Origin of the sequence: Pseudomonas sp. P9_31 (genome assembly GCF_034008235.1) — a bacterium.
Lineage (GTDB): Bacteria > Pseudomonadota > Gammaproteobacteria > Pseudomonadales > Pseudomonadaceae > Aquipseudomonas.
The window spans coordinates 2,239,432-2,297,102 of the sequence record NZ_CP125375.1; the positions used below are offsets into that span (position 1 = coordinate 2,239,432).

The window sequence follows — 57,671 nt, forward strand, 5'->3', positions numbered from 1 at the left end:
TAATTTTGAAGTTCAACCGTTTCTGGGGGACGCATGCTGCAGAATATCAGGGACAATTCACAAGGCTGGATTGCCAAGACCATTATCGGGGTCATCGTTGCACTGATGGCTTTGACCGGTTTCGACGCCATTTTTCGGGCCACGACGCACAGCAATGAGGCGGCCAAGGTCAATGGCGAAGAAATCAGCCAGAACGAGCTGAGCCAGGCGGTCGATATGCAACGCCGTCAGCTCATGCAACAGCTGGGCAAGGATTTCGATGCTTCCTTGCTCGACGAAAAAATGCTGCGCGAATCGGCCCTCAAGGGCCTGATCGATCGCAAACTGCTGCTGCAAGGCGCAGAAAAATCGAAATTCGCTTTCTCCGAAGCCGCTTTGGATCAGGTGATCTTGCAAACGCCTGAATTCCAGGTGAGTGGCAAGTTCAGCGCCGAGCGTTTCGACCAGGTGATCCGTCAACTGGGCTACAGCCGTCTGCAATTCCGTCAGATGCTGGCTCAGGAAATGCTGATCGGTCAGTTGCGTGCCGGCCTGGCCGGTAGCGGTTTCGTCACCGATGCACAGGTTCTGGCCTTCGCCCGTCTGGAAAAGCAGACCCGCGATTTCGCCACCCTGAACGTCAAGGCAGATCCTGCGGCTGTGAAGCTGACCGACGATGAGGTCAAGGCCTACTACGACGAACACGCCAAGGAATTCATGACGCCGGATCAGGTGGTCATCGATTACCTCGAATTGAAAAAGGCTTCCTTCTTCGATCAGGTCAGCGTCAAGGACGAAGACTTGCAGGCGGCGTATCAGAAAGAAACCGCAAACCTGTCCGAGCAACGCCGGGCTGCGCACATTCTGATCGAAGTGAACGACAAGGTGACCGAAGCACAAGCCAAGGCCAAGATCGAAGAGGTGCAGGCGCGTCTGGCTAAAGGCGAGAAGTTTGAAGCCCTGGCCAAGGAGTTCTCCCAGGATCCAGGCTCGGCGAACAATGGTGGTGACCTCGGTTTCGCGGGGCCAGGCGTCTACGATCCAGTGTTTGAAAAAGCCCTGTATTCGTTGGCCAAGGATCAGGTGTCGGAGCCGGTTCGCACTGACTTCGGTTTCCACCTGATCAAGCTGTTGGGTGTTGAAGCGCCTGAGGTGCCAACGTTCGCCAGCCTGAAAGACAAGCTGACCCGCGAGCTGAAAACCCAGCAGGTCGAGCAGCGTTTCGTCGAGGCGACCAAGCAATTGGAAGACTCCTCGTTCGAAGCGTCCGATCTGGCCCAGCCGGCACAAGACCTGAAGCTGACCGTCCACACTTCCGCGCCATTCGGCCGGGAAGGTGGCGAAGGTGTTGCGGCCAACCGTGCCGTGGTGACCGCTGCATTCAGTCCTGAAGTGCTGGATGAGGGTGCCAACAGCACCGCCATCGAGTTGGACCCGGAAACCGTGATCGTGCTGCGCGCCAAGGAGCACCGCAAGCCTGAGCAACTGCCGCTGGAAAGCGTGGCTGCCAGCATTCGCGTGCAATTGACCAAGGAGCACGCCAGTGCTGCCGCCAAGACCAAGGCCGATCAACTGGTTGCCAGCCTGCGCGATGGCAAGACTGCGCTGGACAAGGCGATTGACGGTCAGAGCTGGAAAGTCACCGCAGCAGCCACTCGCGCTCAGGAAGGGACCGACCCAACCGTGCTGCAAGCGCTGTTTCGCATGCCCAAGCCAGCCTCCAAAGACAAGTCGACCTTCAGCAGCGTGACCCTGGCCGATGGTAGCCTGGTGATTGTGCGTCTGAACGGCGTGAACGAAGCTGCGGCGCCGACCGAGGAAGAGAAGGTTCAATACCGTCGCTTCCTCGCCTCGCGCATTGGCCAGCAAGACTTTGCGGCCTACCGCAAACTGCTGGAACGCGAGGCTGAGATCAAGCGTTTCTGATGCCTGACTGAGTTTTGCGCGACACAAAAAACCCCAGCCGAAAGGCTGGGGTTTTTCATGGGGGAAACAAAAAGATCGCAGCCTGCGGCAGCTCCTACAGATGAACGCGATCCCCCGTAGAGGCTGCCGCAGGCTTCGATCTTTTGATTTTTGCTCCGGCGGGACTTTCTCCTGATATGACGGTCAATGAATCTGTAGCCGTTTTAAGACACAATCGATACTCCGCTAAGCATTAATCTGTTGCACAATACGCCCCGAACCGTTTTCCTCAGGATGTTCAATGTTTAAATCAATTCCCATGCGTGTTGTCGGGCTGGCCTTGGTGCTGGCCGCCGCTGCCGGTTGTTCGTCGAAGAAAGCCGCCGTCTATGAGCATGAGAACTTCGACGACTCCGGGACGTTCTCGCGCAGCTACCCGGTGACCGATGCACAAACCTGCGAAGCCGCCCGTCGGGCTTTGCTCAGCCAGGGTTACATCATCACCAGCAGTGATCCGAAACTGATCAGTGGGCACAAGAGCTTCCAGCAGACCGGCGAGACCCATATGGAGATCAGTTTCAATGTGGTCTGCGCCGATGACGGCAGCGAGGGGCATCATGCGACCATGTTCGCCAACGCCCTGCAGGACCGCTATGCGCTGAAAAAGACCAACAACTCCGCCAGCCTCGGCGTCGGCGTGTTGGGCTCGGTATCGATGCCGATCGGCTCGTCCGACGACTCGATGGTCAAGGTCGCCAGCGAAACCGTGTCTTCGGCCAAGTTCTACGAGCGCTTCTTTGCCCTGGTCGAATTGTTCCTGCCGCCGGAAGCGAAGAAGGCCGCGCACATCATCGAGAAGCCGAAAACCGAACTGGGGGTGCCTGAAGCCAAGGCTGCACCGGCTCAGTTGGCGCCGACCCCGACCCCGGCGGCAGAACCTGCTCCGGCAGTCGCACCAGCTCCTGCACCTGCCGAAGCCGCTCCAGCCACTTCGGAGCCTGTTGTGCCGCCTGCTGAAACGGCGCCAATTACTCCGGCCGCGAGCAGTGAGCCGACTTCATCCGCGGAAGCGGTCACGCCAGCGGCGGATTCAAGCACGCTGCCGGCGCCGACCGAGCCGATTTCGGCGCTGCCTGTCTCCAGCCAGTAATTGGTTCCCGTTGTTACGGGGGCGGGTCAGACGACACCGCCTCCGTAATGCCTTTCAAGATTGATCCACATCACGCCGGGCCGTATTCCTACGGCTTATATCGAAAAAAACCTGTGATAAATTTCTGACCACCTGCTACGTTTTATTCAGTAGCGGCATCGTATCGTGCTCGAGTCATTTTTCTTTCATGTGGGCACTTTATGCTCGGGGCGCTGGACATTTATTCAGACGATTTTTTCAATAAGCGATGGGGGTTTAATTATGGATGATTATCAAGAAGAACTGCTCGAGTATCAGGCGTTTGAACTGGACCCGCCGGAACCGGCCGAAGACGCTACGGAGCTGTAATTACGCGGATTGGCGATGACTGCGGCGAAACTCGCCGGGGGTCTGGCCGTTCCAGCGTTTGAAGGCCCGTTGAAAGGCTTCGGCTGAGGCAAACCCCAGCAGGTAGGCGATTTCGCCGAACGCCAGTTCAGTGTCGCGAATGTAGGTCATGGCCAGGTCGCGGCGTGTGTCGTTGAGGATTGCGCGAAATTGCGTGCCTTCCTCGGCAAGTTTGCGGCGCAAGGTCCAGGTTGGCAGCTTCAGGCGTGCCGCGACTTCTTCCAGGTCGGGTTCCCGGCCGCCATTGAGCAACGGCCCCAGTAACTGAGTGATACGTTCACGCAGGCTGCGGGTGCGTGTCAGTTGCTCCAGTTCCCGTTCACACAGTTGCAGCAGGTGCCGCCAGGTGCTCGGGCAGTGCTCCGGGTTGCGCTGAGCGAGGCTGTCCAGGCTCAGGCGCAGCTGATTCTGTTCGGCGCCAAACTGAACCGGACAATCCCCCAGCACGGCATAGGCCTCACGGTAATCCGGCGCCTGGAACTCGATCTCGATCCGTTCGGCGCGTAGCGGGGCAGGGCTTACGCTGGACAATTGCTGCAACCAGCCTGCGATGATCGAGTCCACCACGAAGCGGTTGTAGGCGTTGTAGGGGCTGATGGAATAGAAACGCAGCCAGGCGCCTTGAGCGTCTTCATGAAAGCTCGACTGGCCGCGATAGTTGGAGCCGTACAGCGCTTCGAAGCGAATCAGGCAGCGCGCCGCTTCGCGCACGGTGGGTGCCTGGGCGGCGGTGACGCCGGCCAGTCCGGCCTGGCTCAGGCGACTGAGCTGGCCCATGCGCAAACCCAGTGCCGGGTCGTCGGTCAGTTGAATGGCGCCGTGGCCCAGGCGCATGTAGCGCGGGATCGAGAGGCGTGCACCGGCTTCGGCCAGTCGCGCGGCGTCGAGGCCGTACTGTTCGAGCAGCGGTTGTGGGTCCAGGCCATGGCTGCGTACGGCGTCGGCCAGGCTATGGACGAAGCCCACCGACAGATCCCCGAGGCGCATCGGCTGCGGTTTCATCGGCTTACAACCAGAGGTTCAGCAAACGCGCGCCCCGGGCATCGCCGTCGGCGAATTGTTGCCCGTTGCTGCTGAGGAAGCTTTGACCGGCGCTGCCCTTGTCCCAGAACTGGCCGCGCAGGAACACGCTCATGCCGGCGATGGCCTGGCTGCCGGACGGTTGGGCAATCAGTGTCAGCCGATGCCAGGCCTGACCTTCACTGACTTCGCCGGCCTTGAGGCTGACAGAACTCGGCGAGGGTTGGCCCTTAAAGCCGCGCCACGGTTGATCCCAGACCCCGCGCCCGACGACGAACGCCGGGACCGCCACCAATTGCGCGCCCTGATCGTCGAGTTTGCGGTAGTTGTCGGGGTACCAGCTGTCGCTGCCGATCAACACGCCCAGGCGCCCGGCCGGGGTGTCGATGACGTTGATCGTAGGATCGGAATTGGCTTCGAGCGTGTCGCGCTTGGCGAAAGTGGGGTGTACTTGCCGCTGGGGTTGGCCGATCGGCAGGCCATCGCGACCGAACACCATGCTGCTGTTGTACAGCGCGCCGTGGCCGATGTGCAGGACGCCGTCGCTGACACTCGGCTCGGGTAACACGATGGAGCCGGCCACCAGGGTCACGTGGAATTCTTTCGCCAGACCCCCGAACAGCGCCTGGTAATCCTTGGCCATGCCCTTGGCTTTCATTCGCAAGTGCGCGTCGTCGAGGCGGCTGGCGCCCTCGGCGCCGATCAGGGCGCGGATGAACTGCAACGGGTTGCTCACCGCCAGCCAGTTCATGGCTTCCTTGAGCGTGGTGGCCTGGTACAGCTCGTCTTTCTCGCCGCTGACCATCAACCAGGTACCGATATGTTCTGGCAGCACGACGATGGTTTTTTCATTGAGCAGGCCCTGGTCCTGGGCTTTCTGCAAATAGGCCGCGAGCTTGCGATGCAGGCGCTCGGGGCTTTGATAGTCGGTGGGGAACAGCTCAGGCTGGATGCCCAGCAAGTTGCCACGATCGGCGGGGGTACCCTGATCGACCGCAAGATTGATGCGCAAGTCTGACAGGTAATGACCCACCGGACGGTCCGCGGCCCACATGGCGTAGGTCGTGAGGGCGGCGATCAACGCCATGGAGAGGGTCAGGTACAGAAGTTTGCGCATGGAAAACAGTCAGCGGCCGTGTGCAGGGTTCGCGACTAGGGTAGGGCCCATGCCTGCGCTTGCCAAGGGGCGCTGCGCATTTGGATCAATAAGTTGTCAGTTACGGTCATTGAGTGACAGCAGTACGACTCTTAGTCTGTTGAACATGACTGACGGGAGCCGAAGAGTTCCTGCATTTTTTCCGTGATCGCTCGTTGTGGAGTTACCGATGGCCGCCGCTCATTACCCGCACCTGTTGGCCCCGCTGGACCTGGGTTTTACCACGTTGCGCAACCGCACCCTGATGGGCTCGATGCACACAGGGCTTGAGGAAAAGCCCGGCGGTTTCGAGCGCATGGCCGCCTACTTTGCCGAACGTGCCCGTGGCGGTGTGGGCCTGATGGTCACCGGCGGTATCGGTCCGAACGATGAGGGCGGGGTTTACTCCGGCGCAGCCAAACTGACCACCGAGGAAGAGGCGCTCAAACACAGGATCGTCACCCGAGCGGTGCACGAGGCGGGCGGCAAGATCTGCATGCAGATCCTTCATGCCGGGCGTTATGCCTACAGCCCGAAGCAGGTGGCCCCGAGCGCGATTCAGGCACCGATCAACCCGTTCAAGCCTAAAGAGCTGGACGAGGAAGGCATCGAGAAGCAGATCAGCGATTTCGTCACGTGCTCGACGCTTGCGCAAAAAGCCGAGTACGACGGTGTCGAGATCATGGGTTCCGAAGGTTACTTCATTAACCAGTTCCTCGCGGCCCATACCAACCACCGCACTGACCGCTGGGGCGGCGCTTACGAAAACCGTATGCGCCTGCCGGTGGAAATCGTCCGCCGGGTGCGCGACGCGGTCGGCCCGAATTTCATCATTATCTTCCGCCTGTCGATGCTCGACCTGGTGGAAGGTGGCAGCACTTGGGAAGAAATCGTGCAATTGGCCAAGGCCATCGAGCAGGCCGGTGCGACGATCATCAACACCGGTATAGGCTGGCACGAAGCGCGGATTCCGACCATCGCCACCAAGGTGCCGCGTGCGGCGTTCAGCAAGGTCACGGCGAAACTGCGTGGTTCGGTGAGCATTCCGCTGATCACCACCAACCGCATCAACACCCCCGAAGTCGCCGAGCAGATCCTGGCCGAGGGCGATGCCGACATGGTGTCCATGGCCCGGCCATTCCTGGCCGACCCGGATTTCGTCAACAAGGCTGCGGCCGGCCGTGGCGATGAAATCAACACCTGCATCGGTTGCAATCAGGCGTGTCTGGATCACACCTTTGGCGGCAAGTTGACCAGTTGCCTGGTGAACCCGCGGGCCTGCCATGAAACCGAGCTCAATTACCTGCCGGTGCAGCAGATCAAGAAAATCGCCGTGGTCGGTGCCGGCCCTGCCGGTCTGTCCGCCGCCACTGTGGCCGCCGAGCGTGGCCATCAGGTGACTTTGTTCGATTCGGCCAGCGAAATCGGCGGCCAGTTCAACATCGCCAAGCGCGTGCCGGGCAAGGAAGAGTTCTTCGAAACCCTGCGTTACTTCAACCGCAAATTGCAGACCACCAATGTCGAGCTGTGCCTGAGCACTCGTGTGGATGTGGCGCAGCTGGTCGAGGGCGGTTACGACGAAATCATCCTGGCGACCGGCATTGCGCCACGGGTGCCGGCGATTCCGGGCGTCGAGCACGCCAAGGTGCTGAGCTACCTGGACGTGATCCTCGAGCGCAAACCAGTGGGCAAGCGCGTCGCGGTGATCGGCGCCGGTGGTATCGGTTTCGACGTGTCGGAATTCCTCGTTCACCAGGGTGTGGCCACCAGCCAGGACCGCGAAGCGTTCTGGAAGGAGTGGGGCATCGATACGCAGCTTGAAGCGCGCGGCGGTGTCGCGGGCATCAAGGCTGAGCCGCATGCGCCGGCCCGTGAAGTGTTCCTGTTGCAACGCAAGACCTCCAAGGTCGGCGATGGCTTGGGCAAGACTACTGGCTGGATTCACCGCACCGGTCTGAAAAACAAGCAGGTGCAGATGCTCAACAGCGTCGAGTACCTGAAGATCGACGACGAAGGCCTGCACATCCGCATCGGCGAAAGCGGCGAACCGCAGGTATTACCGGTGGACAACATTGTGATCTGCGCCGGGCAGGATCCGTTGCGTGAGTTGCAGGATGGCCTGATCGCGGCCGGGCAGAACGTGCACTTGATCGGTGGCGCGGATGTGGCGGCGGAGCTGGATGCCAAGCGCGCGATCAACCAGGGTTCGCGGTTGGCGGCTGAGTTGTAATACGCAGGTTTAGCGTGCCAATGGCCATCGCGAGCAGGCTCGCTCCCACAGGTTCGTGGTGTTCACGTATTTTGTGACCGACGCAAATCCAAGGTGGGAGCGAGCCTGCTCGCGATAGGGCCCTTTGAGCGACTAGAATGCTGGCTCTTTCTGAGCACAATCAGGCGCCAATGCTTTTTCCTCCTGCCAACTGGCTACCCCAAGCCCCCCTGGAACCCCTTCACCTCGACTGGCTTACCCCCTTCGGCATCGAGGTCGCGATTCTGCGTCTGGACCAGATCGACCCGCTGATCAGCGGCAACAAGTGGTTCAAACTCATCGAACATCTGAAAGCCGCCGACCGGAACGGCGCCCAAGGCATCATCAGCCTGGGTGGCGCTCACTCCAACCATCTCCACGCATTGGCCGCTGCGGGCAAACGCTTCGGTTTCACCACGGCCGGCCTGCTGCGCGGGCATCCGCAAGACACTCCGACGGTGAAGGATTTGCAGGCGTTCGGCATGCAGTTGCACTGGTTGGGTTATGGCGGTTATCGAGCGCGGCACGAACCTGGCTTCTGGCAGCCATGGCTGGAGCAGTATCCCGAGCTACAACCAGTGCCGGAAGGCGGCGGTGGTTTACGTGGGGCGAAGGGCTGCGTGCCACTGGTGGCTCAGGTTCGCGAACAACTGAGCGGTCTGGGTTGGAGCCATTACGACGGCTGGTGGCTGGCCTGCGGAACGGGCACGACCCTGGCCGGCCTGGCACTGGCCGAGGCGGGTGAACACCCGGTGTATGGCGCGCTGGCGGTGCCCGAGGATCATGGCGTGGCGCAGCAGGTCGAATCGATTGTCCGCGAGACAGGTTTGCAGGCTCCGGCTTATGAACTGTTCGACGCCAGCCGTGGCGGTTTTGCCAAAGTCGATCCGCAGTTACTCAAGTTCATCGAGCAGACCGAACAGGCCAGCGGTATTCCTTTCGAACCGCTGTACACCGGCAAGGCGCTGATGGTACTCAAGCAACAAATCGAAGCCGGGAAGTTTCCCCTGGGCACGCGCCTGATCTTCATCCACACCGGCGGCTTGCAGGGCCGCCGGGGTTTTGAGCAAAGCGGTCGCGACTAACCGCGTTTGGGCATCATCCGCAGCAAGGTGTTATCGCGCACCACATAGTGATGATAAAGCCCGGCCACGGCGTGCAGTCCGATCAGCCAATAGCCGATGGTCCCGCCGAGCACATGCCAGCCCTCGAATTGCTTGGCCAGCGTTTTGTTCTCTTCGATCAGCAACGGCAAGTCAATGCCATAGAACATCACCCGATGGCCCTCGGCGCTGGTAATCAGCCAGCCCAGAATCGGCATGGTGATCATGAAAATATACAGCGCCCAGTGCATCAGTTTGGCGAGCACGCTTTGCCAGCGAGGCGAGGCGGGGAAGATCTGTGGCGCCGGCCCCAGGCTGCGGGCGAATAGCCGTAGCCAGACCAGAATGAACACGGTCAGGCCGAGCATGAAGTGCGCTTCCTTGATCAGCGTCCGGCCGCCACTGCCTTTGGGAAAGATCCCGCGAAATTCGATACAGGCGTAGACCAGTATTAACAGAACCAGCATCAACCAGTGCAGCGCGATCGATACGGTGCTGTAGCGTGATTCGGAATTCTTCCAGGGCATACGGTGTTCCTCACAGGACTGGTCTGAAGTCGCCGTTCTTGTTCGACGGCGTGGGCTAACTGTAATCCTGTTTCACTGGATTTGCCCGAGGTGAATTGGCTGTTGAATGCTCTGGATCAAGTGATCGGCCACAAAAAAGCGCCGCAGGGAGCTGCTTTTGTGGGGGCGGGCTTGCTCGCGAAGAAGCCGGAGCTGCCTACACAAAACGCTCGCGAACCCTCTCCACAAACGTCGCCACCACCCGCCGTGTGCAATGGGTAATCGACAACGGCGTCACGGCATGAGATCCGAGCGGTTGATCAACCAATCGAGCAGCATATTGGCATCGCGGCGTGGCTCGGGAGCGGGCCGGGAAGGCTGGAGATGGTCCATGCCGGCACACAGCACCGGCCGGTCCGGGTCGCTATCGAGGAAACTGATCAACACGTTGGTGCCGGCCATGGGCAGCCTGGACGGATCGATCTGGCCGTCCGGTGTTGCAAGGGCTACCGGTAGCCAGAATCCGGCGGATTCATCCGCCTCGAACTCCGACGTTGGCCACAAGCAGATCTGTATTCGGCCCTGGTCATCGAGCGCCGCCGGTTGCCCGACGGGACCCAGCACCCGGGCGGCCTGATAGCCCGGAACGCTCGGCCTGGCCTGTTTGAGCGCCGGCCTGAATACCGTTGACCAGGGAATGGCAGTGAACTGATTGCGATAGTGCCGGGCAATGTTGGGCGGGTCCTGGGCGAGAATCGACGGCTGCTGTCCCTGGTGCTGGATGTCGGTGAGCAGCCACTGATCGTTGAAACTCGAGAGCGGATGTTCCGCCACTTGCAGGATTCGTCCGCTGCGCAGCTCACGTTGGGTGCTTTGGCCGTGGATCTGCCGGTGCCGGCAGCGCAGACGCTCCAGCAGGCGGCGGCTGAGCTGATCGCGATGACACTGTTCGGGCGCGGGGTGTGCCGTCATCGGGCCCATTCTGGCGAGCGGGTGGTTGGCCGCGCCGTCGCCGAGCACCTGCGCGCCGCGATTTCTCGCGTTCCATTGTGCAGGTGCAGGTGCAGGTGCAGGTGCAGGTGCCGGGGCATGGTGCTGGAACAGTTCGCTGATCATTGGCGAGGTGGGGGCGTTGGGTGCGTCGTCATGGAACGGCATCAGCAGCGGCTCCTGGGGGAAACTCAGGCTGTCATCGGCCAGCACCAGCACGTGCCTGTCGGGCTGATGCTCGAAGTGATAGTGGATACCTTCTTCTTCACACAGCCGCTGCATGAAGGCCAGGTCGCTTTCTTCGTATTGAATGCAAAAAGGCCGCAGAGGGTAGCGCCCGCTTGTCAGGTCGAAGCGATAACTGTGTTCGGGCAACTGATGCTCCTCCAGCAACTGGAGCACGATCGCTGGCACGCTGAGGTGATGAAACACCCGCCGCGCGCGGTGCCGGTCCAGTCGTTGAAGATGGGGCGTCAGCACCAGAGAGTAGCCGACCCGGTGCGGGCCGCGATGTTCGCGACTGACGCTGTGGAGCACACCGTGAATGCCCTGATCACCCGCCAGCCTCAGGAACGCCGGTTGTTGCAGCCATCGCTCGAGGTTCATCGACGGTGCGAGGCCGATCACGTCGATGTCGAATCGATAGGGCTGGTTGAGGCCTTCATGGCCACTGAACTGCAACACCTGCAAACTCAAACCACCGTCGAGAAGCGTCAGGGTGAAGGGGCTTTCCTTGTCGTTGTGCATCGAACGCGCTTCTGCCAGGGAGGACGGATGCAGAGGATACGAAACCACAGCCCGGAAGCGTTACCGCAAATCGACTTTTCAGAATCGCCCTACAGACGCTGCTGAAGATGTCGATCCGTCATGGGGTGAAGATCTTGGAATTTTTGGTCGATTGGCATCTTTAGGCCGTATAAACTTGCGCAACGCGTCGGCCAATAGATGTCTCGGCGCCACAGATCAAGAGAGTGAGTAATGGGCGCACAGTGGAAGGTTAAACACAAAGAAGCGGCAGCCAACGCCAAGGGCAAGATCTTCGGCAAACTGGTGAAAGAAATCACCATTGCTGCGCGCAACGGTGCCGATACCGCCACCAACGCACACCTGCGTCTGGTGGTCGAGCAGGCGAAAAAAGCCTCGATGCCCCGCGAAACCCTGGAACGCGCGATCAAGAAAGGCTCCGGCCAGCTCGGCGAAACCGTGCAATACCATCGCGTGACCTATGAAGGGTTCGCACCGCATCAGGTGCCGCTGATCGTTGAATGCGTCACCGACAACATCAACCGCACCGTCGCTGAAATCCGCGTCGCGTTCCGCAAGGGCCAGTTGGGTGCTTCCGGTTCGGTTGCCTGGGACTTCAACCACGTCGGCATGATCGAGGCGTCCCCGGACAGCCCTGACGCCGATCCGGAAATGGCCGCGATCGAAGCCGGTGCCCAGGATTTCGAGCCGGGTGAAGAGGGCGCGACGCTGTTCCTGACCGAGCCTGCGGACCTGGATTCGGTACAGAAAGCGCTGCCGGAGCAGGGTTTCACGGTGTTGTCGGCCAAGTTGGGTTACCAGCCGAAAAACCCGGTCACTGGTTTGAGCGACGAGCAGATGGCGGAAGTCGAAGCCTTCCTCGAAGGCCTCGATAACCACGATGACGTGCAGGACATGTTTGTCGGTTTGGCGGGTTAAGTCTGGCTGTCATTGATGGTTCTGTTCCCTGACAGGCCGTCATCGCGAGCAGGCTCGCTCCCACAGGAGATTTGTGAACGCCACAGATCAATTGTGGGAGCGAGCCTGCTCGCGATTGACCGCATAGCGGTCACCGTCCCTTCAATTCCCGCACAACCTCGCTGAAACCTGGCCGCGCCAGCACCTGCGGCTGACAGCAGCGCTGCTGTAATGCCTCTAGCGACTCACGCCCTACATCGCTCAGCCCCGAGTCGATGCGTTCCAGCAATTCCCCCAGCAAAACACCAAACGCCCGCACCTCGATCCGTTGCAGCGCGCGGCTTTCAAGGTTGTCCGAAGTGGCATGGAAAGACGCCGCGCCAAAGTCGCCCAACAGGCAATCACCGTGCTCGTTCCACATGATGTTGTGGCCGTAGAGGTCGCCGTGGGTGATGCCTTGGCGGTGCAAATGTTCAGCCACTGAAGCAATGCCACTGGCGATGCGCAGCGCCACGCCAGCGCTGAACCGGGTGTCGTCGGTGTAGATGTCGCGGGTGCAGGACGCCAGGCTCGGCAGCCCGGCCAGGTTGCGGTAACTCGGTTCGATCAGCTGCATCACCAGCCCGGCCTGCGCCTGCGGATGCCCGACAATCCGCCCTTCGACCCGGATCAGATTGGGATGGATACCGGCGGTGATGCAGGCGTTCATTTCGTGCAACGGCGAGCCATCGCTGGTCATTTCGCCTTTGTAGAGTTTTACCGCGACCTGTTTCGTCTGCTCCCACAACGCCTGATGAATGATCCCCGACGCACCTTCGCCGAGTTTTTTCTCCAGGCTCAGTTGGGACCAGGGAATACTCGCCGTTGCTTCGAGGGCGGCGGCATCGGCTTCGGTTTCCAGCGGGTTACCAGCGTACGCCAGCCAGGTCAGGCTCGGCAGGGTCAGCAGCCACTCGGGAAGCTCGGTGAGCTGATTGGCGGCGATGCGGATCAGTTCGAGTCGATGGCAATGGCTCAGGCTCTTGGGCAAACGCTGTAATCGGTTGCCGGCGAGCATGAGCTTTTGCAGGTGCGGGCGTTCCCCCAGTTCGGTCGGCAGATCCGTGATGTGGTTGTCGGTCAGGATCAGCCAGCGCAACTGCGGCGGCAGGGCGGCGGCCGGTACGTTCTCGATGGCGTTGGCCTTGAAGCCGATCATCGTCAGCGCCGCGCACTGGCCGAGGCAGGCGGGCAGTTCGGTGAACCGGTTGTCCGAGCAGAACAGCACGCGCAAACGGGTCAGGCGGTGCAGGTCGTCCGGCAGGCTGCGCAAGGCATTGCCGCTGAGGTTGAGCACTTGCAGCGAGTCCGCCAGGTCGAAGATTTCCCGGGGGAACTCGGTCAGGCCGCAGGACAGATCCAGACGGGTGATGCCCGACAGTTGGCCGGCGCGCAGTTGTGCGAGGGTGTGCATGGGCAGGTTCGCTATTGATCAGAAGGAGGGCGCGGGGGCCTGGAAATGGGCGACATGATAGCGGGAAATTAGCGGTGCTTGTCAGGGCCTCTTCGCGAGCAAGCCCGCTCCCACAGGGGGCTGCGTCGTTCACAAAACCAATGTGTGCGGGCTTGCTCGCGAAGGGGCCGGCAGCCCAAACACAATCTCTCGGTCAGGCGGGGTCCCTGACCTCCACCAACTGCCCCAACCGGCTACGCGTACGCGCCAGGTCGATGGCATCGCCGCCCAGGCTTTCGCGCAATGACTGGTGGCCGAGCAGAATCAGGTGCTTGTCCTGGTCGTACAAGACGTCGATCAGGTTGATGAAGCGCTGCTGGGCGGCGATTGAGCAGTCGGCGAGGCTGGGCAGTTTGTCGATGATCCAGCGGTCGAAACGCCGGCACAGCTCCAGGTAGTCCATGACAGCGGTGGGGTGTTCGCACACGTCACCGAAGGTAAAGCCGATGGTTCGTCCTTCGCAGTATCGGGCTTGAAGGTGTCGTGTCCCGACGGGCAGCTGAATGGCCGGCGCATCGTGTTCGGGCAGGTGCAACGCCTGGCGCTGCGCCATTGTGGCTGGCCAGACGTACTGACCCTGGGTGAATAGCTGCTGTGCGTGGGCTCGCGCCTGACTGCGGTAATCATGGGGGCCGTCGACTTCCATCACCCGCATGCGCGCGTGAATCAGGTCGATCACCGGTTTGAAACGTGCATGATAGAGCGGGTTGGGCAACAAACCTTCCGGCGGGTAATTGGAGGTCACCAGCAGCAGAACCCCACGGCGAAACAGCGCTTTGAACAGCCGCGTGATGAGCATCGCATCGCCGATGTCATGCACGTGGAATTCATCGAAACACAGCACCCGGCAGTCTCGCAGCAGTTCATCAAGGGTGACTGCCAGCGCATCGGGCTGATCGCGATGGCTGAACATGCCCTGGTGCAATTGTGCAAAAAACTCATGGAAGTGCAGGCGCTGTTTTTCCGCGATGGGGATGGCCTGGAAAAAACCGTCGAGCAACCAGCTCTTGCCGCGCCCGACTGCACCATGGAGGTAAAGACCGGGGAGTGTTGATGCCGATGTGCCCTGCAGCGCCGAAGCGTGCTGCGCCATGCAGTCGATCACTCGCTGCTGGCTGTGGCTGAGGGTGTAGCCCTGGGCATGGGCCTTGTGGTGGAAGTAGTCGTGGATCACCCGGCCCTGCGTGCTGGCACTGGCCGGCGCCGCGAGTGCCTTGCCGAACAAACGGCGCAGCGCGGGCCAGTGTGGTGTGAGTCGCGGACGGTTGGGCGGTCGAACGGCCACTGTGATGTCACCCCGTAGTCTTAAGGCCGGCTCCCAAGCTGCGGCGGCGTAGTGTAACCAAATGGGGAATAACCCGACCACTTCGGCAAATGTGGGGTGGCGCAGGCTGCGATCTTTTGATCTTCGAGGTTACCGCTCGATACTGCGATTCAACCGGGCATTCCACGCCGGGTGCTGTTCGTTGACCTGATCCCAGTCGATGGCAATGGCAGTGTTCAGATACTGTTTCATCGCCTCGACCGACCGCTCCCACATTCGATTGGTGTTGTCCTCGTTTCCGAGGTCAGAACTTCAGCATCTGCGCCGTCGGGGTGTCACTCGGGCTGACCATCGCGTAGTTGTACCCGCCCCCCGACCAGTACTCGGCCTGCAGTTCACCATCGCTGCGGCTACCGCGGGGCAGCAGGGTGTTTTTCGGCCCGGGTGGCCGGACGTAGAAGCTGATCTTGTGCCCGCTCCTGTCCTCATACACCACCATTGCCGCCGGCCCTTGCTCGGTGCTGAGCAAACGACCGCTGACCGGTTTGTAGCCAGCCGTCGCCAGGTTTGGCAAACGCTGGGCCTGGCTGAAATAACGGTCGAGCCAGCCCTGCATATCGCCGTCGTCGCTGACTTGGTAATCCGCCGGCAGGATGCCTTGCTGGGCAATCAGCCGGTAGGCCTGCATCGCATCGGTCATCGGCAGTGGGGCGCTGGCCAAGGTCATTTCCCGTGCCTGCCAACCGCCCAGCCCGCCGACGCTGACCGCCATCAACAATATCGCGGCACTGGCCAGATGACGCCGGGATTGGCGTTTGAGGCGCTGGCGAATCAGCGCCGGGTCGAGTTCCGGGTTGGTCGGTTGCTGCAAGGCGCCGCTCAGGGCCGCGCGCAATTGTTGGGCATCGTGCTGCCAGGCGCGTACTTGCGCGGCCACTTCGGCGTGGCTGGCCAGATAAGTGTCCACCTGATGTCGGTCGGCATCGCTGAGTTGGTGATCGACGTAGGCGTGCAAGTCACGCTCGCTGGGCGGCATGCTGATCATTTGAGTCTCCGCAGAGAAGGGCGGGTGATTTCGCCGTCGCTGAGCTGGCGCAAGGCCTGGCGCGCGCGGGAAAGGCGCGACATCACGGTGCCGGTGGGGACGTCGAGAATCTCGGCGACCTCTTTATAACTCAAGCCCTCCACCGACACCCAGAGCAGCAGCGCGCGCTGTTCGGTGCTGAGTTGGTCGAAGGCTTGCAGGGTCGATTGGGCGATCACCGTGCGTTCTACCGAAGGTTGCGCATCGTCACGCCCGGCAAAGAATTCGAGCATCCGCGCATAACGCCGGGAGCGGCGGTGGGCGTCGAGAAACTGCCGATAAAGAATCGAAAACAGCCAGGCCCGCAAGTCGCCCTCGGGGCGTTTGCCGCCCCAACTCGATAGCGCTCGCTCAAGGCACGCCTGCACCAGATCGTCGGCGCTGCTGGGGTTGCGCGTCAGCGATACGGCGAAACGCCGTAGCCTTGGAATGATTTCACGCAATTGTCCGTCGATGTTGTTCATGGAGAAGGCGTGTTCTCTGGCTGTGATGAGTGGCACTGACAAGAAGGACGCCGACCACAGCAGGTTATTCCCACGTCGGGAAATCGTTTCTCATTTTTGTAGGAGGGTTCTGATGGATTTGTAGTCCATGTAATGGCATCGAACTTCGTGGCTCAACCCATGCGGCAGCACAGGCAATCAGCCCAGCCTTTCACCAGGCTGCGCAAACCCACCCGTGCTTGAACGTTGATATTGAGCCTGAAGAGACTTTTTGACATGCAAGAGTGCGAAGTTACCCTTGAATCAGCACCGATTTGCTCGCTGCTTCCGACCAATGCCCAGGACGTGTGGCAGCGATTCGGTCGTGGGCCGACGGTCGAGCCTGAGTATCTTCTGATCCATCACGCCGTCGAGGCGCAAGCCGCCGTCAGACCTCAGGGCATTGCCGCCCATTGTGAGGGCGAAACCATCACCTATGGTGAACTGAACCGGCAGGCCAACCGACTGGCCACGATGTTACGTCGGCAGGGCGTGATCCCGGGCGATCATGTGGCCTTGTTTGTGGAACGTTCGATCCCGATGCTGGTGGGAATACTGGCCGCATTGAAAGTGGGCGCGGCCTACATCCCTCAGCACGTAGGGATTACTCCCGCCGCGCAATTGCGCCACATCATGGACGTGGCTTCGACGCGGGTGGTGCTGACGCTGTCGAGCCTTGAGTCGCGAATTCCCCTGACGTCGCAGCAATACAGCATTTGCCTCGATGAGTTCATGAAGGTTGCGTCAACACCCGCTGATGACTTGAATGTGGCCTGTTCGCTGTCGTCGGCTCCGGACCGACAGTGTTTCGTTCTGTTTACCTCCGGCACCACCGGCCTGCCCAATGGGGTTCGGGTGACCCAGCGCAATGTGTGCAATATTTTGCTGACAGCCCCAGGCAATCTCGGCATGCAGCCTGGGCTCAAGGTCGGACAGATACTTAACATTGCCTTTGACATGGCGGCCTGGGAAATACTCGGTTGTCTGGCTCATGGCGCGACCTTGATGATCCGTGGCAAGGACATCGGCCAGACTGCCGAACAATGCGATGTACTGATCGCCACCCCCTCGATTCTCGGCACACTCGATCCATTGCGTTGTCAGCAAGTCAAGGTCGTGGCCCTTGCAGGGGAACCGTGCCCGCAACCCCTGGCCGATCGCTGGTCTTCGTTCTGCACTTTTTACAATGCCTGCGGCCCGACCGAAACCACCATCGTCAACACCATGCAGCATTACAAGGGCGCAGGTGCGTTGACGATTGGCAAACCCACGCCCAACAACACGGTGTACGTGCTGGATGAGGCGGGCCAGCCCTGTAAGGTGGGTGAGCAAGGCGAGATGTGGGCCGGTGGCGACTGTGTGACGGCTGGCTATTTGGGTAACCCGACGCTGACCACCGAACGCTATCGCCCCGACCCGTTTCTGGGGCAGGGCCGGATGATGTTCCGCACACGTGATCTGGGGCGCTGGACAGCGAACGGCGAACTTGAACACCAGGGCCGCGTCGATGATCAGGTCAAGGTCAGAGGGTTTCGGGTGGAGCTCGACGCTGTTTCTGCGACTCTGGAGTCATCCGGTCGCTGCGAGCGGGCGGTCACGCTAAAACTCGACAGTCGCCATCTGGTGGCCTTCGTCTATCCCGTCACCACGGACATCGATGCGGCAAGACGTCGCTGTGAAGAGCGGCTTGCCTACTATTGCGTCCCTTCGCTGATCATCGCCGTGGATCAAATTCCGCTGACATCACGGGGTAAGGTCGACAAACGTTTGTTGCTGGAGTGGGCGGTGGCGCATCAGGCCGACCTTGCCGCGGCCACCAGGCAAGGGGTGAGCGCATGAAGGGGGGGAATCCGGATACCGCGCTGCCCGCCAGGCGCGCGCTGTGGCGGCGATGGGGAACGTTGCCGATATTTTCTCATTACAACCGCCTGGTAGCCCTGGTGCTTGCACTCAATATTGCGGCACTGGCGCATGGGCTGACCGCCGGGCAGTGGTGGACATCCTCGGGGATTGTCCTTGAGGCACTGTCGGGTTTGGTGGTGGCCAATCTGTCGATGGCGATTTTGATTCGCCAGCAATACATCATCAATCTGCTGTTCTGGCTGGCAACCCGGGCGCCCACTTGCTGGCCGCTTGCGATTCGCCGCTCACTGGCCAAGGTTTACCACTTCGGCGGCTTGCACAGCGGCGGCGCGCTGGCAGCCATTGGCTGGTTCGCGGTGTTGAGTGGCTCCTTGAGCTGGCATTGGATTGAGGGTCTGAATGGGGTTTCTCTGGCGCTGCTAGGGGTGAGCGCCGGGTTGCTGGGCATCTTGCTGTTGGTGGCGATCATGGCTCATCCACGGATTCGCGCACGTTTTCACAACGGGTTCGAGCGAATGCACCGCTTTGGTGGATGGACCGCGCTCGCCCTGTTCTGGGTATGGACCGTTCTGTTTGTCCGGGACCAGAATCTGCAGATTCCCGTGCATGAGGCGCTGTCGACGTCGGTGGCATTCTGGATGCTGATTGTGCTGACGTTCAGCATCGCCTTGCCATGGTTTCGTCTGCGTAAAGTGCCGGTGCAACTGATCAGGCCTTCTCCTCATGCGGTAATAGCCCGTTTTGGCCATGTCACGCCGTTTGCCGGCTCGTCCAACGCTATCAGTCGCAACCCGCTTATGGAGTGGCACTCCTTTGCCAATATTCCCACACCAGGTGAGGCGGGTTTTCGCCTGATCATTTCCCGGGCAGGTGACTGGACCGGCGAGTTCATCGAACAGATGCCGACTCATGTCTGGGTCAAAGGCATTACCACTGCCGGCGTGGCACACATTGAAACCCTGTTCAAATCGGTGGTGTACATCGCCACGGGCAGCGGCATCGGACCGGTATTGCCCCATTTGCTGGCTAAACAGGTACCGATGCGGCTGGTCTGGTCGACCCGCAGCCCCCGAAAAACCTACGGTGACGAACTGGTGGAAGAGATCCTGCGGGCCAATCCTGATGCCTTGATTTGGGACACTGACGTGCTCGGCAAGCCAGACCTTGTGCAATTGGCCTATGACGCGGTGCGAACGTTCGGTGCCGAGGCGGTGATCTGCATTTCTAACCAGACGCTCACTCAGCGAGTGGTTGAGGAAATGGAGGCACGGGGCATTCCGGCTTATGGCGCGATCTGGGATTCCTGATGTTTGCCAAAAGCATTTTTCAGTCAAACCTTTCACAGGTATTCAATGAGGTCACCATGCACACACTGATCGAACGTCATGATCGAGTTGTATTGATTCGTCTCAATCGCCCCCAAGCCAGGAATGCTTTGAGCTCGGCCCTGATGCGCGAACTGCTGGACACATTGCAACAGCTGGACCGCGACCCCGGGGTCGGCTGTTTCGTGATCACCGGGACGGCGGATTTTTTTGCGGCTGGCGCCGATATCAAGGAAATGTACGAAAAGTCTTATCTGGACATGGTCCACGAAGACTATTTTGCTGAGTGGGAGGCCTTTGCTGCGTTACGTACGCCCAAACTGGCTGCTGTTGCCGGTTATGCGTACGGTGGCGGTTGTGAGTTGGCGATGATGTGCGATCTGATCTTTGCTGCGGATACCGCCCGCTTTGGCCAACCGGAGATCAGGTTGGGGGTGATGCCTGGTATGGGAGGGACCCAGCGTCTGACACGGCTGATAGGCAAGTCGAAGGCCATGGATATGATTCTGACCGGACGCTCGATGTCGGCTGAGGAGGCTGAGCGAGCAGGGTTGGTATCGCGTGTGATTTCTGCCAGCGATCTGCTGGAACAATCCTTGGCCGCGGCGCAGATAATTGCCGGTTTCGCCAAGACAGCCACACTGGCTGCGCGAGAAGCAGTGGACCGTGCACTGGAGTCAGGATTGCGCGATGGCCTTCTTTTCGAGCGAAGAGTGTTTCATGGTTTGTTTGCCACGGGGGGGCAAAAGGAAGGTATGCAGGCTTTTTTGGAGAAGCGTGAGCCGTGTTTCAACCCGGTTTGACCCAACCTTGAGGATTCGTCGCTAGCGGTGCTTTGAAAGAAACTACAGTTCAGGGGGAATAATCCTACGTGACGTTCGTCTCATAGCTCTTTTCCCCTGTGGCCCACGGCCCTGGAGACTTTCATGGTTGATCGCTCATCTACAACAGGGCCGTCTCGGCCGCCCCTGAGCACCGCGAGCCTGACGTTGCGCCTGACCGGTATTGCCGTGGTGGTCGCTGCGCTGGTCGGGGCTTTTGCCTACGTCAACGGCACACTCGACCCACAGCGTCTGACGCCGAAAGCGTTGATCAATGTGTTGGAGAAAAACAACGGTGTGCACCCGGGGTTCCGTCGTAACCACGCCAAAGGGGTGTGCGTGATCGGGCATTTCGAGAGCAGCGGCCAGGCGCGCGAGTACTCCAGCGCCCAAGTGTTCAGTGACGCGCGGACCCCGGTGGTCGGGCGTTTCGCACTGCCTGCCGGCAACCCTTACGCACCAGACAACAGTGTGCCGATCCGCAGCCTGGCGTTGCGTTTCACCCAGGCCAACGGTCAGCAGTGGCGCACCGGGATGAACAGCATGCCGGTGTTCCCGGTGGGCACGCCCGAGGCGTTCTATCAGTTGCAACAAGCGCAGGCGCCGGACCCTGCGACCGGCAAACCGAACCCTGCGGCTGTTCCGGCGTTCTTCGGTTCTCACCCGGAAGCCGCGCCGTTCCTTGCCTGGATCAAAACCGCCAAACCTTCTGCCAGTTATGCGACGCAGACTTATAACAGCGTCAACGCGTTTTACCTGGTGAACGCAGCCGGTCATCGGCAAGCGGTGCGCTGGAGCATGACACCAGTGGCTCAGGACGCGGCGGGTGCGACGGCAGCGGAGGGCGCTGACTTCCTCGAAAAAGATTTGGTTCAGCGCTTGTCCGCCGGACCATTGCGTTGGCAGTTGAACATCACCCTGGCGAACCCCGGGGACCCGGTCAACGACGCGAGCAAGGCCTGGCCCGACGGCCGAAAAGTGCTGAGCGCCGGCACCTTGGTGCTCGAAAGCACCCAACCGCAACTCAATGGCGAGTGCCGTGACATCAACTACGACCCACTGGTATTGCCCAGCGGTATCGAAGGCTCCGACGACCCGCTGCTCGCCGCTCGTTCAGCGGGGTACGCCAGTTCCTACCTGCGCCGCACCAGCGAAGTCAGCCAGTTACCCGCCGCCAAACAGGAGTCTCGTCAATGAGCGCTCAACCGAACCATTTCGCGCCCTTGGCGCGGCTTCTGCACTGGCTGATGGCGCTGATGATCATTGCGATGCTGTTTATCGGCGCGGGCATGGTGGCCTCGGTGTCCGAGCGTCATGAATGGCTGATCCATCTGCACAAGCCTTTGGGCATTGCGATTCTGCTGTTGGTGGTCGTGCGCCTGGCCGTGCGTTTTTCGACCCGGCAACCATCGCTGCCGGTGGACTTGCCGGGTTGGCAGGTGCTGGCGGCGAAGGCCTCGCATGTTTTGCTGTACGCCTTGATGCTGATTTTGCCGCTGCTGGGCTGGGCGATGATTTCGGCGGCTGGCGATCCGGTAATGCTCAGTCGTTCGTTGCAGTTGCCGTCGATCCTGCCGGCCAATGCGCAAGTGTTTGCGTTTCTGCGCAAGGCGCATGGGTATTTGGCGTATCTGCTGTTTCTGACCGTGCTGCTGCACCTGGCGGCGGCGTTGTTTCACGGTTGGGTGCGCCGCGATGACGTGCTGGACAGCATGTTGCGAGGCAGGGAGCGCGATTTGTAGCAGCCTGCGGCAGCTGCTACAGGTCAGCGTGAAGCTGCTTCCACAGGTTGGTCCTTCGGGGCCAACGTCAACCACCAATAGATCAACGCCACGGCGTTGATACCTGCACCCAGCCAGCACACTGCGATCCAGCCGCCCAAGGCATACATCGCCGTCGAACCGATCGAGCCCAAGGCGCTGCCGATCGAATAGAACAGCATATAGCCGGCGGTGAGTCGGCTTTGCGCTTCGGGGCGCACGTTGTAGATCATGCTCTGACTGGTGACATGAACGGCTTGCAGCCCCAAGTCCAGCGTAATGACCCCCAGCAACAACGCCCACAGCGACGATTGAGTGAGGGCGATGGGCAGCCATGAGGCGAGCATCAGCAACAACGACAGTCCGCTGGTCCATTGACCCAGCCCGCGATCGGCTAAGTGCCCGGCTCGGGCGGCGGCCAGTGCGCCGGCGGCCCCGGCCAGGCCAAACAATCCGATTTCGGTGTGGGACAGTGAAAGCGGTGGGGCGCTCAGCGGTAATACCAGAGGGGTCCACAGCACCATGGCGCTGGCGAAGGTCAACAGGGCGAGCATAGCCCGTTGACGCAACACCGGTTCTTCCTTGAACAACGTGAAAACCGAGCCGATCAATGCACCGTAAGCGCTATCCTGTCGCGGATCTTCGTGCTTGGGCAGCACGCGAAACAACAGCAACGCCATCACCAGGGTTAATCCGGCGGACAACAGATAGATCGAGCGCCAACCGGCCAGATCAGCCATGCCGCCTGCCACCGTTCGTGCCAACAGAATACCGACGACGATGCCGCTGGTGATCACCCCCACCACACGTCCACGTTGCGCCGGGATGGCCAGGGTCGCGGCGTAGGCCACCAGAACTTGCGTCACCACCGCCAGCAACCCGGTCAGCGCCATGCCGAGCAGCAACCAAGCGCTGTTCGGTGCTAACGCGATCATCAACAAGGCCAGTGCCGACAGCAGGGTTTGCAGGACGATTAATCGGCGACGGTTGAGCAGATCCCCCAGAGGGACCAGCAACAACAGGCCCACGCCATAGCCGATCTGGGTGAGGGTGACGACGATGCCGATGGTTGCCGGGTCCATGGCGAAGGCCTCGGCCATGGCATCGAGCAGCGGTTGTGCGTAATACACATTGCCGACGGCTAAGCCGCAGGCCACGGCAAATAGCAGCACTACGGCGCCGCTTAACGGATGATCAGGTTTCATCACGGGTTTCCTTTTGTGGTTTCAAAATAAAACCAGTTGTACGGTAGAGAGTCTGGTTTTATATTGCAACCACATTGATTGTCGGCGGACGCGGTTATGGTTAAACGTACAAGCATGGAAGGCGCCGAGTGCCCGGTCGCCCGTTCACTGGACGCGATAGGGGATTGGTGGTCGCTATTGATCGTGCGCGATGCGTTCGATGGTCTGCGGCGATTTGGTGAGTTCCAGCGCAATCTGGGCATGGCCAAGAACATTCTCTCGGCGCGCCTGCGCACATTGGTGGCCCACGGGATTTTCGATCTGGTGCCGGCGTCGGACGGCAGTGCGTATCAGGAGTACGTGCTGACGGAGAAGGGCAAGGGTCTGTTCCCGTTGATCATCGGGTTGCGGCAGTGGGGCGAGGCGTTTTTCTATGAGGCGGGGGAGGCGCATTCGCGGGTGGTCGATCGTGAGAACGGTCGACCGGTGCGGCCGCTGGAATTGCGCGCCGAGGATGGGCGGTTGCTGGGGCCCCAGGATTGTGTGCGGATCCCGGCTGAGTAAAACATCAAAAAATCGCAGCCTTGTTGGAACTGCTGAAGGCTGCGATCTTCGATATTCAAATAATCAACGCAGAGCATCGACCATGTCGGCAATGGTCGTCAGCACATCCTTGCCCAACTGCTTCGATCGCTTACCCGACCAGCCAGTCAGCGCATTTGGCGCGTCGTTGTTATCTTTGAAGGGCATTTCCAGGGTCAACGACAGGCAGTCGAACTTCTGACCGACACTGTTACAGGCCAGAGTCATGTTGGCTTTACCGGGCTCGTCGCGGGTGTAGCCGTGTTTGGTCTGGAAGTCTTTGGTCAGGTGCTTCAGATGGCTGCGGAAGCGCTCTTCGAGTTTTTCGATCCGCGGTGTATAGCCAGGGTTGCCTTCACAGCCGGCGGTGAACACGTAGGGGATTTCTTCATCGCCATGGATGTCGAGGAACAGGTCGACGCCATACTTTTCCATCTGTTGCTGAACGAACAGCACTTCCGGGCTGATTTCCTGGCTGGCGCTCTGCCAGGCACGGTTCAGGTCCTGGCCCATGGCGTTAGTACGCAAATGACCGTGGAAGGCACCGTCCGGGTTCATGTTCGGCACCAGGTACAGGTCGGCGCTGGCCAGGAGTTTCTTCAGAACCGGGTCGTCGTGTTTTTCCAGACGCTCGATCACGCCTTCCATGAACCACTCGGCCATGTGTTCGCCGGGGTGTTGCTGGGCGATGATCCAGACCTTGCGCTGGCCTTCGGCGCCAGTGCCTTTGCGTAATAGCTGGATGTCGCGACCTTCAACGCTCTTGCCGGTGGCCAGCAGTTCGGTGCCGGCCTTGGACAGTGCCTGCTCGATCAGCCAATCGTGACGGCCACGGCTGTAGGGTTCGAAATAGGCGAACCAGGCGTGGGTGGCGGTGGCTTCCAGGCTGAAACGCAGGCAGTCGCCTTCGAAGATGGTCGGCACGCGGAACCAGTTGACGTGGTCGTAGGATGCCACCGCCTGATAGCCATCCCAAGCCTTGTTATACGAGGATTTACTGGCGTTGTTCAGACGAAACCAATGCTCCTGACCGACGTGCAGACCGCTGGCCTTGAAGTGGAACCACTGGAAATGCTGGTTGCGGGTGTCTGGCCTGATGGCCAGCAGCGCTTGCAGAGGATTGCTGATATCCAGCACTTCAATGTTGCCGCTGTCGAAGTTTGCGCTGATGTCGAAAGAAGATTTAGCCACGGCCATAGTCGGTTCCTGAATATGATTTTTATGGCTGCTACTTTACACGCAAGGGAGGGAGAAACCGGGGGAAATTGCGGGGTTGAAAGGGGGGCGTCCTCCTTGACGCCGATGCAGCTTAGAGACTGCGCGATTGATTCTCAAGTGCTATTTTCATTAGTTTGGCCCAATGCTGCCGGGCGTCTCTCGCTAGCAGATATTGTTTTGATATCATCCGCGGCAATCGAATTTGCAGCACCCACAGACTTCATTAGCCTGAAGCCAAAGCCAGACTAACTGGCAAAAAAAAACCCGGCAAAAAGCCGGGTCAAAAACCGTGATTAGCCTGATGAGGAGATAGTCCAGGAGACCGACCTAAGGTCTCTTGGCCCATCGACTGATCTCGCGATCAGTCAATGCAATAATAATCATTATCATTTGCAAGTCAAATTTTTTTCCTGCTCGATTGGAAAGTTTTTCCTGTCCCCTCCAAAGCGCTCCCGCCTCAATCGTTCCGATCGCCCTCCAGGGATCGGTCGAGCATCGCCTTGGCCATGTCGATCATATGCACCGTAGAAAACGCCAGATCCCGGCTTGCGCCCTGCAGCTGGTTGGCTGATTCATTCGCGGTGGCGGCGGCACACCGCAACAGATCCGAAGCATGGACCAGCGCCTCTTCGCAACTGATGCTACGGTTCACATCAAAGAAGCGTTCTTCGTTGGTCGCTTCTGACACAGCTGGTTTCAAGTAATAGTCCAGTGCCCGTTGCGCGGCAGCAGAGCCTTTTGGCGAGGTGAGGCTGGTGTCGATTTGCATGTCGGGCAGGGTATTGCTGGGGATGGTCATGATGATGGCAAGCTCCGTGATAGATTCAAATCCGTGAGCCCAGCTTAGTACGTACTGTATTTGTGTCTTGAATTTAAATACTACAATTTGTGTTTTGTTGGTCGGAGTACCCCCCGTATCGTGCCGCACATGGATAAATGGATTGAATTGGTCAAGGCCAAAATGAGTGAACTCAAAGTCACTCAGGAAATACTCGCCGAGCGCATAGGGATGTCCCAGGGTGGCGTCGGCCACTGGCTCAATAAACGTCGTCAGCCCGGCCTCGAGGAGATGAACCGTGTCTTGCGGGCGCTGGGCATGGACTATCTGGAAGTCGCGATGGTGATCAGGGAGCCGCAGATCTCACAGGATGAGGGGATCCCTCTGACGCAAAAGTACAACCCGTACTTTCGCTACCCGGTCAGTGACTGGCGGGAGACCGCAGAGGTGCGCGACGGAGAGCTATCGGCTTACGGCGCTTCAACGGCAGTCAGCAAGCCACGTTTCGAGCTGTCCGACTACCATGCACAGGGCGCGGCGTTCTGGCTGGTGGTGGTCGGCGATGCGATGACGGCACCCTCGGGTGCGAGCATTGCCGAGGGCATGCTGATTCTGGTCGACCCGGCTATCGTGCCGGAGCCTGGCAAACTGGTGATCGCCCAATGGCCCGGAAGCGCCGAGGCGGTCTTTCGCAAACTGATCGAAGAGGGCGGGCAGCGTTATCTGGTCCCGCTCAATCCGACGTATCCGAAAGCCCTTTACACCGAAGAGTGCCGAATCATCGGCGTGGTGGTTCAGGCGACTGCCAAATTCTAATCAGATCGGTCCTCGCAACGCGTAGGACCGATCTTCATTTCACACGTGTTCCAACGCCACCAACGCACTGCCTTCGCTGACCATTTCGCCTTCCTGGCAATACAGCGCCTTGATCACCCCGGCATGGGGCGCGCGAATGCTGTGCTCCATCTTCATCGCTTCCAGCACCACCAGTTGCGCCCCGGCTTCGACCGTTTGCCCGACCTCCACCAGCACCCGCACGATGCTGCCGTTCATCGGCGCGGTGAGCCCACCCTGATGGCTGTGGCTGGCTTCGACGGCGCCGATCGGGTCATATGACTCGATGCGACGCAGCTCACCGTCCCATTGCAGATACAGCGTATCGCCACGACGGATGGCCCGGTGCTGACGGCGCAAGCCGTTGTGTTCGGTCAGCAGGTATTCACCCTTGAGCTGTGCTGTATGAGCGTCGGCATCGCCCAGAGTCAGCGCCCGGTCTTGTTCTTCGCAACTCAAATGCAGGGTGATTTCGGTCGGAAGTCCGGCACGCAAACCGTTGTTGATGGCCCAAGGCGAGCTCGGATCATCGGTGCGCGAAACAGTCGGCTGGCTTTGCGCAAACGCCTGGGCCGCCGCTTGCCAGAACTCATCACTCAGCTGTGATGGCTCTGGCAGTAGCTGTTCCTGATAACGCGGAATGAACCCGGTATCCAGTTCGGCTGCGGCGAACGCCGGGTGGCCGATGATCCGGTGCAGGAAGTTGATGTTGGTCTTCAGCCCGCCAATGGCAAACTCATCGAGCATGCTCAACAAACGCAGCCGCGCCTGTTCACGGTCTTCGCCCCAGGCAATCAGCTTGCCGAGCATCGGGTCGTAGAACGGCGAAATTTCGTCGCCTTCTTCGACGCCACTGTCCACGCGACGCCCCGGCCCTTCGGCGGATTCGCGGTACAACGCCAGACGCCCGGTGGCCGGCAGAAAGTCGTTGCCCGGGTCTTCGGCATACAGCCGCACTTCGATCGCATGGCCGATCAGTGGCACCTGATCCTGGGTCATCGGCAGCGCTTCACCACGGGCCACGCGAATTTGCCAGGCCACCAGATCAAGGCCGGTGATGGCTTCGGTAACCGGGTGTTCAACTTGCAAACGCGTGTTCATCTCCATGAAGAAGAACTCACCGCGTGCATCCAGCAAAAACTCCACGGTGCCGGCACCGACGTAACCGATGGCCTGCGCCGAACGCACGGCGGCTTCGCCCATGGCCCGACGCAATTCCGGGCTCAGGCCTGGAGCGGGCGCTTCTTCGACGACTTTCTGATGCCGCCGCTGAATCGAGCAATCACGTTCGTTGAGGTACAAGCAATTGCCATGCTGGTCGGCGAATACCTGGATTTCCACATGGCGCGGCTTGAGCAGGTATTTCTCCACCAACATCCGCGAGTCGCCGAACGACGACTGTGCTTCACGTTGCGCCGAGGCCAGGGCTTCGGCCAATTGGCTGACATCCTCGACCACTTTCATGCCTTTGCCGCCGCCGCCCGCCGTGGCCTTGAGCAGCACCGGATAACCGATGCGTTCGCAGGCGTCGCGGAAGGTGTCCAGGTCCTGAGCCTCGCCGTGATAGCCAGGCACCAGCGGCACACCGGCCGTTTCCATCAAGGCTTTGGCCGCGGACTTGCTGCCCATGGCGTCAATGGCCGAGGCGGGCGGGCCGAGGAAGATCAGACCGGCCGCTTCGATCGCGCGGGCGAACCCGGCGTTCTCCGAGAGAAAACCATAACCGGGATGAATCGCCTGAGCGCCGCTGGCTTTCGCGGCGGCGATCAGTTTGTCGATTTGCAGGTAACTGTCGGCGGCTTTGCTGCCGCCCAGATCCACGCGGATATCCGCTTCTCGGCTGTGCCGGGCGTCACGGTCGGTGGCGCTGTGCACGGCCACGGTGGTCAGGCCCAGGGCCTTGGCGGTGCGCATCACCCGGCAAGCGATTTCGCCGCGGTTGGCCACCAGCAGGGTGGTGAGGACTGGTGCGCTCATCAACGCGGCTCCTTGAGGGTGGTTTCGGCTTGCCAGGTGGGCGAGCGTTTTTGCAGGAATGCGCGCAATCCTTCCTGACCCTCGGGGCTGACGCGGATTCGGGCGATGGCGTTCTCGGTGTAGCGCCGCAGCGCCGGGGTCAACGCGCCGCTGCCGACTTCGCGCAGCAAATCCTTGCTGGCGCGCATGGCCGCCGGACTGTTGAGCAGCAGGTTGTCGATCCACTGATCGACTTTCTGCTCCAGTTCAGCCATCGGGTAGCTCTCCGACAACAAGCCGATTTCCCGAGCCCGTTGCCCGCCGAAGCGTTCGGCGGTCAAGGCATAGCGCCGTGCCGCGCGTTCGCCGATGGCTTGCACCACGAACGGGCTGATGACCGCCGGCGCGAGGCCGATGCGCACTTCCGACAGGCAGAACTGCGCGTCGTCGGCACCGATGGCCATGTCACAGCAACTGATCAGGCCCAGCGCGCCGCCATAGGCCGCGCCTTGCACCACCGCCACGGTCGGGATTTTCAGCTTGGCGAGGTTGTACATCAACTCCGCCAGTTCCCGGGCGTCGTCGAGGTTGGTGTGGTAATCGAGTTCGGCCGATTGCTGCATCCAGGCCAGATCGGCGCCGGCGCTGAAATGTTTGCCGCGCCCGCGGATCAACAGAAAGCGCAGGCTGGCATCGCTCGACACTTTGTCTAGCGCAAGGATCAGTTCGCGGATCATTTCGGCGTTGAAGGCGTTGTTCTTTTCTTCACGGCTGAGCCACAAGGTCGCAAAACCCCTTGGATCGCTCAGCAGTTCGAGGGTGTTGAAGTCGCTCATGGTTTTCTCCAGATCACATCCGGAACACGCCGAAGCGGCTCGGTTCGATTGGCGCGTTCAGCGACGCCGACAAGGCCAGGGCCAACACGTCGCGGGTCTGCGCCGGGTCGATGACGCCGTCGTCCCATAGTCGGGCGCTGGAATAATAGGGATGTCCCTGTTCTTCGTACTGATCGAGAATCGGTTGCTTGATCTCGGCTTCCTGCTCGGCGCTGAAACCATGGCCACTGCGCTCCGCTTGCTCACGCTTGACCTGCACCAGTACCCCTGCTGCCTGTTCGGCACCCATCACGCCGATCCGCGCGTTCGGCCACATCCACAGGAAGCGTGGATCATAGGCCCGACCGCACATGCCGTAGTTACCGGCGCCGAAGCTGCCGCCGATGATCACGGTGAATTTCGGTACTTTGGCGCAGGCCACGGCGGTCACCAGTTTCGCTCCGTGCTTGGCGATGCCGCCGGCCTCGTATTTCTGGCCGACCATGAAGCCGGTGATGTTTTGCAGGAACAGCAAAGGAATGCCGCGCTGGCAGGCCAGTTCGATGAAGTGCGCGCCTTTCTGTGCGGCTTCGGCGAAGAGGATGCCGTTGTTGGCGAGGATCGCGATCGGGTAGCCGTGCAGGTGGGCAAAGCCGCACACCAGCGTAGTCCCGAAAAGTGCTTTGAATTCGTCGAACACCGAACCGTCCACCAAGCGTGCAATCACTTCGCGCACGTCGAATGGTTGCTTGGCATCCGCCGACACCACGCCATACAACTCATCGCTGCTGTACAGCGGCGCGATCGGCGTACGTTGCTGGAGTTCACCGAGCTTGCGCCAGTTGAGATTGGCAACGCTGCGTCGGGCCAATGCGAGGGCGTGTTCATCACTCTCGGCGTAGTGGTCGGCGACACCGGAAATCTTGCAGTGCACATCGGCCCCGCCGAGGTCTTCGGCGCTGACCACTTCACCGGTCGCGGCTTTCACCAGCGGTGGGCCGGCGAGGAAGATCGTTGCCTGCTGACGAACCATGATCGCTTCGTCCGCCATCGCCGGTACGTAGGCCCCGCCGGCGGTGCAGGAACCCATGACCACCGCAATTTGCGGGATGCCCATGGCGCTCATGTTGGCCTGGTTGAAGAAGATCCGCCCGAAGTGTTCGCGGTCCGGGAACACTTCATCCTGACGCGGCAGGTTGGCGCCGCCGGAGTCCACCAGATAGATGCAGGGCAGGCGATTCTGCTGGGCGATGGTTTGCGCGCGCAGGTGTTTTTTCACGGTCAGCGGGTAGTACGAGCCACCTTTCACGGTGGCATCGTTGGCGACGATCATGCATTCGACGCCTTCCACCCGGCCAATACCGGCAATCACGCCAGCGGCGGGAACGTCTTCGCCGTACACCGCGTAGGCCGCCAGTTGGCTGATCTCGAGAAACGGCGAGCCGGGATCGAGCAGACGATTGATCCGCTCCCGGGGCAACAACTTACCCCGCGAGGTGTGGCGTTCTTGAGCCTTCGGGCCACCACCTTGCTGCACTTGCGCGAGCAGGGTGTGCAGGGCGTCGACCTGTTTGAGCATCGCCGCGCTGTTGGCCGCGAACTCCGCCGAACGGGGGTTGAGCTGGGTATGCAGGATAGCCATGGACAGCTCCGTTTAGCGGGTTTCGTTGAACAGTTCGCGACCGATGAGCATGCGACGAATCTCACTGGTGCCGGCACCGATTTCATACAGCTTGGCGTCACGCAGCAGACGACCGGCCGGGAATTCGTTGATGTAGCCGTTGCCACCGAGGATCTGGATCGCGTCGAGGGCCATTCGGGTCGCGCATTCGGCGCTGTAGAGGATGACTCCGGCGGCGTCCTTGCGGGCGGTTTCGCCGCGCTCGCAGGCCTGGGCCACCGCATACAGGTAGGCGCGGCTGGCATTGAGTTGGGTGTACATGTCGGCGACTTTGCCCTGGATCAGCTGGAATTCGCCGATGCTCTGGCCGAACTGTTTGCGGTCGTGGATGTACGGAACGATCAGGTCCATGCAAGCCTGCATGATCCCTGTCGGGCCGCCAGACAGGACAACGCGTTCGTAATCGAGGCCGCTCATCAGCACTTTCACGCCGCCGTTGAGCACACCGAGAATGTTTTCTTCCGGCACTTCGACGTCATCGAAAAACAGCTCGCAGGTGTTCGAGCCACGCATGCCGAGCTTGTCGAACTTGTTGCTGCGGCTGAAGCCTTTCCAGTCGCGCTCGACGATGAAGGCGGTGATGCCGTGCGGGCCTTTTTCAAGATCGGTCTTGGCGTAGATCACGTAGGTATTGGCGTCGGGGCCGTTGGTGATCCAGGTCTTGCTGCCGTTGAGCACATAGTGGTCGCCGCGTTTGTCGGCGCGCAGCTTCATCGAAACCACGTCGGAACCGGCGTTCGGCTCGCTCATGGCCAGGGCGCCGATGTGCTCGCCGCTGATCAGTTTCGGCAGGTATTTGCTTTTCTGTTCGTGAGTGCCGTTGCGGTTGATCTGGTTGACGCAGAGGTTGGAGTGGGCGCCGTAGGACAGCGCAACCGAGGCCGAACCACGGCTGATTTCTTCCATGGCGACCACGTGCGCCAAATAACCCAGGCCTGCGCCGCCGTACTCTTCCGGCACGGTGATGCCCAGCAGGCCCATGTCGCCGAATTTACGCCACAAGTCGGCCGGGAACAGGTTGTCGATGTCGATCTGAGCGGCGCGCGGGGCGATCTCTTTGGCGACGAAGGACTGAACCTGATCGCGCAGCATGTCGATGGTTTCACCGAGGGCAAAGTTCAGGGACGGGTAGCTCATGGGACACCTTTTGGCTTTTTTGTAGGGTGGGGAGGGTAGGATTCTGCTCTCACCTTTACGTTAACGTAAGCCTGTGACGAATGGCTGTCAATCGCCCTTTACGTTAACGTCAACTTGAGCGAGAGTAGAGCCAGTTCTGAAAGACCAGCGTCGCACTCTGTGGCGAGGGAGCTTGCTCCCGTTCGAGCGCGAAGCGGTCGCAAATCGGTAAATAAGGTGCATCAGACAGCACCTGATTGGCTGATAACGACTGTTGCGCAACCGAGCGGGAGCAAGCTCCCTCGCCACACAAGCCACGCTCCTACAATAAAGACAATAGGGGTCGTCATGGATCAACCCAGTGCAAGCCCGCAGCGCAGCTATACCCGTGGTTCCCAGGACAAAGCCTTGCTGGCGATGACCATCGGTCAGGCGTTCGATAACACGGTCGCGCAATACCCGAACGGGGAGGCGCTGGTCGTGCGTCATCAACAGCTGCGTTACACTTGGCAGCAACTATCGGATGCTGTTGATCTGCACGCCAGAGCATTCCTGGCGCTGGGTTTGCAAACCGGTGACCGGCTCGGCATCTGGGCACCGAACTGTGCCCAGTGGTGCATCAGCCAGTTTGCCAGCGCGAAAATCGGCGTGATCCTGGTCAACATCAACCCGGCTTACCGCAGTTCCGAACTCGAATACGTGTTGAAGCAATCCGGTTGCCAATGGCTGGTCTGTGCCGGGGCCTTCAAGACCTCCGACTACCACGGCATGCTGCAAGGATTGGTACCGGAATTGGCGGAACAATCCATCGGTCGCTTGCAGAGCGAACGCCTGCCGGAACTGCGTGGGGTCATCAGCCTGGATGCGCAGCCGCCATCGGGTTTCCTGCCGTGGTCGCAGCTGGCCGATCTGGCGGCCAGCGTCTCGGTCGAGCAATTGCGCGAACGCCAGGGCAGCCTGCATTTCGATCAGGCGGTAAACATCCAGTACACCTCCGGCACCACCGGTTTCCCCAAGGGCGCGACCCTCAGTCACTACAACATTCTCAATAACGGTTACATGGTCGGCGAAAGCCTTGGGCTGACTGCCCGTGATCGGCTGGTGATGCCGGTGCCGCTGTATCACTGCTTCGGCATGGTCATGGGCAACCTCGGCTGCGTCACCCACGGCAGCACCATGATTTACCCCAACGATGCCTTCGATCCGCTGCTGACCCTGGCCACGGTCGCCGAAGAAAAAGCCACCGCACTCTACGGCGTACCCACCATGTTCATCGCCATGCTCGATCAGCCCAAACGCGCCGAGTTTGATTTGTCGAGCCTGCGCACCGGGATCATGGCCGGGGCAACGTGCCCGATCGAGGTAATGCGCCGGGTTATCAGCGAAATGCACATGAGTGAAGTGCAGATTGCCTACGGCATGACGGAAACCAGCCCCGTGTCGTTGCAAACCGGTCCGTCAGACGGCCTGGAGTTGCGCGTCACCACCGTCGGCCGCACCCAGCCGCAACTGGAAAGCAAGATCATCGACGAGGCGGGCAACCTGGTGCCACGCGGCACCATCGGCGAGCTGTGTACTCGGGGCTACAGCGTGATGCTCGGCTACTGGAATAACCCGCAAGGCACCGCTGAGGCTATCGATGAGGCGGGCTGGATGCACACCGGCGATTTGGCGAGCATGAACGATGGAGGTTATGTGTGCATCGCCGGACGTAACAAGGACTTGATCATCCGCGGCGGTGAGAATATTTACCCAAGGGAGCTGGAAGAGTTCTTCTTCACCCACCCGGCGGTAGCCGACGTGCAGGTGATCGGCATTCCTTGTTCCCGGTACGGCGAAGAGATCGTTGCCTGGATCAAATTCCACCCCGGCCACAGCGCTACCGAGCAGGAACTGCAAGCCTGGTGCAAAGAGCGCATTGCGCACTTCAAGACGCCGCGTTACTTCAAGTTCGTGGAGGAATTTCCGATGACCGTGACCGGCAAGATCCAGAAATTCCGGATGCGCGAGATCAGCATCGAGGAGCTGCGAGGTCATCCCGTCTGACCACAACTCCTTGTGGGAGCGAGCTTGCTCGCGATGACGGCAGCGCATCCAATATAGATGTCGACTGAACCACCGCTATCGCGAGCAGGCTCGCTCCCACAGGGGGCGCAGTGGAAATGGCAAACACGAGAAAGCACAAAGGGGAGCCGAAGCTCCCCTTTAATTTTGTCGTTACGTGCTCTTTTTTTATTATTGAGGGGCGGTCTGTTGTTGTTTTTGGCAACCGTGGCCCTTTACCGCTGTTTTTGTCGATCCCCATCCGGGATCAAGAGCAAACGTATTTTTTTGAGCGCTGATCTACTTTTTCGCCAAGCGATCCAACCAGTTCGGGAGCTACCTGACGGTAGTTTTATTGTTCTCTGCCCGGTTGCGGGTTACTCCGAAAAGCACCCTGAAAAGCACATCTTCTCCAAAAAAATCTGTTAGCTGCGTCTCTGCCGTGTTGTTCTTGTTATGTCAGAGTCGTTACGTCTTATTTTTATTGGTTTGCAGCTTTTTATTCTTGTTATGCCATAGAGATAGCAGAAGCCGTGCCAACTTTAAAAATCCTTTTAAAATCAATTATTTGAATTTTTGTTGGATTTTTTCATCCGTGCCAAACCTGACAATTTGTTTCCGTGTTACTCGTTTCCACCCCACGAGCCAGAACACGCGGTAACACCCGGACACATCCACGTTGTCACTGTGCGCTGCGGGCCTTGGCCACGCGCGAACCGGTAGGGCGCCCCAGCACCGCGCAAATCTGCTGGCCGGCCCGAATCAAGGCGTCCAGATCGATGCCGGTCTCGATACCCAGGCCGTTGAGCAGGTAAACCACGTCTTCGGTCGCGACGTTACCGCTGGCGCCCTTGGCATACGGGCAGCCGCCGAGGCCGGCGACCGAGCTGTCGAACACCGCGATGCCTTCCAGCAGGCTGGCGTAGATGTTGGCCATGGCCTGGCCATAGGTGTCGTGAAAGTGCCCGGCCAGTTTGTCCCGTGGCACGTCGGCCGACACCACTTCGAACATCTTGCGGGTTGCGCCGGCAGTGCCGGTGCCGATGGTGTCTCCCAGCGAAACTTCGTAGCAACCCATGGCATAGAGCTCGCGAGCGACCCGGGCAACTTGCGCAGGCGCGACATCACCCTCGTAAGGGCAGCCCAGCACACAAGACACATAACCGCGCACGTTGACGCCGTGTTGTTTGGCGGCGTCCATGATCGGCACGAAACGCTCCAGGCTCTCGCTGATCGAGCAGTTGATGTTGCGCTGGGAAAACGCTTCGGACGCTGCGGCGAACACGGCGACTTCCTTGACCCCGGCCGCAATGGCGTCTTCAAAGCCCCGAAGGTTGGGGGCGAGGGCGCCATAGGTCACGCCCGGCTTGCGCTGGATTTGCGCGAAGACCTCGGCGGAACCGGCCATTTGCGGCACCCATTTGGGCGAGACGAAACTGCCGACTTCTATATAGCCGAGGCCGGCGGCGGTCAGCGCGTCGACCAGTTGCACCTTGTCCGCAACGCTGATGGGCTGGGCTTCGTTTTGCAGACCGTCGCGGGGGCCGACTTCGACCAGGCGTACGTGGGTGGGTAGGGACATGGAATCGACCTGTTGTGATTGTCTGAATGCTGAGAAAACCCTGTGGGAGCGGGCTTGCCCGCGATGGCAGTGGGTCAGTCAGCATCAATGTTGAATGTCATGCCCTCATCGCGGGCAAGCCCGCTCCCACAGGGAATTGTATAGATCTACTGGACCGATTCCTGGCTCTTGATCGTTTGCTCCAGCGCCTGGGTACAGCGCTCTTCGGCCGTGTCGAGTTCCAGTTTCATCTGTTCGATGTCCAGCAGTTGCTGTTCGAGTTGGTCCCGACGCTCGGCAATTTTCGCCAGCATACTGTGCAGTTGCTTGGTGTTACCGCTGGAGGGGTCATAAAGTTCGATCAGCTCGCGGCATTCGGCCAGGGAAAAACCAATGCGCTTGCCCCGCAGGATCAGCTTCAGGCTGACCTTGTCACGGGGCGAATAAATGCGTTCCTGGCCGCGACGCTCGGGGCTGAGCAGGCCCTGCTCTTCATAGAAGCGAATGGCCCGGGTGGTGATGTCGAGCTCGCGGGCGAGGTCGGAAATGCTATAGGTCTGGCTGCTCATGGAAGCGCTCGAAAAAGGTCATGGCGCTAAGCTAATGGCAGGTTTACGTTTACGTCAAGGGCTATGGATTCTCAGTGTGCTTGCGGGCCTCTTCGCGAGCAGGCTCGCTCCCACAATAGATCTACGGTGAACACAACATTTGTGTGAAACAGCGATTCCCTGTGGGAGCGAGCCTGCTCGCGATGAGGGCGCTGTGGTCTAAAGTCCTACACCTTATCCAGCGTCTTCTCATGGGCCGTGACCTGCTGGCACAACTCGATCATCTGTTCGCGCATCCAGCGGTTGGCCGGGTCCTGGTCAGTGCTTTCGTGCCAGTAGAGGTGGGTTTCCACCGGCGGCACATCGTTGACCGGCAGGTTCACCGAGTACAAGTCATGGCGACGGGCGAAGCGTTCCGGCACGGTCATGACCATGTCGGTCTGTTGCAACACCTGGGACGCCATCAGGTAATGCTGGGAGCGCAGGGCGATCTTGCGCTGGATGCCCATTTTGCCCAGGGCCAGGTCGACATAACCCAGGCCACTGCGGCGGCTGGAAATATGGATGTGGGTCAGGGACAGGTAATCGTCGAGAGTGAATTTTTCTTTGCCCGCCAGCGGATGGCCCTTGCGCATGGCGCACACATAACGGTCCTCCATCAACTTGACGTGACGCACCTGCGGGTCGGTGTTGAGCGGCGCATCCACCGCGAAATCGAGACGCCCGGCCGCCAGTTCCTTGGTGGTTTCGCGACGTTTGGACAGGAAACTTTCGATGATCACCGTCGGCGCCAGGCGCCGCAGGCGCTGGAACAGCGGCGGCAGGATCACCGCCTCGGTGAGGTCGGTCATGCTGATGCGGTAGGTCTTGACCGCCTGCAACGGGTTGAAAATGCGGCTTTCCTGCACCGACACCCGCAGCAGGGAGAGGGCGTTACGCACCGGGCCGATAATGTTCTGCGCCATCGGCGTGGGCACCATGCCCTGGGCGGTGCGCACGAAAAGCGGATCGTTGAAGGTCTCGCGCAGGCGGGCCAGAGCGTTCGACACCGCCGGTTGAGTAATGCCGACAATCTGCCCGGCGCGGGTCAGGTTGGCTTCGGTGTAGATCGCGTCGAAGACGATGAAAAGGTTGAGGTCGACCTTGCTCAGATTCATGCGCTGCACTCTTTTTTTATAGGGGCATCTGTTTTTAGCGGCGTTTTGATCGGACCCGAGGGCCTTGGCAATCAGCCGATCATATATCGGTGATGAATGTTAATACACGCCGAGAATAGGTTAGGTAAATTATCAACGCTGTTCTAGCATCGATTGCATGACCTGAACAACTCCTCTGAACCCCTGATAAAAAGGTAGAGCTGCCATGGATTTCGCTTATTCGCCCAAGGTCCAGGAACTGCGTGAGCGCGTGACTGCGTTCATGGACACCTACGTTTACCCCGCCGAAGCGGTGTTCGAACGCCAGGTCGCCGAGGGCGATCGCTGGCAGCCAACGGCAATCATGGAAGAACTCAAACTCAAGGCCAGGGCCGAAGGCCTGTGGAATCTGTTTCTGCCTGAGTCCGAACGCGGTGCCGGCCTGACCAACCTCGAATACGCGCCATTGGCGGAAATCATGGGCCGCTCATTGCTGGGTCCTGAGCCGTTCAACTGCTCGGCGCCAGACACCGGCAACATGGAAGTGCTGGTGCGTTACGCCAGCGAAGAACAGAAGCAACGCTGGCTCGAACCACTGTTGCGCGGCGAGATCCGCTCGGCGTTCGCCATGACCGAACCGGACGTGGCCTCGTCTGATGCCACCAACATGGCTGCCTGCGCCGTGCGTGATGGTGACGAATGGGTGATCAACGGCAAAAAATGGTGGACTTCAGGTGCCTGCGATCCGCGCTGCAAGATCCTGATCTTCATGGGCCTGAGCAATCCGGATGCACCGCGCCATGCGCAGCACTCGATGATTCTGGTGCCGGTGGACACCCCAGGTGTGAAAATTGTGCGCCCGCTGCCAGTGTTCGGTTACGACGACGCGCCTCACGGCCACGCCGAAGTGCTGTTCGAAAACGTCCGGGTGCCGTACGAAAACGTCCTGTTGGGTGAAGGACGCGGCTTCGAAATCGCTCAGGGTCGCCTTGGCCCGGGCCGGATTCACCACTGCATGCGTTCGATCGGCATGGCCGAGCGTGCGCTGGAGTTGATGTGCAAACGTGCGGTCAACCGCACCGCATTCGGCAAACCCCTGGCGCGGCTGGGCGGTAACATCGACAAAATCGCCGACTCGCGGATGGAGATCGACATGGCACGACTACTGACATTGAAAGCGGCGTACATGATGGACACCGTCGGCAATAAGGTGGCGAAAAGCGAAATCGCACAGATCAAAGTCGTCGCGCCGAACGTGGCATTGCGGGTGATCGACCGGGCGATCCAGATCCATGGCGGGGCAGGGGTTTCCAACGATTTCCCGCTGGCCTACATGTATGCCATGCAACGCACCCTGCGCCTGGCCGACGGCCCGGACGAAGTGCACCGTGCGGCGATCGGCAAGTTCGAGATCGGCAAGTATGTGCCGAAAGAGATGATGCGCAGCGGGCAGTAACACCGTGTCATCGTTCTTCGCGGGCAAGCCCGCTCCCACAGGATTGGTGGTTACCTGTAGGAGCGAGGCTTGCCCGCGATGGCGTCGGCCCATTCAATCCATCAGCATCAGACTCAATACACCCAAACCTCAACCCGCCGATTCTTGATTCGCCCCTCATCCCCGCTGTTGGCCGCCACCGGCATCTCGGCGCCGAAACCGCGAATCTCGCGAAATACCACGCCGTTTTTCACCAGTTCTCGTCGCACCGCCATGGCCCGCAGTTTCGACAGCAGATCGGCCCGCGCCGGGTCGCTCTTGGCGTCGCCAAACCCTGCCAGCGTCACCTGCCGATTGGTTTTGTCGTGCTGCTTTATATAGTCGAGCACCCGCGACAGGTCCTGTCGGGCCTTGTTGTCCAGCATCGCGCTGCCTTCTTCGAAACGGAAATTCACCGTCAGCCGCTGGGCATGGCGACTGAGTGCCTGATAACCCTCGGGCATCAGCGCATTCGGCGTAACGGCCATGGCCTGAACGGTCTGTGCGATAAAACCATTGGCCGCGACGATCGCCTGGCCATTGCTGCTTTGGGCGAACTTGACCAGGGCCTTGGCCCAGGGATTTTTCCCGTTCGGCGGCAGGTAAAAGAACAGTCGACGGGACAGCGGGTAATCTTCCGTCGCGATCAGGCTATTGAGCGGCAACATGGCCTGGGAGTCGCCATCGACAATGGCCACGGCCTTGGCCTGGCGCACATAAGGCAAACCGATGAAGCCGATGGCTTGTGGGTCCAGACTGACCGCGTCGGACAATTGTTCGCTGGATTCGAAGCGTTTCGCATTGCCGCTCAGGTTTTTCCCATGTGGACTGAGGACCAGTTCCTTGAACGTGTCGTAGGTGCCTGATTGGTCATCCCGCGCATAGAGATGAATCGTCCCACCGGTGCCGCCGAGTTCTTCCCAGGTTTTCGCTTCGCCGCTGAAGATTCGCGCCAGTTGCTCGGTGTCGAGTTGCTTCAGCGGATTGTGCGGATGAAGGATGATGGCCAGCCCATCGATGGCGATGACTTGCTCGGCAGCCGGGCTTTTCAGGTCGCCCAATGGTTCGAGATCCACCCGTTCGCTGTCCTTGATCGGGCGCGATGAGGCCGCGAGATCGGCAGAGGCGTTTTTCAGGGCTTTGAACCCGGTGCTGGAGCCGTGGGCCGCGACCTCCACCTCGACTCGGCGGCCCTGAGCGGTTTCGCCGACGATGCGTTGTTCGTTGGCCTTGTCCGGGGCTTCGCGGTGAACCTTCAGCAAGCCCTGTTCACGCATCAACCCCTCGACCAGCGCCGGGCCCAATGCCGCGCCGATGGTGTTGGAACCCTGGATGCGCAGCACCGGGCCACGTTCGGGCGTCGGCAAATCGCCAGCCGACACCGTCAGCGGCAGCACGGCGCCGAGCAGTAACAGGAACAACACGCGCAGGGTCATGCCGGCACCTTATAAGCCAAAGAAAGTGCCGGGAGAATAAGTCAGTAAGGTTTCTGAACGATGACAGTTACCAATGTGGGAGCGGGCTTGCTCGCGAAGGCGGTCGATCATTCAACATTGATGTCGACTGACCCACCGCCTTCGCGAGCAAGCCCGCTCCCACATTAGCCTTGTGTCGATTTTGTAGGATCAGCTCAATTCAAGCCAGATCGGCGCATGATCAGAAGGTTTTTCCATCCCGCGCAGTTCATAATCCACGCCCGCGTCTTTAACCCGTGGCAACAATCCATGGGACGCCATGATCAGGTCAATCCGCAGTCCGCGCTTGGGCTCATCCTCGAAACCGCGGCTGCGGTAGTCGAACCAGCTGAAACGGTCGGCAACGTCCGGGTTCAGGTGACGGAAACTGTCCACCAGCCCCCAGTTCTTCAGGCGGGCCATCCATTCGCGCTCTTCGGGCAGGAAGCTGCATTTGCCGGTTTTCAGCCAGCGTTTCATGTTGTCCGGGCCGATGCCGATGTCGCAGTCTTCCGGGGAAATGTTCACATCGCCCATCACCACAATGGGTTGGTCGTTGCTGAACTGGCTTTCCAGCAACTGCTGCAAATCGCCGTAGAAACGTTCCTTGGCCGGGAACTTGGTAGGGTGATCGCGGCTTTCGCCCTGTGGGAAATAGCCGTTCATGATGGTCACCGGCAGGCCATTGGTGTCGGCGAACGTGCCCCAGATGAAGCGCCGCTGAGCGTCTTCTTCGTCAGTGGCGAAACCTTTGTGCAGCGCAATCGGCTCCTGGCGCGAGAGCAGGGCCACGCCGTAATGACCCTTTTGCCCGTGGAAATACACGTGATAACCCAGCGCCTGAACCTCGTCCAGGGGGAATTGGTCGTCGTGGACCTTGGTTTCCTGCAACCCGATCACGTCCGGTTGATGCTTTTCAATCAGCGCCGCCAGCTGATGCGGGCGAGCGCGCAGCCCGTTGATGTTGAAGGAGACGATCTTCATGGTCGGCAGTCCTGGCAAAAGTGCGATGCTAGCTGACATGTAGGAATGGGGCCAGCCTTGGGGTGAGGCGATTCGCTTTCCCCCGTCAGCTTTGTGTTGGCATATAGGGCCTCTTCGCGGGCAAGCCCGCTCCCACAGTTTCGGTGGTGTTCACAGATTTTGTGTACGACACGGACACTGTGGGAGCGAGGCTTGCCCGCGAAGGCGTCAGCCCAGTCGATGAAGATCCTGGCTTGGTCTATACCTGTCTGGGGAACTGTGAAGCCACCCCAAGGTTCGTACCAAGAAGAGCGCAGCCATCTGAGCTGTGCCCCAGGGAGATCCGCCGTTATGCCCGAAACCTCGACCGCCACCGCCGATATTCACATGCTCGACAGCGGCTATTCCCGCGAAGCACGTTCCCTGTTGTACCAGGCGTACCGGCACGAGCCGACGTTCGGCTACCTGTTCGACGCCGAACGCCCTGGTTATGAACAGCGGGTACGGGCGACGGTGCGCGAACTGGTCAAACAACATTTTTTTCAGGAGTTGCCGGCCATCGGCCTGCTGGTGAATGACCGCTTGATCGGCATCGCCCTGATCGCGCCGCCGCAACGCCGCCTGGGCATCACCGAAAGCTGGGCCTGGCGCCTGCGGATGGTGCTCAGCACCGGGTTTCGCTGCACCCGACGTTACCTCGAATACCACGCGGCCGTGATGGCGTGCGTGCCGTCCGATTCGGTGCACGTCCTGCCATTGCTGGGGGTTCACCCGCAATTTCAGGGCAAGCACTTTGGCGAACAATTGCTGCAAGCGGTGCACAACTGGTGCGCGGTCGATGAGCACTCCCAGGGCGTGATCCTCGACACCGGGAATCCTCGTTATCTGGAGTTCTATAAACGTCAGGGCTATGAGGAAATCGGCGAAGTGGCTGTAGGACCGATTCGTGAGCACGTGTTTTTCCACGCCAACCCGCAGGTGTTACAAACAGCAACGGCGTAAAGGTAGAACTTTCGCGGCAGGTCAGGCTCTATCACGCTCCCAGCCTCGTGATAGCATCCGCGCTATGAAGTTTCCAGGAAGAATGACCAGCGGCCTGCTGATGCTGTTATCCAGCTGCGCGGCGCTGGCACAAAGTGAATTGGATGTGCGGATCAAACCGTCCAACGATGAACTGAAGGCCAATATAGAGGGCTATATCGGTAGCCTCGGCGATCGCGATGAAGAAGCCTTGCTGCGCTTCAGTCGCGGCGCCGAAGAACAGGCGCGCAAGGCCGCCCAGGCCTTGGGGTATTACCAGCCGCAAATCGACAGCGACGTAAAGGGCGGCAAGACGCCGCGCCTGGTGCTGAACATCGATCCCGGCGAGCCGATCCATTTGCGCAACGTCACGGTGCGTGTCGAGGGGCCTGCGGCCGACCTCAAATCCTTTCGTGTGCCGAAAGGCGACCTGCTGAAGCCTGGCGCGGTGCTTAACCATGGCCATTACGAAGACGCCAAGCGGCTGATCCAGAACCAGGCCTCGCGCTTCGGTTTTTTCAGTGGGCGTTTCACTCGTCAGAAGTTGTTGGTGGACCCGCGTGCGGGCGTCGCCGACATCGAATTGATCTACGACAGCGGCCCGCGTTATGCGCTGGGCAAGGTCAGTTTTGAAGGCGACACGCCGTTCGACGAAGACCTGCTGCAACGCATGGTGCCGTTCAAGGCCGGTACGCCCTATGACTCCGAACTGATCGCCGAACTCAATCAGGCGCTGCAATCGAGCGGTTATTTCGAAGGCGTGCGCGTCGACGCGGCGCCGACCGCGTCCAGGGACGAGGTGATCCCGGTGGCGGTCAAACTCGACACCCGCAAGCCTCGGACCATGGGCTTGGGTCTGGGGTTTTCCACCGACGTCGGCCCGCGAATCAAGGCCAACTGGACCCGGCACTGGGTCAACCCGCAAGGCGACAGCTATGGTTGGGAAGCCGAGCTGTCGGCACCGCGGCAGAACGTCGGGGTGTTTTACGACATTCCCCTGGACCCACCGCTGACCGACAAACTGCGCTGGGCCGCTGGCTATCAATATGAAGAAATCGCTGGCACCGATTCCCTGAGCAAACTGCTGACCCTCGGCCCCGAATGGCACAGCAAGTTGCCCAGCGGCTGGCAGCGGGTGGTGTCGCTCAAGTGGCAGCGCGAGGAATACACACTAGGCGACGACTCGGGGCTCAGTACCTTGCTGATGCCCGGCGTGAGCTATTCGTACCTGAAAAGCGACAACCGCATCGATCCGCATAACGGCTATCGCCTGCAATTCGAAACCAAAGTCGCCAAGGAAGGGGTGGGGTCAGACACCAACCTGATCTACGGCACGGCGTTGGTCAAAGGCCTGACCACGGTCTTCGACAAACACCGCTTCCTTGGTCGGGTGCAGGTCGGCGGCAGCGCCACCAATGGCTACAAATCGGTGCCGCCGTCTCTACGCTTCTTCGCCGGTGGCGATCAGAGCGTGCGCGGTTACGACTACCAGAGCCTGTCCCCGGAGAACTCTGAGGGCGACCGTATCGGTGGCCGTTACATGGTGGCCGGCAGCGTCGAGTATCAATATTCCATCGCCGAAAAATGGCGGGTCGCAACCTTTATCGACCAGGGCAACTCCTTCAATACCCTTGAACTGCCGAACCTCAAGACCGGCGTCGGTGTCGGCATACGCTGGGTCTCGCCGGTGGGGCCGATTCGCCTCGACCTGGCCCATGCGATGGACGACGACGGCGGCATTCGACTGCACTTTTCCATGGGGCCTGAGCTGTGAAGCGTGGTTTGAAAATAGCGCTGCTGGCGATCCCGGCGCTGCTGATGCTGGTCGTGCTGGCCTTGATCACCGTGCTGGGCACGGCGACGGGCAGCCGCTGGGCGCTCGGGTTTGTGCCGGGTTTGACCGTTGAGAATTTCCAGGGACGCTTGGGGGGGCAGTGGAGCGCCGACCATCTGCTGTGGCAGCAGGACAACAGCCGGGTTGAGCTGAACCAAGCGATTTTCGCCTGGTCGCCGCTGTGCCTGACGCGCATGACGCTGTGCATCGAGCAATTGCAGGCCGAGCAGGTCAGCCTGCAATTCCCGCCCGGCGCGCAAGAGCAAAACAGCGGGCCGATCAGTCTCCCTGACTTGAAGTTGCCGCTGGCCATCGAATTGGGCGACGTCAAGGTCGGTCGTCTGCTGTTCAACGGCAGCGAAGAACTCAAAGGCCTGCAACTGGCGGCGCACTGGACCGCCAAAGGTTTGCAGATCGACTCGGTAAGCCTGCAGCGTGATGAACTGAGCCTGAGCCTGTCCGGCTTGTTGCAACCGAGCGGCAACTGGCCGCTCACAGCCGAAGGCAAACTGACCCTGTCGGCTCCCGAGCCTTGGGCTCTGGCCTTGAAGGTTGACGGCGACCTGCTGAAAATCCTGAAGCTGAAAGCCGACAGCAGTGGTTACCTGAATGGGCAGCTCACCGGTGAACTGCAACCGCTGGTGGAAAACCTGCCGGCCAAATTGCGCATCACCGCTGACGGCTTCAAGGCCAGCGCCGATCTGCCGGACACCCTGCAACTCAATCAACTGGAGCTCACCGGCGACGGCGACCTGAAAAACGGCTACCAGTTGCTCGGCAAAGCCACGTTGCCCGCCGAGCTTGGCCCGGTCGCGCTGTTGCTGCAAGGCAAGGTCGACGCCAAGGGCGCGCAGATCGCCGCCCTTGACCTGACAGCCAACGACAAACAAAGCCTCAAACTCACAGGGCTTGTGGACTGGAGCAAAGGCCTGAGCGCTGATGCAAAAATCGACTGGCTGGATTTCCCGTGGCATCGCCTCTATCCGCTGATCGACGAGCCGCAAGTGGCACTGCGCAGCTTCAACGGTGAAGTCTCCTACACCGACGGCAACTACATCGGTAACTTCAAGGCCGCACTGGATGGCCCGGCCGGGGCGTTCAGCCTGAACAGCCGGTTCAGCGGCGACCTGAGCCAAATCCATCTGCCGCAGTTCAAGCTCGAAGCCGGGCAGGGCAAGGCCGAAGGGCACCTGAACCTGCAATTTGCCGATGGTATCGCCTGGGATACGGCGCTGGACCTCTCGGCGATCAACCCGGCGTACTGGCTCGCGGAGTTGCCGGGTACGTTGGCTGGCCCGTTGCGCAGCAAAGGCGAAATGAAGAATGAAACGCTCAGCCTGACCGCCGACCTGGACCTGAAAGGCAAACTGCGCGGGCAACCGGCGGTGTTGCAAGCCAAGGCCGATGGCGGCGGCGAGCAATGGAACCTCAGCGCGTTGAAGATTCGCCTCGGTGACAACAGCATCAATGGCAAGGGCAGCCTGCAACAGAAACTCGCCGGCCAGATCGACATCAAGCTGCCGCGACTGGCCCAGCTCTGGCCGCAACTGCGCGGCCAGCTCAATGGTCGGGTCGATGTCGCTGGCACGCTCAAGGCACCGCAAGGCAAGCTCGCCCTGCAAGGCACGCAACTGGTTTTCGAAGACAACCGCCTGCAAAGCCTCAATCTGGACGCCACCCTCGACAGCGCCCAGCGAGCGAAGGTCGACCTCAAGGGCAGCGGCATTCAGACCGGCGACACATCACTGGGCACGTTGACCGCCAGCGGCCAGGGCGACATCAAAAACCAGAAACTGATGCTCGACCTGCAAGGGCCGAAGCTGAAACTGGCCCTTGGTCTTGACGGCACGCTGGATAAGGGCAACTGGCGCGGGCGTCTGGCCAGCGGCGATATCCAGGCCGGCGGTCAGGACTGGAAGCTGCAAAGTCCGGCGAAACTTGAGCGGCTGGCGGACGGCAAAATCAATTTCGGCGCCCATTGCTGGATGTCCGGCCCGGCCAGCCTGTGCGGCGAAGATCAGCGCTTGATGCCTGAGCCGAAGCTGCGTTACCACCTCAAGCAATTCCCCATCGACAGCCTGGCGCAATGGTTGCCGAAGGATTTCGCCTGGCAGGGCAAGCTCAACGCCGACTTGCAACTGGACTTGCCGGCCAGCGGCCCGAATGGCCAGATCAGCGTCGATGCCAGCGGCGGCACATTACGCATGAAGGAAAAGGAGCAATGGCTGGACTTCCCGTACCAGACCCTGAAACTCACCAGCAAGCTCACGCCCAAACGCATCGACACCGACCTCAACTTTGTCGGCGGCAAGCTGGGTGAGCTGATGCTTCAGGCGCAGATCAACCCGTTGCCGAAGAACAAACCGCTGACCGGCTCGTTCCGCCTCAGTGGTCTGGATTTGTCGGTGGCGCGGCCGTTTGTGCCGATGGTCGAGAAACTCACCGGGCATTTGAACGGCAGTGGCACACTGTCCGGCGGGTTGCTGGCGCCGCTGGTCAACGGCAACTTGTTGCTCAGTGACGGCGAAATCTCCGGCTCTGAATTACCGATGGATTTGGAGGCCTTGCAACTTCAAGCCGTAATTGTCGGCGAAACCGTTCAGTTGAACGGCGGCTGGAAGAGCGGCAAGACCGGGCATGGCAGCCTGAACGGCAACATCGCCTGGGGGCAGGCATTGATCGTGGATCTGGCGCTCAAAGGTTCGCAGTTGCCGGTCACGGTCGAGCCTTATGCCAAGCTGGAAATGGCACCGGACCTGAAAATCTCCATGAAGGACGACAAACTGGCGGTCGTCGGCAAGGTGCTGGTGCCCAAGGGCGAAATTACCGTGCGCGAGTTGCCGCCGTCGACGGTCAAGGTCTCCGATGACACGGTGATCGTCGGTCAGCAGACCGAAGAGGGCAAGCCGCCGATGGCCATGGCGATGGACGTCGATGTGGTGGTCGGGGAAGACAAACTCAGCTTTGCCGGGTTCGGCCTGACCGCCAATCTGCAAGGCCATGTGCACATCGGCGACAACATGGACACGCGCGGCGAGCTGTGGCTCAACGATGGGCGTTATCGCGCCTACGGTCAGCGACTGACGGTGCGCCGGGCGCGCCTGTTGTTTGCCGGCCCCATCGATCAGCCGTACCTCGATATCGAAGCGATTCGCCAGACCGACGACGTGATCGCCGGCATTCGCCTGAGCGGCAGCGCCGAGCAGCCGACCACGCAGATTTTTTCGGAACCGGCGATGAGTCAGGAGCAGGCGCTGTCCTATCTGGTGCTGGGCCGTCCGCTGAGCACCACCGGTGAAGACAACAACATGCTCGCCCAGGCCGCCCTCGGGTTGGGCTTGATGGGCAGTTCGGGTGTCACCAGCGGCTTGGCCAAGGATCTGGGCATTCAGGACTTCCAGCTCGATACTCAGGGCAGCGGTACTAACACCGCGGTGGTGGCCAGCGGCAATATTTCGGAAAAACTCAGCTTGCGTTATGGGGTTGGGGTGTTCGAACCGGCCAACACCATCGCCTTGCGCTACAAACTGAGCAAAAAGGTCTACCTGGAAGCCGCCAGCGGCGTGGCCAGTTCGCTGGACATCTTCTACAAGCGGGATTTCTAACCCCGCTTTCCCTTCCAGATACCGCGTCGCCCCAATCGCGGGCAAGCCCGCTCCCACAAGGTTCAGTGTGATCCCTGTGGGAGCGGGCTTGCCCGCGATGGCGTCAGGCGTCCGCCGCATAATCCGGCCCCGTTTATCAACTAAATACAAAGCAACCTAACTATTACGTTGACATTGGCTGCCTAGGCAGTAATATCTCGACATACATTCACTGCCTAGGCAGCTAATTGGTGGTCAGATGAAACATTTCTCCTCATACGATTTCCATAATTGCCATCTCGGCCTCTTGCTCGGCCGCGCCGCGCTGCTCAAGGACCGGATCATCGACACGCACATGGAACCCCACGGCATCACCGCCGCGCAGTTCAAAGTGCTGATCATCATGGCCCAGTTCGGCGTCGATACCCCGGCCGAGCTGTGCCGTCACTTGTCGCTGGACAGCGGTTCGATGACCCGCATGCTCGATCGTCTGGAACAGAAAGGTTTCCTTGCCCGCCAACGCTCCGAGGCAGACCGCCGTCAGGTGCAACTGATGCTGACCGAACAAGGCCAGCAGTTGACTGACCAGCTGCCGCAGATCGGCGCCGATGCCATGAACGAACTGGCCGGCGCCATCACCCCGGAAGAATTGAAAACCCTGGAACACATCCTGAAGAAAATTCTGGTAGCGGCGGGTGACTCGATCACCTTGCTGCGGGTAGGTGGCCATGAACAATAAACGCCTGCGTACCGGCCTGAGCCTGGTGCTGTTGGCCATGAGCGTCGCCGGTTGCGCCAGTTACAGTGGCTTGAACACCGAAGGCGTCAGCCTCGATGCGAAGAACCTCAAGGCCGGGCAGTCGCTCAACGGTGTGACCCTTTCGCCTGCCGCATGGCCGAAAAGCGACTGGTGGAAAAGCCTCGGCGACCCGCAGCTCGACGGCCTGATCCGCGAAGCCCTGCACGACAGCCCCGACATGCAAATCGCCGACGCCCGCGCTCACCAGGCCAGCGCTGCCGCCTATGCCGCCGACGCCGCGCGCATGCCGACCCTCGATGCCAGCGCCGGTGTCAGCCGCTCGCGTCTGGCTCGCGATCAGGACCCGAGCGGGCAGGGTGGAACGTATTCCACCGTGCGTAATCTCGGCGCCAGCTTCAATTACACCTTCGACCTCTGGGGTGGTCAGCGCGACGCCTGGGAAGCCGCATTGGGCCAAGCCCGTGTCGCCGAAGTCGATCAGCAGGCGGCGCAGTTGACCTTGTCTGCCGACGTCGCCCGTGCCTACAGCGATCTGGGGCAGGCGCACGTCATCCATGACCTGGCCAGCGAAGACCTCAAACGCACCAAACAAATGCTCGACCTCAGCCAGCGTCGCCTGAGTTCGGGGATCGACAGTCAGTACCAGTTCCAGCAGACCGAAAGCCTGGAAGCCAGCGCCGAAGCCAGCCTGATCGACGCCGAGAAACGCCTGCAAAGCGCGAAAATCGCCTTGGCGGTGCTGCTGGGCAAAGGCCCGGATCGCGGCAATGAAATCGCCCGACCGCAAGTCCTTCAGGCCAGTGCAGTCGCGTTGCCGTCGGTGTTGCCTGCAGAATTGCTCGGTCGTCGCCCGGACCTGGTGGCGTCACGCTGGCGGGTTGAAGCGGCGAGCAAAAACATCGCGGCGGCCAAGACCCGGTTCTACCCCAACCTCAACCTGAGCGCGGCGGCCGGTGTCGAGTCGTTGCTGGGCGATGCGATGTTCGGTTCCGCCAGTCGCTTCTTCAACATCGCTCCAACCCTCTCGGTACCGATTTTCGACGGCGGCCGCCTGCGTGCCGACCTCGATTCCCGAGACGCCGATTACGACCTCGCGGTGGCGCAGTACAACAAAAGCCTGGTGAGCGCTCTGGGTGATGTCAGCAACACCATCAACCAGTTGCACGATATCGGCCGGCAAATCGGTGCCCAGCAACACGCCACCGACATTGCCCAGGATTCTTACAACACCGTGGTCCAGCGCTACGGTTCCGGCATCGGGAATTACCTGGACGTGCTCAGCATCGAGCAGCAATTGCTCCAGGCCCAGCGTCAGCTGGCCAACCTGAATGCCGAGCAGATCGACCTGTCGATCCAACTGATGCAGGCGCTGGGTGGCGGTTTTCAGGGCGAAACCCTGACCGCAGCCAACGCAACCCCAGCCACGCAGCACAACTAATTCAAGGTACTTGTCATGGCCACTGCCAATACAATTTCAACCCCTGACGACACTCAAGACACGAGCAACCCGCGCAAGCGCAAAGTGATGCTGTTTGTCCTGACGATCATGGTGATCCTCGCCGGAGCCGGCGTCTGGGGTTATCACCAATTCTTCGGTCGCTGGAGCGAAAGCACCGACGACGCCTATGTGAACGGCAACGTGGTAGAAATCACTCCGCTGGTCACCGGCACGGTGGTCAGCATCGGCGCCGACGATGGCGACCTGGTTCACGAAGGCCAGGTGCTGGTCAATTTCGACCCGAACGATGCCGAAGTCGGTCTGCAAAGTGCCCAGGCCAATCTGGCCCGCACCGTGCGCCAGGTACGCGGTTTGTACAGCAACGTCGACGGCATGAAAGCCCAGGTCAATGCCCAGCAGGCTGACGTGCAAAAGGCTCAGGACAACTTCAATCGCCGGAAAAACCTCGCCGCTGGCGGAGCGATTTCCCAGGAAGAACTGTCCCACGCTCGCGATGACCTGACCTCGGCGCAAAACGCCCTGGCCAACGCCCAGCAACAGCTCAAGACCACCAGCGCACTGGTCGATGACACCGTGGTTTCTTCGCACCCGGAGGTGATGTCCGCCGCCGCGCAATTGCGTCAGGCGTATCTGAATAACGCCCGCAGCACCTTGATCGCGCCGGTCACCGGTTATGTCGCCAAACGTACCGTGCAACTCGGCCAGCGAGTCCAGCCGGGCACGGCGCTGATGGCGGTGATCCCGCTGGATCAGCTGTGGATCGACGCCAACTTCAAGGAAACCCAGCTGCGTGACATGCGCATCGGTCAGCCGGTGGACATCGAAGCCGACGTTTACGGCGGCGACGTCAAATACCGCGGCACCATCGACAGCCTCGGCGCCGGGACCGGCAGCGCGTTTGCCTTGCTGCCGGCGCAGAACGCCACCGGTAACTGGATCAAGATCGTGCAGCGGGTGCCGGTGCGGATTCACATCAATGCCGAAGAGCTGGCCAAACACCCATTGCGGGTCGGCCTGTCGACTCAGGTCGCTGTGAACCTGCGCGACCAGAGCGGCCCGGTGCTGGCGCAACAGCCGCCGCAAAAGGCGTCGTTCAGCACCAGCATCTACGACCGTCAGTTGGCCGAGGCCGACGCGATGATCACCCAGTTGATCCACGACAACAGCGCCGCGGTCAGCAAAACCGCGCAACGCTGATTCGCCAATCCGTCAGCTGCGCCTGTAACGGGCGCAGCGTGAGCCCCGCTCCAAAAAATTCAGCTCCAAAGGATTCGCGATGAGCAATAACGCCTCTTTCTCGCCCCCCAGCTTGCTGCTCAGCACCATCGGCCTGTCGCTGGCGACCTTCATGCAGGTGCTCGACACCACCATCGCCAACGTGGCCTTGCCGACGATTTCCGGCAACCTGGGCGTGAGTTCGGAGCAGGGCACCTGGGTGATCACCTCGTTTGCGGTGAGCAACGCTATCGCGCTGCCGCTGACCGGTTGGCTCAGCCGGCGTTTCGGTGAAGTGAAGCTGTTTCTCTGGGCGACGATGCTGTTCGTGCTGGCGTCGTTTCTGTGCGGTATCTCAACCTCGATGCCGGAGCTGATCGGCTTTCGGGTGCTTCAAGGCCTGGTGGCCGGGCCGTTGTACCCGATGACCCAGACGCTGTTGATCGCGGTCTACCCGCCCGCAAGGCGCGGCATGGCCCTGGCGTTGCTGGCGATGGTCACGGTGGTGGCGCCGATTGCAGGGCCCATCCTCGGCGGCTGGATTACCGACAGCTACAGCTGGCCGTGGATTTTCTTTATCAACGTGCCGATCGGGATCTTTGCGGTGATGGTGGTGCGCCAGCAACTCAAGGCGCGTCCAGTGGAGACCAGTTACCAGCCGATGGATTACGTGGGACTGATCACGTTGATCATCGGTGTCGGGGCATTGCAGGTGATCCTCGACAAGGGCAATGACCTGGACTGGTTCGAATCGAACTTCATCATCATCGGCGCGGCTATTTCAGTGATTGCGCTGGCGGTGTTCGTGATCTGGGAAATGACCGACAAACACCCGGTGGTCAACCTGCGGCTGTTCGCTTACCGCAACTTCCGCATCGGTACCATCGTGCTGGTGGGCGGTTACGCCGGGTTCTTCGGCATTAACCTGATCCTGCCGCAATGGCTGCAAACCCAGATGGGCTACACGGCCACCTGGGCCGGACTGGCGGTGGCACCGATTGGCATTCTGCCGGTGCTGCTGTCGCCGTTTGTCGGCAAGTATGCGCACAGGTTCGACCTGCGGCTGCTGGCTGGTGGCGCGTTCCTCTGCATCGGTTTGAGTTGCTTCATGCGTGCCGGGTTTACCAACGAAGTGGACTTCCAGCACATCGCGCTGGTGCAGTTGTTCATGGGCATCGGTGTGGCGCTGTTCTTCATGCCGACCCTGAGCATTTTGATGTCGGACTTGCCGCCGAGCCAGATTGCCGACGGCGCGGGTCTCGCGACTTTCCTGCGGACCCTGGGCGGTAGTTTTGCGGCGTCGTTGACCACCTGGATCTGGATTCGCCGGGCCGATCAGCACCATGCGTATTTGAGTGAAAGCATCACCACCTATGAGCCGGCGACCCGGGATGCCTTGAATGCGTTGGGCGGTGCGGGCAATCCGGCCTACGCACAGCTGGATCATGTGCTGACCAGTCAGGCGTACATGCTCTCCACCGTGGATTACTTCACGTTGCTGGGGTGGGCGTTCATGGGGTTGATTCTGTTGGTGTGGTTGGCGAAACCGCCGTTTGCGGCGAAGGCGGGGCCGGCTTCTGCCGGTCACTAAGTCAAACACAATCCCTGTGGGAGCGAGCCTGCTCGCGAATGCGGTGGCATATTCAACATCATTGTTGACTGATCCACCGCTTTCGCGAGCAGGCTCGCTCCCACAAGGGTTTTGTGTTCGGCCGTTAGTTTGCGGGTGCTGCCAGTTGCGGTGGCGGGGCGAAATCAAACGGCGCCAGCGCAAACCCTTGCTCATCCACCTGCAACGCCCAACCCTGACGATCCCAATCCCCCAACACAATGCGTTTGGCAGCCTGCGCGCCAATCTGCAACTTGTGGATGGCCGGGCGATGGGTATGGCCGTGGATCAAGGTTTTCACGCCATATAGCTGCATGATCCGTGGAATCTCTTCCGGTGTGACATCGACAATGTCATTGGCCTTCATCCGCGTCTGCGCACGGCTTTCACTGCGCAGCTTGCGCGCCAGTTTATGCCGGGTGCCCAAGGGCAGATGGCGCAGGATGAACAGGGTGATCGGGTTACGCAGGTAGCGCCGCAGCTTCATATACGCTTCGTCGCGGGTGCAGAGGCTGTCGCCGTGCATCAACAGCACTGGCTCGCCGTAAAACTGCACGACACTCGGATCTTTGAGCAAGGTACAGCCGGCTGCTTTGCAGAAGGCCTTGCCGAGCATGAAGTCGCGATTGCCGTGCATCAGAAAAATGGCCGTGCCGCTGTCGCTGAGATCGCGCAGGGCCTGGCAGATGGAACGCTGGAACGGCGTCATGGCATCGTCGCCAATCCACGCCTCGAAAAAGTCGCCCAGGATGTACAACGCACTCGCTGAGCGGGCGCGTCCAGCGAGCAAATCCAGAAACGCCCGGGTAATGTCCGGGCGCTCCTCTTCCAGATGCAAGTCTGAAATCAGCAGTATCACTCAATGATCTCGGCTTTCTCGATGATCACGTCTTCTGCGGGTACGTCCTGGTGGCCGGCTTTGGAAGTCGTGGCCACGCCTTTGATCTTGTCCACCACGTCGGTGCCTTCGACTACTTTGGCGAATACGGCATAACCCCAACCCTGAACGGTTTTGGCGCTGTGGTTCAGGAAGCTGTTGTCAGCCACGTTGATGAAGAACTGGGCGGAAGCCGAATGCGGCTCCATGGTGCGGGCCATGGCCACGCTGTACTTTACGTTCGGCAGGCCGTTGTCAGCTTCGTTCTGGATGCTTGGGCGCTTGTCTTTCTTTTCTTTCATGCCTGGCTCGAAACCGCCGCCCTGGATCATGAAGTTACCGATGACACGGTGGAAAACAGTGTTTTCGTAGTGACCGGCTTTAACGTACTCGATGAAGTTGGCAACGGTCAGCGGTGCCTTTTCAGCGTTCAGTTCCAGGACGATGTCGCCATGGTTGGTGGTCAGTTTGACTTGGGTCATGATGGGTACTCTTTCAAGAAATTCGTGGGTTTCGGGGCGCTTTGGCCCTCAACCGGTCCGGCCAGTGTCGGCCAAGGCACGCAGTTTAGCGTGCCGGGCGCGAATTTCGAGGCTGTTTTTCATCGGCGGCCGATTAAATGCAACCGATTGCCGGCCTGCTCTGTCAGCCACTTGACAGCATCGGCTATGATAAGCCCCTTTGATTTATAACAGCCGCTTTGATTTGGCCAACTGGCCGCGCACTTGTACGTTCAAGGATCCTATGAGCAAGCCCACTGTCGACCCTACCTCGAATTCCAAGACCGGCCCTGCCGTGCCGGTCAATTTCCTGCGCCCGATCATCCAGGCGGACCTGGACTCGGGTAAGCACACGCAGATCGTCACCCGTTTCCCGCCTGAGCCCAACGGTTACCTGCACATCGGTCACGCCAAGTCGATCTGTGTGAACTTCGGTCTGGCCCAGGAATTCGGCGGCGTCACGCACCTGCGTTTCGACGACACCAACCCGGCCAAGGAAGACCAGGAGTACATCGACGCGATCGAAAGCGACGTCAAATGGCTGGGCTTCGAATGGTCCGGTGAAGTGCGCTATGCCTCGCAGTATTTCGACCAGTTGCACGACTGGGCGGTAGCGCTGATCAAGGCCGGCAAGGCTTACGTCGACGACCTGACCCCTGAACAGGCCAAGGAATACCGTGGCAGCCTGACCGAGCCGGGCAAGAACAGCCCGTTCCGCGACCGCTCGGTTGAGGAAAACCTCGACCTGTTCGCCCGCATGAAGGCCGGCGAGTTCAAGGACGGCGCACGCGTGCTGCGGGCCAAGATCGACATGGCCTCGCCGAACATGAACCTGCGCGACCCGATCATGTATCGCATCCGTCACGCGCACCACCACCAGACCGGTGACAAGTGGTGCATCTATCCGAACTACGACTTCACCCACGGTCAGTCGGACGCCATCGAAGGCATCACGCACTCGATCTGCACCCTGGAGTTCGAAAGCCACCGTCCGCTGTACGAGTGGTTCCTCGAGAACCTGCCAGTACCGGCGAACCCGCGTCAGTACGAGTTCAGCCGCCTGAACCTGAACTACACCATCACCAGCAAGCGCAAGCTCAAGCAGCTTGTGGACGAGAAACACGTCAATGGCTGGGACGATCCGCGCATGTCCACGCTGTCGGGCTTCCGCCGCCGTGGCTACACGCCGAAATCGATCCGCAACTTCTGCGAAATGATCGGCACCAACCGTTCCGACGGCGTGGTGGACTTCGGCATGCTCGAATTCAGCATCCGTGACGACCTCGACCACAGCGCTCCACGCGCCATGTGCGTGCTGCGTCCGCTGAAAGTCGTGATCACCAACTACCCGGAAGGTCAGGTCGAAAACCTCGAACTGGCGTGCCACCCGAAAGAAGACATGGGCGTGCGGGTTCTGCCGTTCGCCCGCGAGCTCTACATCGACCGTGAAGACTTCATGGAAGAGCCGCCAAAAGGCTACAAGCGCCTGGAGCCGAACGGCGAAGTGCGTCTGCGCGGCAGCTACGTGATCCGTGCCGACGAAGCGATCAAGGACGCCGAGGGCAACATCGTTGAACTGCGTTGCTCCTATGACCCGGAAACCCTGGGCAAGAACCCTGAAGGCCGCAAGGTCAAAGGCGTGGTGCATTGGGTACCGGCGGCGGCCAGCGTCGAGTGCGAAGTGCGTCTGTACGATCGCCTGTTCCGTTCGGCCAACCCTGAAAAGGCCGAAGACAGCGCCAGTTTCCTGGACAACATCAACCCTGACTCGCTGCAAGTTCTCACCGGTTGTCGTGCTGAACCCTCGCTGGGCAATGCACAGCCAGAAGACCGTTTCCAGTTCGAGCGCGAAGGTTACTTCGTCGCGGATATCAAGGACTCGAAACCCGGTCATCCGGTGTTCAACCGTACCGTGACCTTGCGTGATTCGTGGGGCCAGTGATTCAAGGAAACTAAAGTGCTTACGATCTACAACACGCTCACCAAGAGCAAAGAAGTCTTCAAGCCGCTGGATGGCAACAAGGTGCGCATGTACGTCTGCGGGATGACCGTGTACGACTACTGCCACCTGGGCCATGGCCGCAGCATGGTCGCGTTCGACCTGGTGACCCGCTGGTTGCGGTTCAGCGGTTACGACCTGACCTATGTGCGCAACATCACCGACATCGACGACAAGATCATCAATCGCGCCCGTGAAAACGGCGAGTCGTTCGAGGCGCTGACCGAGCGCATGATCGCGGCGATGCACGAAGACGAGTCGCGCCTGAACATCAAGAAGCCCGACATGGAACCGCGCGCCACCGGCCACATCGCCGGCATGCACGCGATGATCCAGACCCTGATCGACAAGGGCTACGCCTACGCACCGGGCAATGGCGACGTGTACTACCGCGTCGCCAAGTTCATGGGTTACGGCAAGCTGTCGCGCAAGAAGATCGAAGACCTGCGCATCGGCGCGCGGATCGAAGTTGACGAGTCCAAGCAGGACCCGCTGGACTTCGTGCTGTGGAAAGGCGCCAAGCCGGGCGAGCCGAGCTGGCCATCGCCGTGGGGCGACGGTCGTCCGGGCTGGCACATCGAGTGCTCGGTGATGTCGACCTGCTGCCTGGGCGAGACTTTCGACATTCATGGCGGCGGCAGCGACCTCGAGTTCCCGCACCATGAAAACGAAATCGCCCAGAGCGAAGCGGCCACCGGCAAGACCTACGCCAATGCGTGGATGCATTGCGGCATGATTCGCATCAATGGCGAGAAGATGTCCAAGTCCTTGAACAACTTCTTCACCATTCGCGACGTGCTGGAAAAGTACCACCCGGAAGTCGTGCGTTACCTGCTGGTGTCGAGCCACTACCGCAGCGCGATCAACTATTCGGAAGACAACCTCAAGGACGCCAAGGGCGCGCTCGAGCGTTTCTACCATGCGTTGAAAGGCCTGCCGAGCGTGGCGCCGGCTGGCGGCGAAGCCTTCGTCGAGCGCTTCACTCAGGTGATGAACGACGACTTCGGCACGCCGGAAGCCTGCGCGGTGCTGTTCGAAATGGTGCGCGAGATCAACCGTCTGCGCGAGAGCGATCTCAATGCGGCGGCCGGTCTGGCGGCACGCTTGAAGGAACTGGCCAGCGTGCTGGGTGTGTTGCAGCTTGAAGCCGATGACTTCCTGCAGGCCGGTGCCGAAGGGCGGGTCGATGCGGCTGAAGTTGACGCACTGATTCAGGCGCGCCTGACGGCTCGTACCAATAAGGACTGGGCCGAATCCGACCGCATCCGCGACCAGCTCACCGCCATGGGCGTGGT

The 57,671-nt window shown here is 60.3% G+C and carries 45 protein-coding genes and 1 pseudogene (1 of these 46 running past the window's edge); 23 read left to right on the forward strand and 23 right to left on the reverse strand.

The features are described 5' to 3' along the window. The first annotated feature begins 33 nt into the window (after nucleotides 1–33). Both QMK51_RS10070 and QMK51_RS10075 read left to right on the forward strand, forming a co-directional pair. Entirely contained in the window at nucleotides 34–1,905 is a 1,872-nt protein-coding gene (locus QMK51_RS10070; protein WP_320393928.1) for a SurA N-terminal domain-containing protein, read from the forward strand. A 280-nt stretch (nucleotides 1,906–2,185) separates the two neighbouring features. Continuing rightward, nucleotides 2,186–3,034 carry a DUF2242 domain-containing protein gene (locus tag QMK51_RS10075; protein ID WP_258699969.1) on the forward strand — a complete coding sequence of 283 codons (849 nt, stop codon included), beginning with the start codon at nucleotides 2,186–2,188 and terminating at the stop codon, nucleotides 3,032–3,034. 348 nt (nucleotides 3,035–3,382) lie between these two features. On the opposite strand, the gene QMK51_RS10080 is transcribed toward QMK51_RS10075, so the two are convergent. Together QMK51_RS10080 and QMK51_RS10085 are read right to left on the reverse strand one after the other, a co-directional pair. Then, nucleotides 3,383–4,423 carry an AraC family transcriptional regulator gene (locus QMK51_RS10080; RefSeq protein WP_258699971.1) on the reverse strand — a complete coding sequence of 347 codons (1,041 nt, stop codon included), beginning with the start codon at nucleotides 4,421–4,423 and terminating at the stop codon, nucleotides 3,383–3,385. 4 nt (nucleotides 4,424–4,427) lie between these two features. After that, nucleotides 4,428–5,558 (reverse strand): carbon-nitrogen hydrolase family protein, encoded by a 1,131-nt coding sequence (locus QMK51_RS10085; RefSeq protein ID WP_258699972.1) that lies wholly within the window; start codon nucleotides 5,556–5,558, stop codon nucleotides 4,428–4,430. Nucleotides 5,559–5,766: 208 nt separating this feature from the next. Here QMK51_RS10085 and QMK51_RS10090 point away from each other — a divergent pair, with 208 nt between their 5' ends. Together QMK51_RS10090 and QMK51_RS10095 are read left to right on the forward strand one after the other, a co-directional pair. Continuing rightward, the gene (locus QMK51_RS10090; RefSeq protein WP_320393929.1) at nucleotides 5,767–7,806 is read left to right on the forward strand and encodes an NADPH-dependent 2,4-dienoyl-CoA reductase; all 2,040 of its coding nucleotides are present in this window, start codon (nucleotides 5,767–5,769) and stop codon (nucleotides 7,804–7,806) included. Nucleotides 7,807–7,976: 170 nt separating this feature from the next. Beyond that, nucleotides 7,977–8,909 (forward strand): 1-aminocyclopropane-1-carboxylate deaminase/D-cysteine desulfhydrase, encoded by a 933-nt coding sequence (locus tag QMK51_RS10095; RefSeq protein ID WP_320394497.1) that lies wholly within the window; start codon nucleotides 7,977–7,979, stop codon nucleotides 8,907–8,909. Here QMK51_RS10095 and QMK51_RS10100 read toward each other — a convergent pair. After that, a complete protein-coding gene (locus tag QMK51_RS10100) occupies nucleotides 8,906–9,454 on the reverse strand; it encodes a cytochrome b (protein ID WP_320393930.1) in 549 nt (182 codons plus the stop codon). The two genes, QMK51_RS10095 and QMK51_RS10100, sit on opposite strands and share 4 nt — an antisense overlap. A gap of 273 nt (nucleotides 9,455–9,727) precedes the next feature. After that, nucleotides 9,728–11,170: a type VI secretion system Vgr family protein gene (locus tag QMK51_RS10105; protein WP_320393931.1), complete on the reverse strand. Its 1,443-nt coding sequence runs from the start codon at nucleotides 11,168–11,170 to the stop codon at nucleotides 9,728–9,730. 231 nt (nucleotides 11,171–11,401) lie between these two features. Here QMK51_RS10105 and QMK51_RS10110 point away from each other — a divergent pair, with 231 nt between their 5' ends. After that, nucleotides 11,402–12,106 carry a YebC/PmpR family DNA-binding transcriptional regulator gene (locus QMK51_RS10110; RefSeq protein WP_320393932.1) on the forward strand — a complete coding sequence of 235 codons (705 nt, stop codon included), beginning with the start codon at nucleotides 11,402–11,404 and terminating at the stop codon, nucleotides 12,104–12,106. Between the two features lie 130 nt (nucleotides 12,107–12,236). On the opposite strand, the gene QMK51_RS10115 is transcribed toward QMK51_RS10110, so the two are convergent. From QMK51_RS10115 to QMK51_RS10135, 5 genes and pseudogenes are all read right to left on the reverse strand, one after another. After that, the gene (locus QMK51_RS10115) at nucleotides 12,237–13,538 is read right to left on the reverse strand and encodes a leucine-rich repeat-containing protein kinase family protein (protein ID WP_320393933.1); all 1,302 of its coding nucleotides are present in this window, start codon (nucleotides 13,536–13,538) and stop codon (nucleotides 12,237–12,239) included. 193 nt (nucleotides 13,539–13,731) lie between these two features. Continuing rightward, nucleotides 13,732–14,862: a cell division protein ZapE gene (zapE, locus tag QMK51_RS10120; RefSeq protein ID WP_320393934.1), complete on the reverse strand. Its 1,131-nt coding sequence runs from the start codon at nucleotides 14,860–14,862 to the stop codon at nucleotides 13,732–13,734. Between the two features lie 129 nt (nucleotides 14,863–14,991). After that, nucleotides 14,992–15,102: pseudogene (locus QMK51_RS10125) on the reverse strand (ABC transporter substrate-binding protein); the annotation flags it as partial. 43 nt (nucleotides 15,103–15,145) lie between these two features. Further along, nucleotides 15,146–15,886: an anti-sigma factor family protein gene (locus tag QMK51_RS10130; protein WP_258699979.1), complete on the reverse strand. Its 741-nt coding sequence runs from the start codon at nucleotides 15,884–15,886 to the stop codon at nucleotides 15,146–15,148. After that, on the reverse strand, nucleotides 15,883–16,389 hold the full coding sequence (locus QMK51_RS10135) for an RNA polymerase sigma factor (protein WP_320393935.1): 507 nt from the start codon (nucleotides 16,387–16,389) through the stop codon (nucleotides 15,883–15,885). Before QMK51_RS10135 ends, QMK51_RS10130 begins: the two co-directional genes overlap by 4 nt. A 255-nt stretch (nucleotides 16,390–16,644) precedes the next feature. Here QMK51_RS10135 and QMK51_RS10140 point away from each other — a divergent pair, with 255 nt between their 5' ends. From QMK51_RS10140 to QMK51_RS10160, 5 genes are all read left to right on the forward strand, one after another. Then, a complete protein-coding gene (locus tag QMK51_RS10140; RefSeq protein ID WP_320393936.1) occupies nucleotides 16,645–18,246 on the forward strand; it encodes an amino acid adenylation domain-containing protein in 1,602 nt (533 codons plus the stop codon). Beyond that, nucleotides 18,243–19,577: a hypothetical protein gene (locus tag QMK51_RS10145; protein WP_320393937.1), complete on the forward strand. Its 1,335-nt coding sequence runs from the start codon at nucleotides 18,243–18,245 to the stop codon at nucleotides 19,575–19,577. Before QMK51_RS10140 ends, QMK51_RS10145 begins: the two co-directional genes overlap by 4 nt. Nucleotides 19,578–19,633: 56 nt before the next feature. After that, the gene (locus QMK51_RS10150; RefSeq protein WP_320394498.1) at nucleotides 19,634–20,398 is read left to right on the forward strand and encodes an enoyl-CoA hydratase-related protein; all 765 of its coding nucleotides are present in this window, start codon (nucleotides 19,634–19,636) and stop codon (nucleotides 20,396–20,398) included. A 123-nt stretch (nucleotides 20,399–20,521) separates the two neighbouring features. Beyond that, nucleotides 20,522–21,613 (forward strand): catalase family peroxidase, encoded by a 1,092-nt coding sequence (locus tag QMK51_RS10155; RefSeq protein ID WP_320393938.1) that lies wholly within the window; start codon nucleotides 20,522–20,524, stop codon nucleotides 21,611–21,613. Further along, complete coding sequence (locus QMK51_RS10160; protein WP_320393939.1) at nucleotides 21,610–22,158, forward strand: cytochrome b; 549 nt, start codon at nucleotides 21,610–21,612, stop codon at nucleotides 22,156–22,158. The genes QMK51_RS10155 and QMK51_RS10160 overlap by 4 nt, the downstream gene beginning before the upstream one ends. Nucleotides 22,159–22,181: 23 nt before the next feature. On the opposite strand, the gene QMK51_RS10165 is transcribed toward QMK51_RS10160, so the two are convergent. Continuing rightward, nucleotides 22,182–23,381 carry an MFS transporter gene (locus QMK51_RS10165; RefSeq protein ID WP_320393940.1) on the reverse strand — a complete coding sequence of 400 codons (1,200 nt, stop codon included), beginning with the start codon at nucleotides 23,379–23,381 and terminating at the stop codon, nucleotides 22,182–22,184. A 96-nt stretch (nucleotides 23,382–23,477) separates the two neighbouring features. Here QMK51_RS10165 and QMK51_RS10170 point away from each other — a divergent pair, with 96 nt between their 5' ends. Further along, nucleotides 23,478–23,924 carry a winged helix-turn-helix transcriptional regulator gene (locus QMK51_RS10170; RefSeq protein ID WP_258699985.1) on the forward strand — a complete coding sequence of 149 codons (447 nt, stop codon included), beginning with the start codon at nucleotides 23,478–23,480 and terminating at the stop codon, nucleotides 23,922–23,924. A 63-nt stretch (nucleotides 23,925–23,987) separates the two neighbouring features. Here QMK51_RS10170 and QMK51_RS10175 read toward each other — a convergent pair whose 3' ends face one another. Then, nucleotides 23,988–25,139, reverse strand: a complete 1,152-nt coding sequence (locus QMK51_RS10175; RefSeq protein ID WP_320393941.1) for a M14-type cytosolic carboxypeptidase — start codon at nucleotides 25,137–25,139, stop codon at nucleotides 23,988–23,990. 478 nt (nucleotides 25,140–25,617) lie between these two features. Continuing rightward, nucleotides 25,618–25,959, reverse strand: coding sequence for a DUF6124 family protein (locus tag QMK51_RS10180; RefSeq protein WP_320393942.1), 342 nt, complete (start codon nucleotides 25,957–25,959; stop codon nucleotides 25,618–25,620). Between the two features lie 129 nt (nucleotides 25,960–26,088). Between QMK51_RS10180 and QMK51_RS10185 the strand changes: the two genes are divergently transcribed. Continuing rightward, nucleotides 26,089–26,754 carry a LexA family protein gene (locus QMK51_RS10185; RefSeq protein WP_320393943.1) on the forward strand — a complete coding sequence of 222 codons (666 nt, stop codon included), beginning with the start codon at nucleotides 26,089–26,091 and terminating at the stop codon, nucleotides 26,752–26,754. 39 nt (nucleotides 26,755–26,793) lie between these two features. Here the strand turns inward: QMK51_RS10185 and QMK51_RS10190 are convergent, their stop codons facing one another. From QMK51_RS10190 to QMK51_RS10205, 4 genes are read right to left on the reverse strand one after another with little or no spacing between them, the layout of a single operon-like run. Next, the gene (locus QMK51_RS10190) at nucleotides 26,794–28,749 is read right to left on the reverse strand and encodes an acetyl/propionyl/methylcrotonyl-CoA carboxylase subunit alpha (RefSeq protein ID WP_320393944.1); all 1,956 of its coding nucleotides are present in this window, start codon (nucleotides 28,747–28,749) and stop codon (nucleotides 26,794–26,796) included. Further along, nucleotides 28,749–29,564: a gamma-carboxygeranoyl-CoA hydratase gene (locus tag QMK51_RS10195; RefSeq protein ID WP_258699990.1), complete on the reverse strand. Its 816-nt coding sequence runs from the start codon at nucleotides 29,562–29,564 to the stop codon at nucleotides 28,749–28,751. Before QMK51_RS10195 ends, QMK51_RS10190 begins: the two co-directional genes overlap by 1 nt. Nucleotides 29,565–29,577: 13 nt before the next feature. After that, complete coding sequence (locus QMK51_RS10200) at nucleotides 29,578–31,185, reverse strand: carboxyl transferase domain-containing protein (RefSeq protein WP_008014290.1); 1,608 nt, start codon at nucleotides 31,183–31,185, stop codon at nucleotides 29,578–29,580. A 12-nt stretch (nucleotides 31,186–31,197) separates the two neighbouring features. After that, on the reverse strand, nucleotides 31,198–32,361 hold the full coding sequence (locus QMK51_RS10205; RefSeq protein ID WP_223489832.1) for an isovaleryl-CoA dehydrogenase: 1,164 nt from the start codon (nucleotides 32,359–32,361) through the stop codon (nucleotides 31,198–31,200). 327 nt (nucleotides 32,362–32,688) lie between these two features. Here QMK51_RS10205 and QMK51_RS10210 point away from each other — a divergent pair, with 327 nt between their 5' ends. Continuing rightward, entirely contained in the window at nucleotides 32,689–34,386 is a 1,698-nt protein-coding gene (locus tag QMK51_RS10210) for an AMP-binding protein (protein WP_320393945.1), read from the forward strand. Nucleotides 34,387–35,065: 679 nt separating this feature from the next. On the opposite strand, the gene QMK51_RS10220 is transcribed toward QMK51_RS10210, so the two are convergent. From QMK51_RS10220 to QMK51_RS10230, 3 genes are all read right to left on the reverse strand, one after another. After that, nucleotides 35,066–35,965 (reverse strand): hydroxymethylglutaryl-CoA lyase, encoded by a 900-nt coding sequence (locus tag QMK51_RS10220; protein WP_320393946.1) that lies wholly within the window; start codon nucleotides 35,963–35,965, stop codon nucleotides 35,066–35,068. Between the two features lie 146 nt (nucleotides 35,966–36,111). Further along, on the reverse strand, nucleotides 36,112–36,513 hold the full coding sequence (locus tag QMK51_RS10225) for a MerR family transcriptional regulator (RefSeq protein WP_258699995.1): 402 nt from the start codon (nucleotides 36,511–36,513) through the stop codon (nucleotides 36,112–36,114). A 206-nt stretch (nucleotides 36,514–36,719) separates the two neighbouring features. Then, nucleotides 36,720–37,649, reverse strand: a complete 930-nt coding sequence (locus QMK51_RS10230) for a LysR family transcriptional regulator (protein ID WP_258699996.1) — start codon at nucleotides 37,647–37,649, stop codon at nucleotides 36,720–36,722. A gap of 205 nt (nucleotides 37,650–37,854) precedes the next feature. On the opposite strand from QMK51_RS10230, the gene QMK51_RS10235 reads away from it, so the two are divergent. Next, on the forward strand, nucleotides 37,855–39,084 hold the full coding sequence (locus tag QMK51_RS10235; protein ID WP_320393947.1) for an acyl-CoA dehydrogenase: 1,230 nt from the start codon (nucleotides 37,855–37,857) through the stop codon (nucleotides 39,082–39,084). 113 nt (nucleotides 39,085–39,197) lie between these two features. Here QMK51_RS10235 and QMK51_RS10240 read toward each other — a convergent pair whose 3' ends face one another. Continuing rightward, nucleotides 39,198–40,538, reverse strand: coding sequence for a phosphate ABC transporter substrate-binding/OmpA family protein (locus QMK51_RS10240; RefSeq protein ID WP_320393948.1), 1,341 nt, complete (start codon nucleotides 40,536–40,538; stop codon nucleotides 39,198–39,200). Nucleotides 40,539–40,727: 189 nt separating this feature from the next. Then, nucleotides 40,728–41,540, reverse strand: a complete 813-nt coding sequence (gene xthA / locus QMK51_RS10245; protein WP_320393949.1) for an exodeoxyribonuclease III — start codon at nucleotides 41,538–41,540, stop codon at nucleotides 40,728–40,730. 330 nt (nucleotides 41,541–41,870) lie between these two features. On the opposite strand from xthA, the gene QMK51_RS10250 reads away from it, so the two are divergent. The 7 genes from QMK51_RS10250 (at nucleotide 41,871) to QMK51_RS10280 (ending at nucleotide 52,982) form a co-directional block, all read left to right on the forward strand. After that, entirely contained in the window at nucleotides 41,871–42,521 is a 651-nt protein-coding gene (locus QMK51_RS10250; protein WP_320393950.1) for a GNAT family N-acetyltransferase, read from the forward strand. A 64-nt stretch (nucleotides 42,522–42,585) separates the two neighbouring features. Continuing rightward, nucleotides 42,586–44,313 (forward strand): autotransporter assembly complex family protein, encoded by a 1,728-nt coding sequence (locus QMK51_RS10255; RefSeq protein WP_320393951.1) that lies wholly within the window; start codon nucleotides 42,586–42,588, stop codon nucleotides 44,311–44,313. After that, nucleotides 44,310–47,978: a translocation/assembly module TamB domain-containing protein gene (locus tag QMK51_RS10260; RefSeq protein WP_320393952.1), complete on the forward strand. Its 3,669-nt coding sequence runs from the start codon at nucleotides 44,310–44,312 to the stop codon at nucleotides 47,976–47,978. The genes QMK51_RS10255 and QMK51_RS10260 overlap by 4 nt, the downstream gene beginning before the upstream one ends. A gap of 238 nt (nucleotides 47,979–48,216) precedes the next feature. Beyond that, nucleotides 48,217–48,696 carry a MarR family winged helix-turn-helix transcriptional regulator gene (locus QMK51_RS10265; protein ID WP_320393953.1) on the forward strand — a complete coding sequence of 160 codons (480 nt, stop codon included), beginning with the start codon at nucleotides 48,217–48,219 and terminating at the stop codon, nucleotides 48,694–48,696. After that, complete coding sequence (locus QMK51_RS10270) at nucleotides 48,686–50,155, forward strand: efflux transporter outer membrane subunit (protein ID WP_320393954.1); 1,470 nt, start codon at nucleotides 48,686–48,688, stop codon at nucleotides 50,153–50,155. The genes QMK51_RS10265 and QMK51_RS10270 overlap by 11 nt, the downstream gene beginning before the upstream one ends. Before the next feature lie 15 nt (nucleotides 50,156–50,170). After that, complete coding sequence (locus QMK51_RS10275) at nucleotides 50,171–51,373, forward strand: efflux RND transporter periplasmic adaptor subunit (protein ID WP_320393955.1); 1,203 nt, start codon at nucleotides 50,171–50,173, stop codon at nucleotides 51,371–51,373. 79 nt (nucleotides 51,374–51,452) lie between these two features. Then, entirely contained in the window at nucleotides 51,453–52,982 is a 1,530-nt protein-coding gene (locus QMK51_RS10280; protein ID WP_258700010.1) for a DHA2 family efflux MFS transporter permease subunit, read from the forward strand. A 124-nt stretch (nucleotides 52,983–53,106) separates the two neighbouring features. Here QMK51_RS10280 and lpxH read toward each other — a convergent pair whose 3' ends face one another. Both lpxH and QMK51_RS10290 read right to left on the reverse strand, forming a co-directional pair. Beyond that, entirely contained in the window at nucleotides 53,107–53,859 is a 753-nt protein-coding gene (gene lpxH, locus QMK51_RS10285) for a UDP-2,3-diacylglucosamine diphosphatase (RefSeq protein ID WP_320393956.1), read from the reverse strand. Further along, nucleotides 53,856–54,359: a peptidylprolyl isomerase gene (locus tag QMK51_RS10290; protein ID WP_320393957.1), complete on the reverse strand. Its 504-nt coding sequence runs from the start codon at nucleotides 54,357–54,359 to the stop codon at nucleotides 53,856–53,858. Before QMK51_RS10290 ends, lpxH begins: the two co-directional genes overlap by 4 nt. Before the next feature lie 262 nt (nucleotides 54,360–54,621). Between QMK51_RS10290 and QMK51_RS10295 the strand changes: the two genes are divergently transcribed. Further along, complete coding sequence (locus QMK51_RS10295) at nucleotides 54,622–56,319, forward strand: glutamine--tRNA ligase/YqeY domain fusion protein (RefSeq protein WP_320393958.1); 1,698 nt, start codon at nucleotides 54,622–54,624, stop codon at nucleotides 56,317–56,319. A 15-nt stretch (nucleotides 56,320–56,334) separates the two neighbouring features. Beyond that, on the forward strand, nucleotides 56,335–57,671 hold the 5' portion of the coding sequence (gene cysS / locus QMK51_RS10300; RefSeq protein WP_320393959.1) for a cysteine--tRNA ligase. Its footprint extends 46 nt past the window's final position; only the first 1,337 of its 1,383 coding nucleotides appear in the window; the start codon lies at nucleotides 56,335–56,337; its stop codon lies beyond the right edge, outside the window.

Coding starts and splice junctions, on each gene's coding strand:
- QMK51_RS10070 (WP_320393928.1), top strand. CDS start 34: ATGCTGCAGAATATCAGGGACAATTCACAAGGCTGGATTGCCAAGACC.
- QMK51_RS10075 (WP_258699969.1), top strand. CDS start 2,186: ATGTTTAAATCAATTCCCATGCGTGTTGTCGGGCTGGCCTTGGTGCTG.
- QMK51_RS10080 (WP_258699971.1), bottom strand. CDS start 4,423: ATGAAACCGCAGCCGATGCGCCTCGGGGATCTGTCGGTGGGCTTCGTC.
- QMK51_RS10085 (WP_258699972.1), bottom strand. CDS start 5,558: ATGCGCAAACTTCTGTACCTGACCCTCTCCATGGCGTTGATCGCCGCC.
- QMK51_RS10090 (WP_320393929.1), top strand. CDS start 5,767: ATGGCCGCCGCTCATTACCCGCACCTGTTGGCCCCGCTGGACCTGGGT.
- QMK51_RS10095 (WP_320394497.1), top strand. CDS start 7,977: ATGCTTTTTCCTCCTGCCAACTGGCTACCCCAAGCCCCCCTGGAACCC.
- QMK51_RS10100 (WP_320393930.1), bottom strand. CDS start 9,454: ATGCCCTGGAAGAATTCCGAATCACGCTACAGCACCGTATCGATCGCG.
- QMK51_RS10105 (WP_320393931.1), bottom strand. CDS start 11,170: ATGCACAACGACAAGGAAAGCCCCTTCACCCTGACGCTTCTCGACGGT.
- QMK51_RS10110 (WP_320393932.1), top strand. CDS start 11,402: ATGGGCGCACAGTGGAAGGTTAAACACAAAGAAGCGGCAGCCAACGCC.
- QMK51_RS10115 (WP_320393933.1), bottom strand. CDS start 13,538: ATGCACACCCTCGCACAACTGCGCGCCGGCCAACTGTCGGGCATCACC.
- QMK51_RS10130 (WP_258699979.1), bottom strand. CDS start 15,886: ATGATCAGCATGCCGCCCAGCGAGCGTGACTTGCACGCCTACGTCGAT.
- QMK51_RS10135 (WP_320393935.1), bottom strand. CDS start 16,389: ATGAACAACATCGACGGACAATTGCGTGAAATCATTCCAAGGCTACGG.
- QMK51_RS10140 (WP_320393936.1), top strand. CDS start 16,645: ATGCAAGAGTGCGAAGTTACCCTTGAATCAGCACCGATTTGCTCGCTG.
- QMK51_RS10145 (WP_320393937.1), top strand. CDS start 18,243: ATGAAGGGGGGGAATCCGGATACCGCGCTGCCCGCCAGGCGCGCGCTG.
- QMK51_RS10150 (WP_320394498.1), top strand. CDS start 19,634: ATGCACACACTGATCGAACGTCATGATCGAGTTGTATTGATTCGTCTC.
- QMK51_RS10155 (WP_320393938.1), top strand. CDS start 20,522: ATGGTTGATCGCTCATCTACAACAGGGCCGTCTCGGCCGCCCCTGAGC.
- QMK51_RS10160 (WP_320393939.1), top strand. CDS start 21,610: ATGAGCGCTCAACCGAACCATTTCGCGCCCTTGGCGCGGCTTCTGCAC.
- QMK51_RS10165 (WP_320393940.1), bottom strand. CDS start 23,381: ATGAAACCTGATCATCCGTTAAGCGGCGCCGTAGTGCTGCTATTTGCC.
- QMK51_RS10170 (WP_258699985.1), top strand. CDS start 23,478: ATGGTTAAACGTACAAGCATGGAAGGCGCCGAGTGCCCGGTCGCCCGT.
- QMK51_RS10175 (WP_320393941.1), bottom strand. CDS start 25,139: ATGGCCGTGGCTAAATCTTCTTTCGACATCAGCGCAAACTTCGACAGC.
- QMK51_RS10180 (WP_320393942.1), bottom strand. CDS start 25,959: ATGACCATCCCCAGCAATACCCTGCCCGACATGCAAATCGACACCAGC.
- QMK51_RS10185 (WP_320393943.1), top strand. CDS start 26,089: ATGGATAAATGGATTGAATTGGTCAAGGCCAAAATGAGTGAACTCAAA.
- QMK51_RS10190 (WP_320393944.1), bottom strand. CDS start 28,749: ATGAGCGCACCAGTCCTCACCACCCTGCTGGTGGCCAACCGCGGCGAA.
- QMK51_RS10195 (WP_258699990.1), bottom strand. CDS start 29,564: ATGAGCGACTTCAACACCCTCGAACTGCTGAGCGATCCAAGGGGTTTT.
- QMK51_RS10200 (WP_008014290.1), bottom strand. CDS start 31,185: ATGGCTATCCTGCATACCCAGCTCAACCCCCGTTCGGCGGAGTTCGCG.
- QMK51_RS10205 (WP_223489832.1), bottom strand. CDS start 32,361: ATGAGCTACCCGTCCCTGAACTTTGCCCTCGGTGAAACCATCGACATG.
- QMK51_RS10210 (WP_320393945.1), top strand. CDS start 32,689: ATGGATCAACCCAGTGCAAGCCCGCAGCGCAGCTATACCCGTGGTTCC.
- QMK51_RS10220 (WP_320393946.1), bottom strand. CDS start 35,965: ATGTCCCTACCCACCCACGTACGCCTGGTCGAAGTCGGCCCCCGCGAC.
- QMK51_RS10225 (WP_258699995.1), bottom strand. CDS start 36,513: ATGAGCAGCCAGACCTATAGCATTTCCGACCTCGCCCGCGAGCTCGAC.
- QMK51_RS10230 (WP_258699996.1), bottom strand. CDS start 37,649: ATGAATCTGAGCAAGGTCGACCTCAACCTTTTCATCGTCTTCGACGCG.
- QMK51_RS10235 (WP_320393947.1), top strand. CDS start 37,855: ATGGATTTCGCTTATTCGCCCAAGGTCCAGGAACTGCGTGAGCGCGTG.
- QMK51_RS10240 (WP_320393948.1), bottom strand. CDS start 40,538: ATGACCCTGCGCGTGTTGTTCCTGTTACTGCTCGGCGCCGTGCTGCCG.
- xthA (WP_320393949.1), bottom strand. CDS start 41,540: ATGAAGATCGTCTCCTTCAACATCAACGGGCTGCGCGCTCGCCCGCAT.
- QMK51_RS10250 (WP_320393950.1), top strand. CDS start 41,871: ATGCCCGAAACCTCGACCGCCACCGCCGATATTCACATGCTCGACAGC.
- QMK51_RS10255 (WP_320393951.1), top strand. CDS start 42,586: ATGAAGTTTCCAGGAAGAATGACCAGCGGCCTGCTGATGCTGTTATCC.
- QMK51_RS10265 (WP_320393953.1), top strand. CDS start 48,217: ATGAAACATTTCTCCTCATACGATTTCCATAATTGCCATCTCGGCCTC.
- QMK51_RS10270 (WP_320393954.1), top strand. CDS start 48,686: ATGAACAATAAACGCCTGCGTACCGGCCTGAGCCTGGTGCTGTTGGCC.
- QMK51_RS10275 (WP_320393955.1), top strand. CDS start 50,171: ATGGCCACTGCCAATACAATTTCAACCCCTGACGACACTCAAGACACG.
- QMK51_RS10280 (WP_258700010.1), top strand. CDS start 51,453: ATGAGCAATAACGCCTCTTTCTCGCCCCCCAGCTTGCTGCTCAGCACC.
- QMK51_RS10290 (WP_320393957.1), bottom strand. CDS start 54,359: ATGACCCAAGTCAAACTGACCACCAACCATGGCGACATCGTCCTGGAA.
- QMK51_RS10295 (WP_320393958.1), top strand. CDS start 54,622: ATGAGCAAGCCCACTGTCGACCCTACCTCGAATTCCAAGACCGGCCCT.